At 73.0% G+C, this 55,844-nt stretch carries 50 protein-coding genes and 1 pseudogene (1 of these 51 running past the window's edge); 26 read left to right on the top strand and 25 right to left on the bottom strand.

The genetic code is table 11. The features are described 5' to 3' along the window. The 3 genes from lipA to ACWEMJ_RS15600 all read left to right on the top strand — a co-directional run. Positions 1-784: the 3' portion of a lipoyl synthase gene (gene lipA / locus ACWEMJ_RS15610; RefSeq protein ID WP_452137571.1), read on the top strand. 170 nt of this gene lie to the left of the window's left edge; only the last 784 of its 954 coding nucleotides appear in the window; the start codon falls outside the window, past its left edge; it ends in the stop codon at positions 782-784. Between the two features lie 217 nt (positions 785-1,001). After that, the gene (locus ACWEMJ_RS15605; protein WP_452137570.1) at positions 1,002-1,154 is read left to right on the top strand and encodes a hypothetical protein; all 153 of its coding nucleotides are present in this window, start codon (positions 1,002-1,004) and stop codon (positions 1,152-1,154) included. Between the two features lie 98 nt (positions 1,155-1,252). Further along, positions 1,253-1,939 (top strand): DUF4191 domain-containing protein, encoded by a 687-nt coding sequence (locus ACWEMJ_RS15600; RefSeq protein WP_452137569.1) that lies wholly within the window; start codon positions 1,253-1,255, stop codon positions 1,937-1,939. A gap of 126 nt (positions 1,940-2,065) precedes the next feature. On the opposite strand, the gene ACWEMJ_RS15595 is transcribed toward ACWEMJ_RS15600, so the two are convergent. Then, complete coding sequence (locus ACWEMJ_RS15595; protein WP_452137568.1) at positions 2,066-2,533, bottom strand: RDD family protein; 468 nt, start codon at positions 2,531-2,533, stop codon at positions 2,066-2,068. Between the two features lie 322 nt (positions 2,534-2,855). Here ACWEMJ_RS15595 and glnA point away from each other — a divergent pair, with 322 nt between their 5' ends. Beyond that, positions 2,856-4,268: a type I glutamate--ammonia ligase gene (glnA, locus tag ACWEMJ_RS15590; protein WP_452137567.1), complete on the top strand. Its 1,413-nt coding sequence runs from the start codon at positions 2,856-2,858 to the stop codon at positions 4,266-4,268. A gap of 98 nt (positions 4,269-4,366) precedes the next feature. Here the strand turns inward: glnA and ACWEMJ_RS15585 are convergent, their stop codons facing one another. The 3 genes from ACWEMJ_RS15585 to ACWEMJ_RS15575 form a co-directional block, all read right to left on the bottom strand. Further along, the gene (locus tag ACWEMJ_RS15585; RefSeq protein WP_452137566.1) at positions 4,367-4,861 is read right to left on the bottom strand and encodes a nuclear transport factor 2 family protein; all 495 of its coding nucleotides are present in this window, start codon (positions 4,859-4,861) and stop codon (positions 4,367-4,369) included. A 96-nt stretch (positions 4,862-4,957) separates the two neighbouring features. Continuing rightward, positions 4,958-5,362 carry a nuclear transport factor 2 family protein gene (locus ACWEMJ_RS15580; protein WP_452137565.1) on the bottom strand — a complete coding sequence of 135 codons (405 nt, stop codon included), beginning with the start codon at positions 5,360-5,362 and terminating at the stop codon, positions 4,958-4,960. A gap of 84 nt (positions 5,363-5,446) precedes the next feature. Beyond that, entirely contained in the window at positions 5,447-6,502 is a 1,056-nt protein-coding gene (locus ACWEMJ_RS15575) for a medium chain dehydrogenase/reductase family protein (protein WP_452137564.1), read from the bottom strand. Positions 6,503-6,619: 117 nt separating this feature from the next. On the opposite strand from ACWEMJ_RS15575, the gene ACWEMJ_RS15570 reads away from it, so the two are divergent. Beyond that, positions 6,620-7,261 carry a TetR/AcrR family transcriptional regulator gene (locus ACWEMJ_RS15570; RefSeq protein WP_452137563.1) on the top strand — a complete coding sequence of 214 codons (642 nt, stop codon included), beginning with the start codon at positions 6,620-6,622 and terminating at the stop codon, positions 7,259-7,261. 238 nt (positions 7,262-7,499) lie between these two features. Further along, positions 7,500-8,573, top strand: a complete 1,074-nt coding sequence (locus ACWEMJ_RS15565) for a hypothetical protein (protein ID WP_452137562.1) — start codon at positions 7,500-7,502, stop codon at positions 8,571-8,573. A gap of 68 nt (positions 8,574-8,641) precedes the next feature. Here the strand turns inward: ACWEMJ_RS15565 and ACWEMJ_RS15560 are convergent, their stop codons facing one another. Next, the gene (locus ACWEMJ_RS15560) at positions 8,642-9,976 is read right to left on the bottom strand and encodes an ABC transporter substrate-binding protein (RefSeq protein ID WP_452137561.1); all 1,335 of its coding nucleotides are present in this window, start codon (positions 9,974-9,976) and stop codon (positions 8,642-8,644) included. Positions 9,977-10,286: 310 nt separating this feature from the next. On the opposite strand from ACWEMJ_RS15560, the gene ACWEMJ_RS15555 reads away from it, so the two are divergent. Together ACWEMJ_RS15555 and ACWEMJ_RS15550 are read left to right on the top strand one after the other, a co-directional pair. Next, entirely contained in the window at positions 10,287-10,985 is a 699-nt protein-coding gene (locus ACWEMJ_RS15555; protein ID WP_452137560.1) for a M12 family metallopeptidase, read from the top strand. Between the two features lie 167 nt (positions 10,986-11,152). Next, positions 11,153-11,341 (top strand): annotated as a pseudogene (locus ACWEMJ_RS15550) (AbiJ-related protein); the annotation flags it as partial. Positions 11,342-12,136: 795 nt separating this feature from the next. Here ACWEMJ_RS15550 and ACWEMJ_RS15545 read toward each other — a convergent pair. The 5 genes from ACWEMJ_RS15545 to ACWEMJ_RS15525 all read right to left on the bottom strand — a co-directional run bounded on the left by ACWEMJ_RS15545 (position 12,137) and on the right by ACWEMJ_RS15525 (position 17,702). Then, entirely contained in the window at positions 12,137-13,636 is a 1,500-nt protein-coding gene (locus tag ACWEMJ_RS15545) for a sensor histidine kinase (RefSeq protein WP_452137559.1), read from the bottom strand. Further along, positions 13,633-14,385, bottom strand: a complete 753-nt coding sequence (locus ACWEMJ_RS15540; RefSeq protein WP_452137558.1) for a response regulator transcription factor — start codon at positions 14,383-14,385, stop codon at positions 13,633-13,635. Before ACWEMJ_RS15540 ends, ACWEMJ_RS15545 begins: the two co-directional genes overlap by 4 nt. A gap of 124 nt (positions 14,386-14,509) precedes the next feature. Then, positions 14,510-16,135, bottom strand: coding sequence for a CotH kinase family protein (locus ACWEMJ_RS15535; protein ID WP_452137557.1), 1,626 nt, complete (start codon positions 16,133-16,135; stop codon positions 14,510-14,512). Further along, positions 16,135-16,812 carry a DUF4956 domain-containing protein gene (locus tag ACWEMJ_RS15530; protein WP_452137556.1) on the bottom strand — a complete coding sequence of 226 codons (678 nt, stop codon included), beginning with the start codon at positions 16,810-16,812 and terminating at the stop codon, positions 16,135-16,137. Before ACWEMJ_RS15530 ends, ACWEMJ_RS15535 begins: the two co-directional genes overlap by 1 nt. Next, entirely contained in the window at positions 16,809-17,702 is an 894-nt protein-coding gene (locus ACWEMJ_RS15525; protein ID WP_452137555.1) for a VTC domain-containing protein, read from the bottom strand. The genes ACWEMJ_RS15530 and ACWEMJ_RS15525 overlap by 4 nt, the downstream gene beginning before the upstream one ends. Before the next feature lie 901 nt (positions 17,703-18,603). Between ACWEMJ_RS15525 and ACWEMJ_RS15520 the strand changes: the two genes are divergently transcribed. Beyond that, positions 18,604-18,852, top strand: a complete 249-nt coding sequence (locus tag ACWEMJ_RS15520; RefSeq protein ID WP_452137554.1) for a hypothetical protein — start codon at positions 18,604-18,606, stop codon at positions 18,850-18,852. A gap of 122 nt (positions 18,853-18,974) precedes the next feature. Here ACWEMJ_RS15520 and ACWEMJ_RS15515 read toward each other — a convergent pair whose 3' ends face one another. The 3 genes from ACWEMJ_RS15515 to ACWEMJ_RS15505 all read right to left on the bottom strand — a co-directional run bounded on the left by ACWEMJ_RS15515 (position 18,975) and on the right by ACWEMJ_RS15505 (position 23,118). After that, positions 18,975-19,967 (bottom strand): alpha/beta fold hydrolase, encoded by a 993-nt coding sequence (locus ACWEMJ_RS15515; protein ID WP_452137553.1) that lies wholly within the window; start codon positions 19,965-19,967, stop codon positions 18,975-18,977. Positions 19,968-19,987: 20 nt separating this feature from the next. Then, positions 19,988-20,548 (bottom strand): carboxymuconolactone decarboxylase family protein, encoded by a 561-nt coding sequence (locus ACWEMJ_RS15510; RefSeq protein ID WP_452137552.1) that lies wholly within the window; start codon positions 20,546-20,548, stop codon positions 19,988-19,990. Between the two features lie 83 nt (positions 20,549-20,631). After that, positions 20,632-23,118 (bottom strand): ABC transporter permease, encoded by a 2,487-nt coding sequence (locus tag ACWEMJ_RS15505; protein WP_452137551.1) that lies wholly within the window; start codon positions 23,116-23,118, stop codon positions 20,632-20,634. Positions 23,119-23,345: 227 nt separating this feature from the next. Here ACWEMJ_RS15505 and tsaD point away from each other — a divergent pair, with 227 nt between their 5' ends. After that, entirely contained in the window at positions 23,346-24,410 is a 1,065-nt protein-coding gene (gene tsaD / locus ACWEMJ_RS15500; protein ID WP_452137550.1) for a tRNA (adenosine(37)-N6)-threonylcarbamoyltransferase complex transferase subunit TsaD, read from the top strand. A gap of 1 nt (position 24,411) precedes the next feature. On the opposite strand, the gene ACWEMJ_RS15495 is transcribed toward tsaD, so the two are convergent. From ACWEMJ_RS15495 to ACWEMJ_RS15485, 3 genes are all read right to left on the bottom strand, one after another. After that, positions 24,412-26,613: a tetratricopeptide repeat protein gene (locus tag ACWEMJ_RS15495; RefSeq protein WP_452137549.1), complete on the bottom strand. Its 2,202-nt coding sequence runs from the start codon at positions 26,611-26,613 to the stop codon at positions 24,412-24,414. Next, positions 26,610-27,839, bottom strand: a complete 1,230-nt coding sequence (locus tag ACWEMJ_RS15490; protein ID WP_452137548.1) for a hypothetical protein — start codon at positions 27,837-27,839, stop codon at positions 26,610-26,612. The genes ACWEMJ_RS15495 and ACWEMJ_RS15490 overlap by 4 nt, the downstream gene beginning before the upstream one ends. A 688-nt stretch (positions 27,840-28,527) precedes the next feature. After that, positions 28,528-28,821 (bottom strand): hypothetical protein, encoded by a 294-nt coding sequence (locus tag ACWEMJ_RS15485; RefSeq protein ID WP_452137547.1) that lies wholly within the window; start codon positions 28,819-28,821, stop codon positions 28,528-28,530. A 323-nt stretch (positions 28,822-29,144) separates the two neighbouring features. Here ACWEMJ_RS15485 and ACWEMJ_RS15480 point away from each other — a divergent pair, with 323 nt between their 5' ends. Further along, a complete protein-coding gene (locus tag ACWEMJ_RS15480; RefSeq protein WP_452137546.1) occupies positions 29,145-29,642 on the top strand; it encodes an FBP domain-containing protein in 498 nt (165 codons plus the stop codon). After that, a complete protein-coding gene (locus tag ACWEMJ_RS15475) occupies positions 29,639-31,078 on the top strand; it encodes a DHA2 family efflux MFS transporter permease subunit (RefSeq protein ID WP_452137545.1) in 1,440 nt (479 codons plus the stop codon). The genes ACWEMJ_RS15480 and ACWEMJ_RS15475 overlap by 4 nt, the downstream gene beginning before the upstream one ends. 10 nt (positions 31,079-31,088) lie before the next feature. On the opposite strand, the gene ACWEMJ_RS15470 is transcribed toward ACWEMJ_RS15475, so the two are convergent. Both ACWEMJ_RS15470 and ACWEMJ_RS15465 read right to left on the bottom strand, forming a co-directional pair. After that, positions 31,089-31,556, bottom strand: coding sequence for a hypothetical protein (locus ACWEMJ_RS15470; protein ID WP_452137544.1), 468 nt, complete (start codon positions 31,554-31,556; stop codon positions 31,089-31,091). A gap of 54 nt (positions 31,557-31,610) precedes the next feature. Further along, the gene (locus ACWEMJ_RS15465) at positions 31,611-32,186 is read right to left on the bottom strand and encodes a TetR/AcrR family transcriptional regulator (protein WP_452137543.1); all 576 of its coding nucleotides are present in this window, start codon (positions 32,184-32,186) and stop codon (positions 31,611-31,613) included. 237 nt (positions 32,187-32,423) lie between these two features. On the opposite strand from ACWEMJ_RS15465, the gene dacB reads away from it, so the two are divergent. The 9 genes from dacB to ACWEMJ_RS15420 all read left to right on the top strand — a co-directional run bounded on the left by dacB (position 32,424) and on the right by ACWEMJ_RS15420 (position 42,168). Beyond that, a complete protein-coding gene (gene dacB / locus ACWEMJ_RS15460; protein WP_452137542.1) occupies positions 32,424-33,998 on the top strand; it encodes a D-alanyl-D-alanine carboxypeptidase/D-alanyl-D-alanine endopeptidase in 1,575 nt (524 codons plus the stop codon). Between the two features lie 126 nt (positions 33,999-34,124). Continuing rightward, positions 34,125-34,727: a TetR/AcrR family transcriptional regulator gene (locus ACWEMJ_RS15455; protein ID WP_452137541.1), complete on the top strand. Its 603-nt coding sequence runs from the start codon at positions 34,125-34,127 to the stop codon at positions 34,725-34,727. Further along, complete coding sequence (locus ACWEMJ_RS15450) at positions 34,721-36,073, top strand: MFS transporter (RefSeq protein WP_452137540.1); 1,353 nt, start codon at positions 34,721-34,723, stop codon at positions 36,071-36,073. The genes ACWEMJ_RS15455 and ACWEMJ_RS15450 overlap by 7 nt, the downstream gene beginning before the upstream one ends. After that, positions 36,070-37,521 (top strand): pyridoxal phosphate-dependent decarboxylase family protein, encoded by a 1,452-nt coding sequence (locus ACWEMJ_RS15445; protein ID WP_452137539.1) that lies wholly within the window; start codon positions 36,070-36,072, stop codon positions 37,519-37,521. The genes ACWEMJ_RS15450 and ACWEMJ_RS15445 overlap by 4 nt, the downstream gene beginning before the upstream one ends. Positions 37,522-37,788: 267 nt before the next feature. Beyond that, positions 37,789-38,121 carry a hypothetical protein gene (locus ACWEMJ_RS15440; RefSeq protein ID WP_452137538.1) on the top strand — a complete coding sequence of 111 codons (333 nt, stop codon included), beginning with the start codon at positions 37,789-37,791 and terminating at the stop codon, positions 38,119-38,121. Positions 38,122-38,123: 2 nt separating this feature from the next. Beyond that, entirely contained in the window at positions 38,124-39,866 is a 1,743-nt protein-coding gene (locus ACWEMJ_RS15435; protein ID WP_452137537.1) for an alpha/beta hydrolase, read from the top strand. Beyond that, the gene (locus tag ACWEMJ_RS15430; protein ID WP_452137536.1) at positions 39,863-40,372 is read left to right on the top strand and encodes a hypothetical protein; all 510 of its coding nucleotides are present in this window, start codon (positions 39,863-39,865) and stop codon (positions 40,370-40,372) included. The genes ACWEMJ_RS15435 and ACWEMJ_RS15430 overlap by 4 nt, the downstream gene beginning before the upstream one ends. A gap of 40 nt (positions 40,373-40,412) precedes the next feature. Next, positions 40,413-40,976 carry a hypothetical protein gene (locus tag ACWEMJ_RS15425; protein ID WP_452137535.1) on the top strand — a complete coding sequence of 188 codons (564 nt, stop codon included), beginning with the start codon at positions 40,413-40,415 and terminating at the stop codon, positions 40,974-40,976. A gap of 283 nt (positions 40,977-41,259) precedes the next feature. Further along, positions 41,260-42,168 carry an ABC transporter substrate-binding protein gene (locus tag ACWEMJ_RS15420; protein WP_452137534.1) on the top strand — a complete coding sequence of 303 codons (909 nt, stop codon included), beginning with the start codon at positions 41,260-41,262 and terminating at the stop codon, positions 42,166-42,168. A gap of 13 nt (positions 42,169-42,181) precedes the next feature. Here the strand turns inward: ACWEMJ_RS15420 and ACWEMJ_RS15415 are convergent, their stop codons facing one another. Together ACWEMJ_RS15415 and ACWEMJ_RS15410 are read right to left on the bottom strand one after the other, a co-directional pair. After that, positions 42,182-43,324 carry a PP2C family protein-serine/threonine phosphatase gene (locus ACWEMJ_RS15415; protein ID WP_452137533.1) on the bottom strand — a complete coding sequence of 381 codons (1,143 nt, stop codon included), beginning with the start codon at positions 43,322-43,324 and terminating at the stop codon, positions 42,182-42,184. A 241-nt stretch (positions 43,325-43,565) separates the two neighbouring features. Continuing rightward, a complete protein-coding gene (locus ACWEMJ_RS15410) occupies positions 43,566-44,783 on the bottom strand; it encodes a cytochrome P450 (RefSeq protein WP_452137532.1) in 1,218 nt (405 codons plus the stop codon). A 113-nt stretch (positions 44,784-44,896) separates the two neighbouring features. Here ACWEMJ_RS15410 and ACWEMJ_RS15405 point away from each other — a divergent pair, with 113 nt between their 5' ends. Continuing rightward, positions 44,897-45,256, top strand: coding sequence for an arsenate reductase family protein (locus tag ACWEMJ_RS15405; RefSeq protein ID WP_452137531.1), 360 nt, complete (start codon positions 44,897-44,899; stop codon positions 45,254-45,256). Positions 45,257-45,363: 107 nt separating this feature from the next. Next, positions 45,364-46,212: a siderophore-interacting protein gene (locus ACWEMJ_RS15400; protein ID WP_452137530.1), complete on the top strand. Its 849-nt coding sequence runs from the start codon at positions 45,364-45,366 to the stop codon at positions 46,210-46,212. Positions 46,213-46,236: 24 nt separating this feature from the next. Here the strand turns inward: ACWEMJ_RS15400 and ACWEMJ_RS15395 are convergent, their stop codons facing one another. The 4 genes from ACWEMJ_RS15395 to ACWEMJ_RS15380 all read right to left on the bottom strand — a co-directional run bounded on the left by ACWEMJ_RS15395 (position 46,237) and on the right by ACWEMJ_RS15380 (position 51,920). Further along, on the bottom strand, positions 46,237-47,271 hold the full coding sequence (locus ACWEMJ_RS15395; RefSeq protein WP_452137529.1) for a UDP-N-acetylmuramate dehydrogenase: 1,035 nt from the start codon (positions 47,269-47,271) through the stop codon (positions 46,237-46,239). A gap of 11 nt (positions 47,272-47,282) precedes the next feature. Next, on the bottom strand, positions 47,283-48,326 hold the full coding sequence (locus tag ACWEMJ_RS15390; protein WP_452137528.1) for a serine hydrolase domain-containing protein: 1,044 nt from the start codon (positions 48,324-48,326) through the stop codon (positions 47,283-47,285). Positions 48,327-48,328: 2 nt separating this feature from the next. Then, complete coding sequence (locus tag ACWEMJ_RS15385; RefSeq protein WP_452137527.1) at positions 48,329-50,380, bottom strand: UDP-N-acetylglucosamine 1-carboxyvinyltransferase; 2,052 nt, start codon at positions 50,378-50,380, stop codon at positions 48,329-48,331. Positions 50,381-50,657: 277 nt separating this feature from the next. Next, entirely contained in the window at positions 50,658-51,920 is a 1,263-nt protein-coding gene (locus tag ACWEMJ_RS15380) for an XRE family transcriptional regulator (RefSeq protein WP_452137526.1), read from the bottom strand. A gap of 264 nt (positions 51,921-52,184) precedes the next feature. Between ACWEMJ_RS15380 and ACWEMJ_RS15375 the strand changes: the two genes are divergently transcribed. After that, positions 52,185-53,150, top strand: coding sequence for a DUF1152 domain-containing protein (locus ACWEMJ_RS15375; protein ID WP_452137525.1), 966 nt, complete (start codon positions 52,185-52,187; stop codon positions 53,148-53,150). 172 nt (positions 53,151-53,322) lie between these two features. Then, complete coding sequence (locus ACWEMJ_RS15370) at positions 53,323-54,696, top strand: erythromycin esterase family protein (RefSeq protein WP_452137524.1); 1,374 nt, start codon at positions 53,323-53,325, stop codon at positions 54,694-54,696. Here the strand turns inward: ACWEMJ_RS15370 and ACWEMJ_RS15365 are convergent, their stop codons facing one another. Continuing rightward, positions 54,697-55,242 (bottom strand): DUF1697 domain-containing protein, encoded by a 546-nt coding sequence (locus tag ACWEMJ_RS15365; protein WP_452137523.1) that lies wholly within the window; start codon positions 55,240-55,242, stop codon positions 54,697-54,699. Positions 55,243-55,311: 69 nt separating this feature from the next. Here ACWEMJ_RS15365 and ACWEMJ_RS15360 point away from each other — a divergent pair, with 69 nt between their 5' ends. Further along, positions 55,312-55,785, top strand: coding sequence for a pyridoxamine 5'-phosphate oxidase family protein (locus tag ACWEMJ_RS15360; RefSeq protein WP_452137522.1), 474 nt, complete (start codon positions 55,312-55,314; stop codon positions 55,783-55,785). Positions 55,786-55,844 lie beyond the last annotated feature (59 nt).

Here is a 55,844-nt window from a genome sequence, read left to right as displayed (position 1 = left end):
GGAGGCGGGCTGCCCCAACATCTTCGAGTGCTGGGAGGACCGCGAGGCGACCTTCCTGATCGGCGGCGACCAGTGCACGCGCCGCTGCGACTTCTGCCAGATCGACACCGGCAAGCCCGCCGAGTTCGACCGGGACGAGCCGCGCCGGGTCGCCGAGTCCATCGTCACGATGGACCTGAACTACGCCACCATCACCGGCGTCGCCCGTGACGACCTGCCGGACGGCGGCGCGTGGCTGTACGCGGAGACGGTCCGCCAGGTGCACGCGATGACGGCGGCCCGGGAGGGCGGCCGCACCGGTGTGGAGCTGCTGATCCCGGACTTCAACGCGGTGCCCGAGCAGCTCGCCGAGGTGTTCTCGTCCCGTCCCGAGGTGCTGGCGCACAACGTCGAGACGGTGCCGCGGATCTTCAAGCGGATCCGTCCGGCGTTCCGCTACGAGCGCTCGCTCGACGTGATCACCCAGGCCCGGGCGGCCGGGCTGGTCACCAAGTCGAACCTGATCCTGGGCATGGGCGAGACCCGCGAGGAGGTCAGCGAGGCGCTGTCCGACCTGGTCGACGCCGGCTGCGAGCTGATCACCATCACCCAGTACCTGCGTCCTTCGCTGCGCCACCACCCGGTGGAGCGCTGGGTGAAGCCGCAGGAGTTCGTCGAGCTCCAGGAGGAGGCCGAGGAGCTGGGCTTCGCCGGTGTGATGTCGGGCCCGCTGGTGCGTTCCTCGTACCGGGCCGGCCGGCTGTACCGGCAGGCGCTGGAGCGCCGCGAGCAGGCGGCGGTCTGAGCCGGTAGACGGTGTCGGACGGAGGGCGGGCCCGGTGTCGGGTCCGCCCTTTCGCGCTGTGTCGCTGAGTGCGCTGTGTCGTTGTGTGCGCTGTGTCGCTGCGGAGCTGTCCGGACCAACCGCCGACGTTTCACGTGGCCGTGACTGTCGGGCCACCGTACGGTAACGGGCGTCCGGGACGCTCGAACGGTACCCGGGTCGAGGAGTTGGTGTCGTGATGCGTACCGGACTCAGGACCGCCCTGCGGCGGGCCGAACAGGTGTTGCTGATCCGCGGCGCGCGCCGCAACGCGTGGGCGGCGGTGTGCGAGAACCGCCGGCTGGCGGGCGAACGCGATCAGCCCGTACGGGTGCCCGAGCGCAGCGCCTGAACTCCCGGTGGCGTCCGGGGCGTCATCGGGGAAAGTCCAGGGTCACGGAACCGGCACCGCTTGGATGATCGCCACCCCCGCCACGTACCATGAGCGGTATGGCGAGGCAAAAATCCGATACTCCTGGGCGGCTCGCACAGATCCGCCAGGCATATGTCATGACCAAGCAGGTCGACTCCAAGATCGGCCTGATCATCGCCGGCGTCGGCCTGCTGACCTTCGGCGTGTTCCTCGCCATCGGCTTCGCCCTGGACCACCCGGTCTACCTGGGCATTCTCGGTTTCGTGGTGGCAGTGCTGGCGGTCGCGATCGTGTTCGGCCGGCGGGCCGAGCGGGCCGCGTTCGGGCAGATGGAGGGCCAGCCGGGCGCGGTCGCCGCGGTGCTGGGCAACATCCGCCGCGGCTGGAGCTCCAACCAGACCCCGGTCGCGGTCACCCGTAACCAGGACGCGGTCTACCGTGCGGTCGGCCGGGCCGGCATCGCGCTGATCGGCGAGGGCAACCCGAACCGGGTGCGTCCGCTGCTGGCGTCCGAGAAGAAGAAGATGTCCCGCGTGGTCGGCGACGTGCCGGTGCACGACATCATGGTCGGCAACGGCGAGGGCGAGATCCCGCTCAAGAAGCTGCAGATCCACCTGATGCGGCTGCCGCGGGCGATCACCGCCGCCCAGGTCACCGAGACCAACGACCGGCTGCGGGCGCTCGGCGACCTGCTGTCGAAGGCGCCGATCCCCAAGGGCCCGATGCCGAAGGGCGCCCGGATGCCCAAGGGCGGCGCGCGCTAGGGCGCACACTCCCCCGTAGGACACCACGGCCCCGCTCGCGAGATTCTCTCTCCGCGAGCGGGGCCGTTCGACGTTCCCGGGCTTCCGGTCAGACGGTCCTGTCGGACTCCGGTCGGACCTGCGGGTTCAGATGCGGACCTCGACGGTGCCGACGGCCTTGTCGTGCAGGCCGCGGGTGTCGCGGTCCCAGACGGCGGCCGGGATGACCAGGCACAGCAGGAAGGTGCGCAGCAGCACCTGCGGGATGGTGGCGCGGCGGCCGTCCAGCCGGACCACCCGCAGGCCGAACAGGCGCTTGCCGACGGTGGTGCCGGTGGTGGCCAGGAACAGCACGGTGACGGCGTAGAACAGCGGGGTCGTCCACAGGTTGGCCGAGCCCTGGTCGCCGCGGGCCAGCAGGCCGTACGCGACCAGGCTGACCAGCCAGCCGTCGACGAACAGGGCACCGATGCGGCGGCCGGGGCCGGCCATCGAGCCGGGGCCGGTGCGCGGCAGACCGAGGCGCTCGCCGCGGTAGCCGAAGTCGGTGCCCATCTTCTCGGCGGCCGCCTTCGGGCCGTCGATCCACGATCCGAGTGCTTCTCTGGTGTCCACGGATCCCACCCTAACCGGGCTTACCCGCCGGTCCGGTGGCGGGCCCGCGGGCGGGACGCGCCGGAGCGGGATCCCGTCGGGGTGAAACGGATTCCGCCGACTGCCGTGAATGGTCTCGACCTGTCGGGGTAGACGGCCGCTGTGACACCGGCGATTTGCCCGGGACCGTACCGCTTTGCGGCCCGCCCGAGTGGCCTGGTTAACATGTGGGAAACAGCCGAGTCACGATCGGGAAACGGCCGATTCCTATCGTGAGCCCCCTGCGCGGGGGCTCCCGTCGCCCCTGACGGAGGCTCGGACCGCACGTCGAGGAGGAGTACGGATGTTCACCAACGCCGACGAGGTCAAGCGGTACATCGCGGACAACGACATCAAGTTCGTCGACGTCAGGTTCTGCGACCTGCCGGGCGTGTTGCAGCACCTCGCGGTCCCGGCCGACACCTTCGACCCGACCGAGACGCTGATGTTCGACGGCTCCTCGATCCGCGGTTTCCAGGCCATCCACGAATCCGACATGGCCCTCGTCCCGGACCTCGCGACCGCCCGGCTGGACCCGTTCCGCACCGAGAAGCACCTCAACATCAACTTCTTCATCCAGGACCCGATCACCGGCGAGGCCTACAGCCGCGACCCGCGCAACGTGGCCCGCAAGGCCGAGGCCTACCTCGCCTCCTCCGGCATCGCCGACACCGCGTACTTCGGGCCCGAGGCCGAGTTCTACGTCTTCGACTCGGTGCGCTTCGAGACCAGCGCCAATGCGTCCTACTACCACATCGACTCGGTGGCCGGCGCGTGGAACACCGGCTCCGCCGAGGGCGACGCGCGCGGCTACAAGGTCAAGTACAAGGGCGGCTACTTCCCCGTCCCGCCGGTCGACCACTTCGCCGACCTGCGCGCCGAGATGTCCCTCGAACTCGGCCGCGCCGGGCTGATCGTGGAACGCCAGCACCACGAGGTCGGCACCGCCGGGCAGGCCGAGATCAACTACCGGTTCAACACGCTGCTGCACGCCGCGGACGACCTGATGCTGTTCAAATACATCATCAAGAACGTCGCCTGGCGGGCCGGCAAGACCGCCACCTTCATGCCCAAGCCGATCTTCGGCGACAACGGCTCCGGCATGCACGTCCACCAGTCGCTGTGGACCGGCGGCAACCCCCTCTTCTACGACGAGCAGGGCTACGCGGGCCTGTCCGACACCGCCCGCTACTACATCGGCGGCATCCTCAAGCACGCGCCGTCGCTGCTCGCCTTCACCAACCCGTCGGTGAACTCCTACCACCGCCTCGTCCCCGGCTTCGAGGCGCCCGTCAACCTGGTCTACTCGCAGCGCAACCGCTCCGCCGCGATCCGGATCCCGATCACCGGCTCCAACGCCAAGGCCAAGCGCATCGAGTTCCGCGCCCCCGACCCGGCGTCCAACCCCTACCTGGCCTTCTCCGCCATGCTGATGGCCGGCCTCGACGGCATCAAGAACAAGATCGAACCCGCCGAGCCCGTCGACAAGGACCTCTACGAACTCGCCCCCGACGAGCACGCCGCCGTCCCCCAGGTCCCGGCCTCCCTCGACGCCGTCCTGAACGCCCTCGAAGCCGACCACGAATACCTGCTGGCCGGCGGCGTCTTCACCACCGACCTGATCGAAACCTGGATCGACTACAAGCGCACCCAGGAACTCGCCCCGATCGCCCTCCGCCCCCACCCGCACGAGTTCGAGCTGTACTACGACCTGTAGGACACCCTCCGACCTGTGGCGCCGATGCGCTGAGTGCGTGGCTCAGGGCATCGGCGCGGTTCGGCTGGTTGCGGGTCGATCCCGGGGCGGCGCCGCGGTCAGGACCCGGCGGGGGTCCAGTCGGCGGGCAGGCCGGACTGGGCGAGGACCGCGCTCAGGCTGTAGAAGTCCTGGTCGGAGGTGATCTGTCGGCCGTTGGTGTCGAGCAGGGTTGCCACCGGCACCGCGAAGGACTTGGGCGCGCCCTTGATGTGGCCGGCGTAGACGCCCTCGACGGTGATGTGGTCGCCGCTGCGCCAGGCGTGGTGCACGGTGATCCGCACGTTCTCGATCCCGGCGTCGGTGCGGGCCTTCCAGCCGGAGATCTGCTCGCGGCCGGTCATGGTGACGCCGATGCCCTGGTCGGTGTAGCTGGCGTTCGAGGTGAACAGGGCACCCAGGGCGGCCGGGTCGGTGCCGCTCCAGGCGGCGGCCCAGGCGGCAACGATCTTGGGCTCGTGGTGCCCGCTGGGCTGGGCCGCGACGGCGGTGGTCGTGGCACCGGCAGCGGTGACGGCCGCGGCGATCAGAACGGAAGTGATGCGGATCTTCATGACGGTGTCCTCAACGGGGGGCAAAGGGAGTTGGGGGTTTCTGCGAGGGATCGATGCCGGCAGTACAGGCATCGGGCTGTGCCTGCGGCAGCGTGGTCAGCCGGCGTTGGGGGTCCAGTCGGCGGGCAGGCCGGACTGGGCGAAGACGGCGTTCAGGCTGTAGAAGTCCTGATCCCGGGCGATCTCGCCGTTCTCCAGGTCGAGCAGGGTGGCCAGCGGGACGGCGAACGGGGTGGGCGCGCCCTTGATGTGGCCGGCGTAGACGCCCTCGACGGTGATGTGGTCGCCGCTGCGCCAGGCGTGGTGCACGGTGACCTGCACGTTCTCGATCCCGGCGTCGGTGCGGGCCTTCCAGCCGGAGATCTGCTCGCGGCCGGTCATGGTGACGCCGATGCCCTGGTCGGTGTAGCTGGCGTTCGAGGTGAACAGGGCGCCCAGGGCGGTCGGGTCGGTGCCGCTCCAGGCGGCGGCCCAGGCGGCGACGATCCGGTCGAGGTTCATGGCAGTGCCTTTCAACAGGTGGTGTGGTGACAGGGGTTCGAGGGTGCGGGGGGCGCGTGATCCGGGGGGCGGCGGGCCCGGCGGTCACCGGTTCGGGTCGGGGACGATGACGACCTTGCCGGCGACCGTGCGGGATTCGGCCAGCGCCAGCGCCGCGCCTGCCTCGGTCAGCGGGAACCGGGCGGCGATCTGCGGGGTGAGAGCCCCGTCGGCCAGCAGTTGCAGTACCTGGGTGAGGTCCTCGCGCAGCCGGCTGCGGAAGGCTTCGAGGTGTCGCTTGCCCGCCCAGAAGTTGTAGAAGTGCGCGTTCTTTCCGTTGGGCAGGTAGTTCCACAGGGCCAGCTGGGCGACCGACTGCAACACGGGCAGTCGGGAGTTGCCGTCCTCGTTCTTCGTGGCCGCCGTGCCGTAGGACACCAGGGTCCCGCCCCGGCGGAGCAGCGCCCACGACTCTTTCAGGCCGGGCCCGCCGACGTGGTCGAACACCGCGTCGACGCCGTCGGGCGCGATCTCCCGGATGCGCTGGTACATGCCCGGGTCGCGGTAGTCGACCGGGGCGGCGCCCAGATCGCGCAGGTGCTGGTGGTGACGGGCCGACGCCGTCCCGATCACGTCGATGCCCGCGTGCCGGGCGAGTTGTACGAGGGTGGAACCGACGCCGCCGTTGGCGCCCAGGACCACGATCGTCGCCCCGCTGCGCACCTTGGCGGTCCGGTGCAGCATCTGCCAGGCAGTGATCCCGTTGACCACCACGGTCTCGGCGGAGACGGCGTCCACCTCGTCCGGGACCGGAACGAGGTCCGCGGCGTCGACCAGGAGATGACTGGCCCAGCCTCCGACCTTGGTGACCGCGGCGAAACGGCGGCCGACCATGGCGGCGTCGACCTGCGGGCCGGTGGCGGTGACCGTGCCGACCACGTCATATCCGGGGACGAAGGGAAAGGGGGGCTGGTCGTAGTACTTGCCGCGGCGCATCTGCTGCTCCGCGAAGGACACGCCCGTCGCGTCCATCCGCAGGACGACCTGTCCCTCGGCCGGGGCGGGAAGTTCCCGGACACGGACTTCGAGGCCGCTCGGTTCGACCTTCCCGGGCAGGGAGATCTCGGTGGCAGTGGTGGTGGTGAAGGGGCTGACAAGCACGATGGGCTCCCGGTCCGGAACTTCCCTGACATGCGTAAACTTACAAGCGTTACCTTTGGGTGCGCAAGGTGAACGGCTGTAAGTTTTTCGACGTAAGACGACGACAAGGGAGCAGACATGCCCACACCCGCCTCGCCGAGGCCCGCCCGCACTCGTAACCCCCGCGGGGAGGGCGGCCGCCTGCGCGACGACGTCATGGCCGCGGCGACGGAGCTCCTCGACGAGAGCGGCGACGAAAGCAGCGTCACCCTGCGAGCCATCGCCCGCCGAGCAGGAGTGGCCGCCCCCTCGATCTACCGCCACTTTCCCGACCAGCCGAGCATCATGCTGGCCGTGGTCCAGCAGGCTTTCGCCATGCTGGAGGCCGAGTTGCGCAACGCCCGGGACGCCGCGGGCAGTGACGCCCGAGAACGGCTGCTCGCCCTCTGCCACGCCTACCTGGACTTCGCGGACCGGCACCCCGGCCGCTACCGCACGATGTTCGGCGGGGCCTGGATGCCCAACCTGGACAGCAGCTCGGTGACCGAAGGCGACGTCTCATCGCTGGGCGGGGAGAGCCTGACACTGCTCGCCGACGCTCTCGATGGCTGCGTCCGCGCGGGCTGCGCCACCAGCAGCGACCCGGCCGCCGACGCCGTTGCCCTGTGGCTCGGCCTGCACGGGCTCGCCCACCAACGGCTGGTGACCGTCGCCTTCCCGTGGCCGACGGACATCGCCGAACGTCTCATCACCGCGCTCGCCCACCTGAACAAGGCGTAGCCGCAGGGCAGTCGGGCCGCAGCGGGTGCCATCCCGGTGCCGGGCTCGGCCTGCGGACGGAAGCGTCCGCCGGTCATGGGACCACGCCGAGGATCGGCCGGGGGAAGTGGGCGCCCAGCCGCAGGATGCCGGTGTTGCCAAGGAGGCGGGGCCATCCCGGGAGGTGGCTCGGCCGCAGAGTGGGCAGCTTCATCGGGAAACTGTTCTGACGGCGATTCGGCCGGAACCGGAGACATGCATGTGGGACCAGGCACTGCCCGTCGTGTTCACCGATGGGCACACCGCCTCCGTCGGCGCGATCGACCGGGGCCGGACGCTGCCGGAACGCATACCCCTGCCATGGTTGGCCGCCGGCGATGCGGTCACCTGGATCCACCTGGTGGCCGGCCCGGGCGGGGCGCTGACCGTACTTCGCCAGTCCTCCTCGTCCTCGGTCGCCCCAGCGGTGGCCCGGATGGCTCCGAACGGCAGTGCCGTCCGGGAGCTGCCCGGGCCACCCGGCACCAAGAACAGGCTGCACGCCCTGCCGGGTGGGCCGCTCACGGCGAGGCGGGAGACCGGGACGATCGGAGCGCCGGGCGCGCAGGTCCTGGTCTTCGACGAGCCGGACGAGAAGTGGCAGGTGCTCACCACCCTGGAGTCCGGCACCGTCAATTGGATCGACCGGGGCACCGTCCCCGGCCGGCTCCTGCTGGCCGGCACTGCCCACCGGCACGGCCCCGACCGGGTGGGACTGCTCGCCGAGGTGGAGCTGGACTCGGGTCGGTGGATCACCCTGGACGGGCCTCCGAAGGACGGCAGGCTGCGTCGCCGACTGTTCGGGCCAGCCGTGCCCGAGGAGTTCAGGTTGGCGGTGGCAGCCCGGGGGTTCGTCGTGGCGGTGGAGGAATCCGGCTACTTCTGGACGGACCGTGATCTGCACGCGTACAGCCACGGACCGAAGCTGTGGTCCACGAGCCGCTTCCGCCGAGGCGACGGGGTGTTTCAGCAGGAGCTGGTGAGGGACGGTCAGGTCCTGCTGCTCGGCGACGGCAACCGGTTCCACTCGGTGGACGACGAACGCCGGCGCTGGTCGAGCACCGACCTCACCCGGCGGCTCGCCGCCACCACCGGCGGGCCCTCCGAACGGCCAAGGATCACGGGCGTCGCCCTGCACGGCGGCGAACTCTGGCTGGGCGTGACATCCTCCGTGAAGCCGGACCGGTTCGCCGACTGCGTCGTCGCCGTGTCCCTCGACGACTGGTCGGCGGAACTCGTCCACCACTGCCCGGCCGGCGAGCGGACAGCCGCACTCGCCCAGCGCCCGTCCTGACCGGCCGCACTCGCCCAGCGGGCCGGTCCTGACCGGCAGCCCCGCAGGGCGGGTGCGGCAACGGGGTGTCAGCCCATCACGTTGAAGCCCTCTTTCCGAAGCGCGGCAACGGAGAACTGCTCGGCGACCTCCAACGCCGACTCGATCGAGGCGTTGCCGGGGCGAATCGACGCGAACGACGACTTCAGCGAGTCATGGGTGCGCATGGTGGCCGGGCCCCACTGCCAACCGGGCTGGATCGCCTCGGCCGACTTCGCGGACAGCGCGTACAGGTCCTGACCCTGGAAGAAGGGAGACTTGAAGGCCTGTTTGGCGACCGGGACCAGGTTCGGGGCGGCCGGGAGCATCGAGGAGGTGCCGGCGTCGATCCGGGCCTGGATGCCTTCGGCGGTCGTGGTGGCCCACAGGGCGAACCGCACGGCGGCGGCGGTTTTGCGGCTGCTCTTGGCCACCGCGAAGGTCGAGCCGCCGAGCATTCCGCTGGCGGGCTGGTCCCCCCAGGTCGGCATCGGTGCGGCGGCCCACTTGCCGGCGCCGTCCGGAACGGTCGAGCCCAGCACGCCACCACCCCAGGACGCGCCGAGATAGCCCAGCGTCTCGCCCTTCTTCAAGGAGGCCGTCCACTCCGGGCTGAACGAGGGCATGACCCGTACCAGGTCGTCGCGGATCAACCGCTCCCAGTAGGCGGCCACCAGGCGGCTCGGCGGATCGGCCACATTGATGCTCCAGGTATCGCCGAAGCCGGTGAACCAGTGCGCTCCGCCCTGCCAGGCGATCGCCGCGAACGTGGCCGGATCGTCCGGGAAGAAGGTGGCGATCCTGGCGTTCGGTTCCACCTGGCGGATCCGCTGCGCCGCCGTGCGGAACTCGTCCCAGGTTCTCGGCACGCTCACGCCCGCGCGGGCGAACACGTCCTTGCGGTAGAAGAAGAGCTGGGGCGCGACGTCCAGTGGGAGCGCCCAGACAGCGCGGCGGTAGGTGGTCAGTTCCATCGCCTGCGGCAGGTAGCGGTCCTGGGCACCGGCAGGCAGCGACTTGGTGATTTCCTTGACCTGACCACGGGTCACGTAGTCGAGCAGTTGCAGGTACTCGACGTTGAACAGGTCCGGGCCGGTGCCCGCCTTCAGCGCCTCGGAGATCTTGGCGTAGCCGCCCGCGACGCCGGACGGGATCTCCTGGAACTCGACCCGCAGGTCGGAGTTCGCGGCGTTGAACGCGTCGACCGCCTCCCGGGTGCCTTTTGCCCAGCCCCAGAAGGTGATGGTGCCGGTGGGCGAGCCGTCCCCGCCCGAGGACGAGTCGGTCAGTGAGCACGCGGAGGCGGAGGCGGAGGCCGCGAGGGCCCCAGCGAGGGCCAGGACACGGCGGCGCGTCGGGCCGGAGGGCCGTAGGGAGCTGAGCATCCGCACATGGTGATCGCGCAGATGATCAGAGTCAAGGGTTTCATATCAAGTGATCGAATGATCAGATAAGGTAGGGCATTTTGCGATAGATACTCCCGTTTTAAGACAAGTCGATTGGTAAACTTCACCTTATGTAATCAACTAATGAGACAGATTGAGCTGCGCCCGGTCGGCCCCGCGTCGGAGCACGCCACAACCTCCCGACACTCTCAGGAGGTGCACGACTGATCATTGGCGCGGTCTCGGGCGAGGACGCCGGACCTGCCGCGCCCGGCGCCCGCCGCCCGAGAACGAGGGGCACCGACAAGCCGTGGCCGTTCGCCGGTCCTTCGCCCACATCGCCGCCTCCGCCCTGCTGGTGCCCGCTGGCGCCGGTCCGCTGAGCCCGTCCGCCGGAGCTGACGAGCCCGACCCGGACGCACCGGAGGGCACGGCCTCCCTGACCGTCGACATCCTGAAGAGCGACGGCGGCGCGGACTTCGAGGAGCCCCTCGCCGGCCAGGTCGTCATCGCCCACTGGCAGCAGAACACCCCGATGAAGTTCGTCACCCGGACCACCGCGAACGCCAAGACCTACCCGGACTACGTGGAGTTCCAGCCCGGCGTGGACGGCGGCTGCAACTCCGAGGTCGGGCGCTTCCGCGGGCGGCAGGTCGTCAACATCCAGGACTCCGACGCTTGCGACGCCGTCGAACTGATCCACGAGATCGGGCACGCGGTGGGCCTCTACCACGAGCAGGAGCGCCTCGACCGAGACCAGTACGTCACGGTGGTGTTCGAGAACATCGACCCCGCCGACAAGCACAACTTCCAGATCCAGAAGGGCGAGAACACCTTCGGCACGGCCTACGACTACGCGTCGATCATGCACTACGGGATGAAGTCGTACTCCAAGAACGGCAAGAACACCATCACGCCGAAGAAGAAGCTCCCCGCCGGACTCGTCCTGGGCGAGACCACGGTGCTCTCCGTCGGCGACATCGCCGCGGTCAAGGCGATGTACAAGTAGCGCGACGCTCAGCGGCAGAGCCGGGCGACCAGCTCCAGCTCGTCCGCCAGCAGCGCCGGGTCGCGCGGGCGTTTGGGCGGGGTGGCCGACCCGGCCGACGACCGGTGGGATGCCGTCGACCAGGGCGAGGGTCCGAGTGACGTCCTTGACGTTGGCGGCGCGACACCAAAGAGGTCGAGCAACTCCAGACACTCATCAACGCAGCGCTGGTCCACAACAGATACGAACTCCCCGAGACCAACAGCATCAGCGGCGCACCCGTCTGCACGCCCCGCCCCATCGGCGCTGGCGTTCCAGACACCATGACGAACCTGTTCTTCGCCTCCAACGGGCCCAAGCCGGAGTTCATTCTCGGCGACGCCATCAACAACGACGTCCTCGCCGTCAAGAACGGCGAGTTCTGCCTCCAGTACGACCGTCCGTTGCCGGCATCCGGCCTCACCTGGGGTGGCCTGATCGACTGGTGGCGCACACATATGTCCTTCCCGGAGGACACAGCAGACGAGACCGTCGGCAAATCCCTGCACGGGCGGCTCCGGGCTTGGCTGCACTACGACCCTGAGCAACCTGAGGCGATCACCCCCGAAAGGCTCCTCTTCTGGACCTACTGCATGCGCCTATCCGATCAACGAGACAGGGAGCCGCATACCCCGCCTTGCTCCCCCAGGTCTACTTGCACCTCGACCCTCGAACACGCTCAGAGCGTGGGGGCAAGGACAGCGTCCTGGGCCGTGAACGCATGGACTTCCTTCTCCTGCTCCCAGGGGCTGCGCGAATCGTCCTGGAAGTCGACGGCAAGCAGCACCACGCCGAAGGCAACGTTGCCTCTCCACACCTGTACTCAAAAATGGTCACCGAGGACCGGGCCCTACGGCTCAAGGGATACAAGGTGTACCAATTCGGCGGCCACGAACTCGGGCAGGGGCAGGCTCAGCGTCGTGGTCTCCGCTCAGCGTTTCTCGCCACCTCCCATCGTCATCACCGTTGCGTGTGCACTGGTTGTGAAATGATCTTCCATGCGACCCCTATTCCTACAGGTCCGAGGCATGTTCGGTCAGAACTACGACCTGTAGGACCCCATCTGACCTGCGGAAATGCAGTTTTATCTCTCATCGTTTCCGCAGGTCGGGCAAGGCCCGTGGGGAGTGCGGTCAGTGGGGTTCCGGGGCGGGCGGCAGGAGGAGGCGGAAGGTGGAGCCGCGGGTGGGGTGGGTGTCGAGTTCGAGGCGGCCGCCGTGGGCGGTGGCGATGGCGGCGGCGATGGCGAGGCCGAGGCCGGTGCCGGGCTCCGGGGTGGGGTCGGCGCGGTAGAAGCGGTCGAAGATCCGGGGGGCGTCGGCGGGGTCGATGCCGGGGCCCTCGTCGGCGACCTCCACCACGCAGACCGGTGTGCCGGGCGGTGGCAGCGGTCCGCGGCCGGGGTGCGGGTCCGCGGTGGCGCGGGTGGCGCCGACCCTGACCCGGATCCGGCCGGTGGGGGGTGTGTGGGTGACCGCGTTGGAGAGCAAATTGCCCAGGATCTGGGCGAGTTGGTGGGGGTCGCCGGGGGTCTCGACGATGTCGAGGTCGCTGTCCGCCGCCGTCGAGGGGGTCGGCAGCGGCTCCAGGGTGATGATCCGGCGGGGGTGGCGGATCGCGGTGGTGGCGATGGCGTCGGCCGCCAGCGAGAGCAGGTCGACGGGTTCGCGGTGGACGACGGGGGCCGCGCCGAGCTTGGCGAGCAGGAACAGGTCGTCGACCAGGCGGCTCATCCGGTCGGCGTTGTGGGCGATCAGCGTATGCGCCTCTCGCCGCCGGTCGGCGGTCAACTCGGGCGCTTCGAGCAGGAGTTCGGCGAAGCCCTGGATCGCAGTGAGCGGGGTGCGCAGTTCGTGCCCGGCGTCGGCCATGAAGTGGCGCAGTCGGGCCTCGGACGCCTCGGTCCGGTGCAGGGCGGTGCGCAGCCGGTCGAGCATGGTGTTGAGGGCCAGGCCGAGCCGGCCGACCTCGGTGTCCGGGTCCGCCACCGGGACGTTCAGTTCCAGCGCGCCGGCGGTGATCCGCTGGGCGGTGTGCTCGACCCGGGTGAGGGGGCGCAGACCGAGCCGGACGGCGCCGTTGCCGAGGAGTACGACCCCGGCCGCGACGACGCCGCCCAGGCCGAGGGAGAACCAGAGCAGTTTGGTGGTCACGCCGTCCACGGCGTCCAGCGGCAGGGCGACCACGGCGCGCATCCGGTCCGGCCCCTGGTAGGAGACCGCCCGCCAGCCGGAGGCCCGGCCGCCGCCCTCGGACGGGAGGGTGGCCGGCCTCCCCTCGGCCAGCGTCAGGTCCGCCTCCCGCGGTGGGAGGCGGGGTCCGGGGCGGCCGCCGTCGGCGCTGCTCAGCGAGGAGGCCAGCAGGTTCCCGTCCCGGTCGTAGAAGAACACCCGGTAGTCCGAGGGCAGCGCGCCGTCCGGTCCCGGCGGGGGCGGCCCGTCGGCCCCGGTGGTGCCGGGGTAGACCTGCGGCGGGGGTCGGAAGTGCGCGAGTCGGGCGTCGACCTGGGCGGTGAGCCAGTCGCGCACCACGGCCAGGCCCGCCAACTGGCACAGCAGGACGACGCCGGTGGCCAGCACTCCGGCGATCAGCACCAGTCGGCCGCGCAGGGAGCGCGGGCGGGGCCCGCTCACCGGTCGGCCCCCGGGGGTGTGCCGGGGCGCGGCAGGCGCAGGCAGTAGCCGACGCCGCGCACGGTGTGGATCAGCGGGGGCTCGTCCCGGTCGATCTTGCGGCGCAGGTTCTTGATGTAGGTGTCGACGATCCGGGTGTCGCCGACGAAGTCGTAGTTCCAGACCTTCTGGAGGATGTCGGCCTTCGTCAGCACCCGTTCGGGCTGGGCCAGCAGGCATGCCAGCAGCCGGAACTCGGTGGGTGACAGCCGCACCGGCAGGCCGGCCCGGTGGACGTCGTGGGTGGCCTCGTCCAGGGTGAGGTCCGCGTAGCGCAGCGGCGGGTCGGGGTCGGTGGCCGGCCCGGGGGCGGTGCCGCGACGCAGGATGGCGCGGACCCGCAGCAGCACCTCCTGGACGTGGAACGGCTTGGTGACGTAGTCGTCCCCGCCGGAGCTCAGCCCGGCGATCCGGTCCTCGACGTCCGCTCTGGCGGTCAGGAACAGCACCGGTGTGTGGACGCCCCGGGCCCGCAGCGCGCGGGTGAGCCGGAAGCCGTCGGTGTCCGGGAGCATCACGTCCAGCAGGATCAGGTGGGGCCGGCAGCGGCCGACCTCGAACATCGCCTCCCGCCCTGCGGACGCGCACACCACCGTGTAGCCGGCCACGCCGAGCGCGGAGGCGAGCAGGGTGCGGATGCTGGCGTCGTCCTCCACCACCAGGACGGTGTGGCCCGCGGTCGTACGGGCGGGGTTGTAGGGGTCGGTCACGTTCTGGCACCTCGGGGTCGGGACGGGTGTGAGCCGCACGGCCCCGGAACGGTCGTGCGGCGCGGTCGCGGGCGGGCGCCCCGGGCAGCTCCCCTGCCGGAGGGCCGCCCGGGGCACCTGGGCCTCAGCCGGTCACCTCCGGGTCCTTGGCCAGGGCCGCGGTGCGGTCGGCGACCGTCCCCGCGAGCTTGGCCACCGCGGCGTCCAGTTCCGGGGAATCGGTGCCCGCGGCGCGGGCCTGCCGCGCGACCGCGTCCAGTTGCTGCGACGCCGCGCCCGAGCCGTAGAACTTCTCGTACAGCTCCCGGTACGCCTTCTTGTAGACGCCGTCGAAGGCGTCGGAGGCGAGGAACTTGGTCTTCAGGGCGTGCTGGGCGAACCCGCCCCTGCCGCCCGGACCGCCCTTCCCGTCGGGATCGCCCTGAGGCACGTCCTGGCCCTGGGGCACGGGCCCGCCCTGCCCCTGGGGCACGGGCCCACCCTGGCCCTGGCCGCCCGGCATCATGCCGCCGCCCATGCCGATCGAGTCGTCCGGCCCGGCGGTGGCGTCGCCACTGAAGGTCAGGTTGTAGTCCCAGCCCAGGACGGAGAACTTCTTGGTGTCCAGGTCGTACCGGAGCAGGTAGTTCTTGCCCGGTCCGGCCATGTCGTCGAAGTTCAGCAGCAGGTTCTGCGCGGCGACGTAGGAGGCGAGGGACTCGACGTCGACGTACTTGTCGAGGTCCCGGGCGAACTCCTCGTCCGAGGCGCTGTCGACCCACTTGATGAGCTTCATCACCGGTTCGAGGTCCTGGCTGCCCTTCTTGTTGAGCTGCTTGAAGGAGTCCTCGTACTCGCTGGGGTCGTCGCCGCGGTACGCGAAGCTGCCGCCCGCCCTGGCCTTGTACAGCACGCCGTTGCCGTCGCCGGTCTGCTCCGCGTAGTCGGTGTCGGGTGCCTCGACCATGAGGCGGGCGGCGGCGGGCCGGTCGTTCACCTTCAGTTGGGTGAAGCCGTAGCGCTCGGCCCGCTGCCCGCTGTGCTCGGTCAGGGACAGCGACAGGGCCTCGTTGAGGGGCAACTGGCTGTTGCTGCCGGGGCGCAGGGAGATCTCCCGTTCGCCCTGGTAGGCGCGGCCCTTGACGTACTCGTCGATCTTGACGAGCCAGGGCAGCTCCTCGGGCTTGTCCGCCGAGAGGTTGTACTGCACCATCCCGCCCGGAGCGCCGCCCGCACCACCCGGTCCGCCCGCACCGCCCGCGCCGCCGGCTCCTCCGGGCCGGGCGCCCTCGGGGAGCTGCATCCCGTCCGGGAGTTGGGGCATCCCGCCCCCGGGGAACTGGCCGCCGCCCGGCATGCCCTTGTTGCCGCGCAGCGAGGACAGGGTGGAGTTGCCCTTCAGCCGGATGCCGACGTTGTCGAGGCGGACGCCGTCGATGACCAGGTCGGCTTCGATGTACTCCTTGGTGCCGTCGTCCTTGAACTCCTTCATCATCTTGTCGAAGTCGGTCTGGTGGTAGGTGAGTTGGATCGAGTGCGACACCGAGGTGTCGTACAGCCCGACCGTGCCGGGGACGTCCTCGGTGATCGCGTCCGCCTCGACCCGGGAGGACGAGGTCACGTACGGGGAGATCCGCGCGTCACCGAGGAACCAGACCATCGCGGCGAGCCCGACGCCCAGGGTCGCGGCCGGCTTCCAGTGGTGGCGCAGCCGGACGGGCACCCGGTCCTTCAGCCGCCTCCGGCGCTGCGCGGGGGTCTCGCCGTCCATCACAGGTCCGTGGTGTCGTAGCCGGTGAGGACGGTGACCCGCTGACCGGAGGTGCGCTCCTGGAGCGCGCCGACCAGGTCGCCGGGCTCGGCGCCCTTCTTCAGGCGGACCGTGTAGAAGACCTCGCAGAGCGCGCCGCCGCGGATGGTCTCGGTGCTGACCAGCTCGAACTCGCTGGTGTACTTGATCAGCACGTCGCGGATCTGCGGGGTGTGGTCCTCGCCCGCCGGCACCTGGACCTTGACGACCTGGCGCTGCACGTTCAGCGCGAACCAGTTGAACTTGGACATCAGCAGGACGACGGCGCAGATGACCACGGCGCCGACCGCGGCGAGGGTGTAGAACCGGGCACCGCAGGCCATGCCGATGGCCATCGCCAGGAAGATGAAGCCGACGTCCCTGGTCTCCTTGACGGCGTTCCGGAACCGGACCACGGACAGGGCGCCGACCAGGGAGAACGCGCGGGCCAGGTTCGATCCGACGACCAGCATGATCAGGGCCACGACCATGCCGACGATGACCAGCGTCTGCACGTAGGACTGGCTGTAGGAGACGTTCCGGTGGGTGTACCGGTACACGTAGCCGATGAGGACGGACAGGAGGAACGAGAGCGCCATGGCCGCTACCACGTCGGCGACGCTGAACGTCCCGCTCAGTTCCTGCAGGTCGAAGTTCACTGTGCTCCTGCCTTCAGCGGCGCGCCGTCGCGCGCCGACCGCTCGGGGGTGGGAGTGGTGACGGGAGGCGGGCAGTCCGCCTCGTGGACGTGGAAGACCGAGCGCGGGGCCAGGCCGAACGCCTCGACGGACTGCACGTACTTGGAGACCCGGACCAGGCTGAGGTTGCGCCGCGCGGCCAGGTCGGTGATCCAGTGCGGGGTGCGCTCGTTGACCTTGATCTCCATCACCGACATGTGCGGCGGGAGGGTGAACCGGTTCTCCGCCCCGGGGGTGCCGAAGTGGAAGTCCCGGTCCCGGCCGCGGATGCGGCGGTCGAAGGTGACCCGCAGCCCGGTGTCGGCGTCCCGGCCGACCAGGGCCTCGCGCTGGTAGCCGGTGATCGCGGTGGGCCGCAGGTCCAGCCGCACGACCAGGTCGAGCACCTCCTGGACGAAGGGGCTCTCCTTCGGCGTGTGCTCCACCAGCTGCCGGGCGTCGCACAACTGCCGTGCCACGGCGTACGGGAGGGTGATGCGGCGCTTCTGGGTGACCCGGTTGACCCGCTGCTTGATCTCCACGCAGACCGGCGACTCGTCGGTGACCGATTCGAGGTCGCCGTAGTGCCGCACGCGCAGTTTGCGGCGGAACTTGAGGCCCTCGATCTTCTCCCAGTAGAAACGGAGCTGCGGACTGTCGTAGTACAGGCTCCACACGCCGTAGCCGCCGACCGGGCTGTGCAGGTCCCGGTCCATCCGCTCGGCCAACTCGTCCCGGATCTCGGCCGCCTGCTCCACCGGGACCAGGTACTTCAGCTCGAACCGGTTGAACGCGTGCAACCGACTGGCCACGTGCAGCGGCTCCTCCTCCGCACTGCTCCCGCGCGCCCCGGCCGCCTCCGACAGCGACATCGCGCACCTCCTGACTCGTTCGTTGCGTACCGACCGACAGCGGTCACACAACCAACGGCACATGAGGGACGAATGAAAATCCCGGGTTGATTCGAGGAGTATTCGAAGTGGCAAAAACATGCACACCGGGTGATTGATCGGTGAACAGCACGTACGGCTCCCCGCCGCGACGACGGAGCAGGGCAAGGGCGTACTGGGGACCGGCCTCGGCGGCAGGACGGCGGCCGACACCGGCGACCGGGGCGACTGCCGGCCGCTGACGACGCGTCCGGTGCCAACGGGCGTTCAGGACCTGCCCGACGTTCACCCGCGCGCATCAAATGCGCACCCGGACTGCCCCCACGGGCGGGCGGCTTCGAAGTGGTCCGTGGGACGTTCGGAGGGCGGGATTCCGACCGCGAGCCGAAACGATCAAGGGAGACGGCGTGAAGCCCCCTAAATCATCAGGGACTTCTGTCCGACTTCGCGCGAACTCCTCGAATTCCCAGATGTCTCGCATCAATACCAGACCCCGGGGCAGCATGTTCTCTTTCGAGGCGAGCCTCCGAAAATCCCGGGGATCTGGACATCAGAACTTTCTCGGAGAAAAGAGCCGGCGATGAAAATTGCTCACAGGCGCGTCCTCGTCACCCTCGGCGTCCTTGCCACGGTCAGCGCAGGCGCCATTGCCACCCAGCCTGCCTTCGCGGACAAGTCCGGAGACAGGGGCGGCGGCCACCACTGCCACCACGAATGCACGGGCCCGCAGGGGCCGGAGGGACCAGAGGGTCCGGAGGGACCGGAGGGACCGGAGGGACCGGAGGGACCGGAAGGGCCAGAAGGGCCGCAAGGACCGGAGGGGCCACAGGGTCCGCAGGGCCCCGCCGGTCCGCAGGGGCCTGCGGGGGTCACGTCCTTCGACGTGGTGCAGGCGACCGTGCACATCCCGCCGTCCACCCCGGACAACGTCCCCGTGCCGACCCCGGTCTGCCCGGCGGGGTCGGCGCCCGTGAGCATCGGGGGCGATGTCGCTGGTGACGGGCTCTACAGCCCGTTCCGGCAGACCGGCACCCGCCTCAACCCCGACGGGACCGGCTACGTGCGGTTCTCCACCGGTACGGCCGAGGGCGATGTCGTCGTCTACACCGTGTGCGCCGCGTTGTCCGCCTGACCTCCGGTGCCGGCCCTGACCCGGATGCGGCCGGTGGCGGGCGGGTGACCGGCCGCCCGGTGCCGTGCACCGACCGCCGCCGGTCGCGGACGAACGACTGGCGGCGGTCGTGGTGGGGGCGGTCAGGCGCGGGCGAGGCGGGCGACGAGGTCGAGTTCGTCGGCGAGGAGGCGGGGGTCGCGGGGGCCGGCGTGGGGGGCGGGGAGGGTGCGGGTGCGGAAGGGGTTGTGGGGGGTGAGGGCGTCGGCCTCGCGGATCATGAGGTCCTGGAGCGGGAGCGGGATGGTGTGGTCCTGGCTGTAGCGGAGGTAGGTGCGCGGGACGCGGCCCCAGTGGGCGGGGAGGCCGCGGGCGGATTCGCTGGTGCCGAGGGCGGCCGACTCGTCCGGTTCCAGGATGTTCATCAGGGCGCGGACTTCGGCGTCGGTGCGGTCGGCGGCGAGGGCGTCCTTGACGGCGGCGAAGAAGGCGGGGTCGCCGGAGCGCCAGTTGATCCGGCTGACGCCGAGCTCGGGCGGGGTCGGCACCGGGGGGATCCGGAACATGGAGCTGGCGGCGCCTTCGGGGGTCATGACGAGTTGCAGCACGGAGGCGTGCCGGGTGGGGCAGAACGCGGAGGCGTAGACGAGGTGCGCGATCAGGTCGGGCACCCGGTTGGCGACCGCGTTGAGGGTGGCGCCGCCGAGGCTCGACCCGACCAGGACGACCGGGCCGTGTCGGCGGGCCTGCCGCACCGCGTCGACGACGTGCGCGGCGCAGTCGTCCAACGTCACCGCGGCGATCGGGGACGGTTCGGTGCGCAGCCGTTCCAGGTCCTGCGGGAACTGGTAGGACTCGGGGAGGTACGCGCCGTGCCCGTGCCCGGGCAGGTCGACGGCGATCGCGCGGTGCCCGCGCAGGCCGAGTTCGCGCAGCAGGGGCTGCCAGTAGAAGGAGTTGCTGCCCGAGCCGTGCACGAGGACGAAGGTGGGCGTGCCGCGTCCGGGCCCGTCCGCGTGTGCGGCGGTGCTGCTCGCGCCCGCGGCGGTGAGTGCTCCGGCGCCGATCACGGCCGCCTTGAGGGCGCTCCGTCGCGACGTGCTGCCGGCCTCAACGGTGTGCTGCTGCTTGGTCATTGACATTCCTTTCGCGGAGTTCAGGCGGTGCGGGGCGGGACGGCGCAGCGGTCGGAGAAGCCCTGGCCGACCAGTCCGAAGGCGCTGTTCACCCGGGAGCGGAGGTTCTCGACGGCGATCATCGCGGTGAGTTCGACGAAGGCCGCCTCGCCGAGGGTGCGCAGCAGGCGGGCGGCGAGTTCGTCGGTGACGGTGGGCCGGGTCTCGGTCATCGCCTCGGCGTACTCCAGCACGTCGAGCTCCAACTCGCCGAAGAGTTCCCGGTGTTCGCGCCAGGTGGGGACGGCGCGGATCTTCTCGGCGGGCAGGCCGTGCTGGTGCGCCTCCCAGTAGCCGAAGTCGGTGCACCAGGTGCAGCCGATGAGGTGGGCACTGGCCATCACGGCGAGGAGTTTGAGCGCGGGGTCGAGCTTGTCCCATTTGGCGAGCCGCAGTTCGAAGCGGCTGGTGTCCATCAGCACCTTGGTGTGGTGGGCGAGCGCGCGGGTGGGGTCCAGGACGGTGCCGTAGGTGCGCCTGCTGTACCACTCGCCGATGCGGTAGAGCAGGGTGCGGGGCGGGTCGAGGGAGATCCGGGCCATGGTGTTCGCCTCCGTTGCGGCTGGTGTGTCGCGGCTTTCAGGAGGGAGACCGGGCAGGGCCCGGGAATGTGACAGCGGGGCGGTCAGCTCGCGTGCAGGGCGGCGACCACCGTCATCCGGCCGACCCGGCGGGCGGGGAGGACGGCGGCGGCGAGGCCGATCAGGACGGTCAGGGCGAGCGAGGCGAGGACGGGAAGGACCGGGGGGCCGCCGACGGTGCCGAGGGTGGAGGTGACGGAGCGGGCGGCGGCCCAGCCGTAGGTGAGGCCGAGGGCGGTGCCGGCCAGGGCGGCGGCGAGGGAGAGGAGCAGGGCTTCGAGGGTGAGCATGCGGCGCAGTTGGCGGCGGGACATGCCGATGGCGCGGAGCATGCCGATCTCGCGGGCGCGTTCGCTGACGCTGAGGGTGAGGGTGGCGGCGACGCCGAGGCCGGCGATGGCGACGGAGAAGGACAGCAGGGCCATCGAGACCTGGGTCATCCGGTCGAGGAGGGAGCGCAGGGTCTGGGCCTGGGCGGCGGTGTCGGTGACCTGGATCTGCGGGTGGCCGGCCAGGGCGCGGTCCATGGCGCGGCGGGCGGTGAGGCGGTCGGCGCCGTCGGCGGGGCCGACCCAGACGGTGGTGACGGGCGCGCCGGGGGCGAGCCGGTCCAGGGTGGCGGGGGTGACCAGCAGGAAGGCGCCGCTCTGCAGGGTGAAGGGCAGGCTGGTGCGGTCGGCGGCGAGGCGGAGGTCGGTGGCGGGCCGGCCGGGAACGGTGACGTGGACCTGCTGCTTTCCGTCGGCGAGGCCGCTGAGCGCGGTGCCGTCGGTCAGGGCGCGGGCCTGCTCGACGCCGTCGGCGTCGGGGTTGAGCCGGGCCGGGTCGACGGCGGCGAGCAGGGTGGGGCGTCCGTCGACGTCGGCGGAGACGGAGCGGACGGGGGTGAGGTCGAGTCCGGGCTGGTTGCCGAGGGCGGTGAGCGCCTCGGCGGGCAGGGGGCCGCCGGTGGCGGGGGCGGCCGAGAAGGCGGCGGGCTGGCGGGCGGAGACCACCGGGACGAGCGAGTGGGAGGTGATGTCGAGGGCGGTGACGGCCGCGACCATCACGGTGACGCCGAGCAGCAGGGCGGAGCCGGTGGTGCCGGTGCGGGCCGGGTTGAGCCGCAGTTGCTGGGTGGCGAGCCGTCCGGCGGTGCCGGCCAGGCGGCGGGTCGGGGCGCCGAGGGCGACGATCACGGCGGGCAGCAGGCGGTGGGCGAGGCGCAGTACGCCGAAGAAGCTGCTGATCGCGCCGAGGGTGACGGCGAGCAGCGACAGCGGCGGCGGCACCAGCACGCCCGCCGTCAGCGTGGCGGCGCCGGCCAGCAGCAGCGTCGCGGACCAGGCGGCGGCGCGCAGCCGCGCGGCGGGGGCGGCGGTGCGGTGGGCGCCGCCGAGGGCGGCCACGGGCGGCACGGCGGAGGCCTGCTTCGCCGGTCCGCGGACGGCCAGCAGGGTGAGCAGGACGCCGAACAGGCCGGCCAGGGCGCAGGTGAGCGGGGACGGCAGCAGGTCCAGGTGCACCGGTCCGAGGTCGGCGTACCGGGCCAGGCCGGTGGCGGCGGCGCCGAGTCCGACGCCGAGCAGCACGCCGGCGGTGGAGGCGCCGATGCCGAGCAGCAGGCCCTGGCGGCGGATCAGCCGGCGGACCTGGGTGCGGTCGGCTCCGACGCAGCGCAGCAGGGCGAGTTGGCGGGTGCGCTGGGCGAGCAGGACGGAGAAGGTGTTGCTGACCACCATGCGGGCCACCGCGAGCGCGATCAGTACGAAGGAGAGGGCGGCGACCAGCACCACGCCGTACATGGTGGTGCTCTGCCGGGTCGCCTCGGTCACGGACGCGGCCCGGGTGCGGACCTGGGGTCCGTCGCCGAGGGCGGTGCGCAGGGCTTCGGCGGCGGTGGTGCGGGAGGCGCCGGGCCGGAGGCGGACGTCCAGTTGGGCGGCGGTGACGGCGGTGGCGTACCGGTCGACGGCCTCGGCGGGGACGGCGACGATCGGGTGTCCGGCGAGGCTGGGCGCGCCGCGGCCGTCGAGGGTGCCGACCAGGCGGGCGGTGGCGGTGCTGCCGTCGGGGCGGGTGAGTCGCAGGTCGGCGCCGGGCGCGGCGTCGAGGCGGTGCGCGGTGTCGGTGTCGAGGAGCGCCTCGCCGGGGGCGTCCGGCCAGCGGCCGTCCTTGAGGAGTTGCCAGCGCAGGGCCGGGTCGGCGGCGACGGCGGTCACGGTGGCGGCGGTGTCGAGGGGTTGTCCGTCGGCGGTCAGCAGGGTGCCGCGGCCGGTGAGGCGCAGTGCGGTGTCGGCGACGCCGGGGGTCTGCCGGGCGCGGGCGGCGGCGGTGGCGTCGAGTCCGCCGTTCGCGGCGGGCCTGGTCACCTGGAGGTCGCCGGGGCCGACCTCGGCGGCGGCGCTCTGGCTGTAGGAGTCCACCAGGGCGCCGCTGCCGCCGACGGAGGCGATCAGGAAGACCACGCCCAGGGCGATCGCGGCGCCGCTCAGCACCAGCTGTCGCAGTTGTCCGCGCAGCTCGGCGACGGTGTATCGGTAGGTCGTCATGGTTCCTCGGTTCGCGCCCCCGACCGGTGATGAGGTGGCGTCAGGTGGCTGTTGACGAGCCTAGGGAGGGTGCCGGGGCGGGCCGTCGGCACCAGGTCGCGATCTTGGTCGGTCCGCAGGTCGAGGCGGGTGTCCGCGCCCTCCTCCTGTGGAGGTACGCCGACCCCGACCGGACTTGTTGCACACTATGTGCAATTACAAGTCTGATGCGAGAGTGGTGCGGGCCGATGCCGAAGTCGCCGGTGGTGCTGGGAATCGAGTCGTCCTGCGACGAGACGGGAGCCGGGCTGGTCCGGGACGGGGTGCTGCTCGGGCAGGCGGTGGCGTCGAGCATGGACGAGCACGCCCGGTTCGGCGGGGTGGTGCCGGAGATCGCCGCGCGGGCGCACGTGCACGCGATGGCGCCGGTGGTCCGGGAGGCGCTGGGGCGGGCCGGGCTGACGCTCGGGGACGTGGGGGCGGTGGCCGTCACCACCGGGCCGGGGCTGTCGGGGGCCCTGCAGGTCGGGGTGGCGGCGGCGAAGAGCTACGCGTTCTCGCTCGGGGTGCCGCTGTACGGGGTGCACCACCTGGCCGGGCACGTGGCCGCCGCCGGGCTGGCCGGCGGGCCGCTGCCGAACCCGTGCGTGGTGCTGATCGTCTCCGGCGGCCACACCTCGCTGCTGCTGGTGCGCGACCTGGCCCGCGACCCGGTCGTGCACCTCGGCGACACCCTGGACGACGCGGCCGGCGAGTGCTTCGACAAGACCGCGCGCATCCTCGGCCTGCCCTACCCGGGCGGGCCCGCGATCGACCGGGCGGCCCGCGGCGGCGACCCCGGCGCGGTGCGGCTGCCGCGCCCGCTCACCGGGCCCGGCGACGACCCGTACGCCTTCTCGTTCTCCGGGCTGAAGACGGCCGCCGCCCGCTGGGTGGAGGGCCACCGGGCGGCGGGCGGCGAGCCGCCGGTGGCGGACGCGGCGGCCTCGGTGCAGGAGGCGATCGCCGACACGCTGACCCGCAAGGCGGTGCGGGCCTGCGTCGACCACGGCGTCGGCACCCTGGTGGTGGTCGGCGGGGTGGCCGCCAACTCGCGGATCCGGGCGCTGACCGAGCAGCGCTGCGCCGCCGCCGGGATCGCGCTGCGGGTGCCGCCGCTGTCGCTGTGCACGGACAACGGGGCGATGGTCGCCGCGATCGGCGACCTGCTGGTCCGGTCCGGCGCCGAGCCCGCGCCGCTGGACGTGTCGATCGACCCGTCCGCGCCGCTGGAGTTCGCGGCGCTGACACCGCGGGCCCGGCGCGCGGCCTGACTCAGCCCGCCAGCAGCGCCCTCAACTCGGCTGTCTCGTCGGCGAGTTCGGGGTCGTCCTCGGCGGCGCGGAGGTCGGCCTCGGCCTCCGGCCGGCGGTCGAGGCGGTGCAGCGAGCGGGCCCGCTGGAGGTGGGCGGCGGGGTCGGCGGTCTCGGCGATCACCGCGTCGAGCAGGGCGACGGCCTCGGCGTGCTGGTCGGCGTCGTGGTGGGCGACGGCGAGGTTGAAGCGCAGGCCGGGGTCGTCGCTGAGCCGGACGGCGTGCGCCAGGTCGGCCAGCGCGGACGCCAGGTCGCCGTCGCCGTAGGCGAGTTCGCCGCGCAGGGCCCAGGCCTCGGCGAGTTCGGGGTCGGCGGCGAGGGCGGCCGAGCAGGCCGCGCGGGCCTGCTCGGTCAGGCCGTCGGCGGCGTCGAACTGGGCCTTGAGGCACAGCAGTTGGGGGTGCGCCGGGTCGACGGCCAGGCCGGCCGCGAGATCCCGCCGGGCGGCGTCCGTCTCGTCGAGCTCGGCGAGCAGGCTGGCCCGGTTCAGGTAGGCGTCGACGAACTCCGGGTCGAGTTCGACGACGTACCCGAAGTCGGCCACCGCGCCCTTCAGGTCGCCGAGTTCGGCGCGCACGTCGGCCCGGTTGTAGTACGCCTCGGGGAACGGCGGGGAGAGCCGGATCGCCTCGTCGAAGTCGGCCAGCGCGTCGTCGAGCCGGCCGGTGCGGCGCAGCACGATGCCCCGGTCGAAGTGGTACTCGGCGTAGTTGGGGTCGACGGCGAGCACCGCCGTGTAGTCGGCCACGGCCAGGTCGTGGCGGCCGAGGCCGGCGTGCACCTGGGCGCGGTTGTAGACCAGCACCGAGCGGTGCAGGGCGTGTTCGCCCGGGTCGAGGATCTCGTCCAGCCGGCCGATGCAGCTGTCGAGCAGGGCGAGCGCGGCCTCGGGGCGGCCGACCCGGACTTCGATCAGGGCCAGGCCGTTGCGGTTGAAGGCGGTGCGGAAGGCCCGTTCCTTCGGGTCGGGGGTCTGGACGGCGAACGCGATGGCCGCGTTGATCCAGGCACGGGCGAGCCGGTAGTCGCGGCGTTCGCCCTCCAGGAAGCGGGTGTAGAGCATGGCGCTGCCGTACGCGCACTGGAGGTGGATCTCGGGGTCGGCGCTGACCGAGCGGGCCTCCTCGTAGTACGGCAGGATGCCGTCGGGCCGGTCGAGGGCGGCCAGCGCGGTGGTGGGCTTGGCGATGAACGTCCACCAGTGCTTGGGGTGGGTGTCGTACGCCACCAGGGCCGCGCCGCGCGCGCCGTAGTCCAGGACGGCGTCGTAGAAGCCCATGTCGCAGCAGTACTCGCAGGCGTCGCGCAGCAGGTCGGCGCCGGCGCCGGCCGGGTCGCTGCCGCGTTCGGCGTGCCAGGCGATCGCGCCGAGGCGCAGCGACTTCTCGCCGAGCAGTTCCAGTTCGCTGCGGCGGGCGTCGTGCAGGGCGGCGCGTTCGGCGGCGGGCAGGGCGGCGTGGGCGCGGGCGGCGCGGGGGTCCTCGGTGGTGCCGTCCTCGCGGATGTAGCGGGCGGCGAGGGTGCGTTCGTCCTCCGCCGGCCGGGGCAGCGCCGGCCCGTCGACGGGGGTGCAGTGGGCGGCGAGGGCGGGGGCGAGCGGCGCGGCGGCGGTGCTCGCGCCCTCGGGGAGCGGGTCGGCGGTGCTGCCGACGACGACGGTGAGCAGGGCCGGGTCCATCCGGCGCAGCAGCACCGCGAGGAACTCGCCGTCGGTGGGGTCGGCGTGCTGCACGTCCTCGACGACCAGGGTGTGCGGGCCGCCGTCGAGGGTGCGGGCGTACTCGGTGAGGAACTCCACCAGGCCGTGGGCGATCCGCAGGGTGCGCAGCCGCGAGTAGTAGCGGGTGCGTTCCTTCGGCACGGCCAGCGAGGTCAGGGTCTCCCGGCCGGCCGGCACGACGGAGCGCAACTCCGGTGCGGTGGAAAGGATTTCGACGTCGTGCCGGTGCACGGCCTCGGGGCAGCGCAGCAGCGCGTCGGGGACGAGCTCGCGCAGCAGCGAGCCGACGGCGGTGTACGGGCCGCGCAGGCGGCGGTCCGCGCTGACGGTCGCCAGGCCGGGCGGCAGGTCGAGGGCGGCGCGGGCCTGCGCGCGGGCGGCGCGGTGCGCGGCTCGGACCCAGTGGTGGCGGTGGTCGGCCATGGCGGCGGTGCCTTTCATCCGAGAGCGGTCGGGAGGGGTGCGGCGGCTTTGCGGCGGCGGCGCTCGCGCCGGGCGAGGACGGCGACGGCGACGAGTTGCAGGACCGTCAGCGCGAAGAACACCGTCGAGTCGAGGAACTCGCCGAGCGGCGCCCGCCCGTGGAAGCGGTCCAGGGTGCCGGTGACGAAGCGGGCGCCGGCCGGGAGGACGCCGGCCGCGAAGACGCCCAGCGAGAACGCGTAGCCGACCACGATCAGCCAGGCGTACCAGCGGGCCGCGCGGCGGTCGCCCGGGTGCCAGGCCGACTCGTCCAGCAGCGGGCGGCCGGTGCGGCGGCGGACGGCGTTGCGCAGCACGCCCTGGGCGGTGCCGTGCAGGTCCTGGCAGCCGAGGACGGTGCTGAGCAGCACGTACAGGTCGGTGCGCAGGTGCAGGAACGCCTGCCAGAGCAGCCGCAGCAGGGTGGCGTAGGCGAGGGCGAGGCAGAGCCGGCCGGGGCCGCTGAGCGCTCCGCCGGGCAGGCGGGTGGCGTCGGCGGTGAGGGTGAGGGCGGCGGTCAGGACGGTGTCGGCGAGCATGCCGGCCAGGATCGGCAGGTAGCGGCGGGCGCGCGGGACGGCGACCAGCCCGTCCAGCGAGGTCTCCAGCACGACGAAGATCAGCCGGTGGCCGATCCGCAGCCGGGTGGGCAGGCCCAGCCGTCGCCCGGCGAGGGCGTGGAAGCCTTCGTGGACCAGGATCAGCGGGAACTGGCCGACGAACAGGACCAGCGCGACCACGGTGAAGTACGGGCTGAAGAAGACGTTCGTCGGCCGCGGCGCCAGGTCGGGGCTGCGGACGGCGGCGGCGATCCCGAGCCCGGTGATCAGCAGGTAGCAGATCCACGCCGGGGGGCTGAACGCGATCCGGCCGAGCCACCGCCAGCGCACCGGGGCCGCCGGGGCGGCGTCCCGCTCCCCCGGGTCGCGGACGAAGCCGAGCTCGACCAGGCCCTCGATCAGGTCCGCGATGTCGACGCTCTCGCCGTGCTGCCGTTCGTACGCCTGCGCGGCCTGACGCGGCGTCATGCCGTCGGCGAGCTGCCGGACCAGGTCGGCGCCGTCGGGCGGGAAGACCGCGTACGAGTCGGTGTCGACCCGGCCGACCGTCACTTCCTCGCCCTCGTCCAGGTAGACGAGCGGGTGCAGTGCGAGCGGGCTGTCGAGATCCGCGCCGGCCGGGGTGTCGGCGGGCGAAGGGCGCATCGGTCCTCCCGGAAATGTGGCGACGACGGGGCCGACTGCTCTTGGCAGCCGGCCCCGCCGGTCAGGCGTTCAGGCCTCAGGCGGCCGCACAGTTGCAGCCGTACATCGTCTGAGCGGCGCTGGTCAGCCGGACCGAGCCCGCCTTGCGGATGACGATCTTCTTCATGGTTCCCTCCCTTTCGAATCGTCTGGGAATACCAGAATGGGCACACAGGAATAGACCACGGAATGCATTCCGGGGCTCCCTGCCGTGGCTCCATCATGATTTGTGTTTCGAGAACATGTCAACCATGTGTATTGGGTTGACTTTTCCCGCCCCGGGGTGCCTGGAATTCTCCGTCAACGAACCGTAAGAACGCACGGATGGGCACAGTCGGCCCAGGTCATGGCCAATGCGGCGAGCCGCCGCGCAGCCCGCTCCCCCATTACGGCATTGGCCGCGCGCCATTCAATTCGGCGCGGGACCGGAGAAGATTCCCACCCCGCCGATGGAGGGTCAATACGTCGGATCGACCAGCTCGGAGCGAATTCCGCAATCAGTGTGGCGGGAGTGACTGCCGCGCCTCCCGAGAATTCCGGACGGGCCCAGCCGGGCGGGGCACAGCAAAGCGCCGGCCGAAGCGGCCGGCGCTGAGGTGGTGCGGGGAGGAGGGCTGGGACGGCCCTCCTCCCGGTCGGGCGTCAGTGCTTACCAGCTCGCACCCGAGTCGGTGGCGGAGCCGAAGACGCCTTCGTTGGTCGCGATGGTGGCGCCGCTGAAGTGCTCCACGCTGTTCGGGGTGACGGACGAGAAGTCGGCCGCGAGACCGGCGGCGTCGGCGTTGGCGAGGAAGTTGACGTCCAGGAAGTGCGCCTCGGGGCCGGAGCCGCCGATGTTGGCGGCGTCCAGGTCGCCCTCGTGGGCAGCGGCCAGGCCGGCGCAGCCCAGCAGGACGGGGGCGGCGAGACCGAGGGCGGCGACAGTGCGGGTGAGTGCACGCATGAGAGAAAGATCCTTCCGAAAACGGAATCGGGTTCAGGAAGCGGTGGGCTTCCCTGACTCCAAGGGACAGGACGCCGGACGCGGCGGCCAGTCGACCGGAGACCCATTGCTCCCCATGGCGGAGCTCCCCGGTTCGGCGGTTGTCAGGACGGCGGGCGGCGCTCCGGGCGCGCCGGCCCGCACCGTGATCGACCCTCAACTTCGCTGGTGCGAAGCGCTGTTGGCGACGGCGGGCAACCGCCCCCGGAGGAAAGTCGGTTGGCGTGACGGCATGCCTAGGATACCTTGGCCCAAAACTAGGAGCCCTAGGGAGAGGGGACGACATGCGGGCGCTGACCGATGCGAAGATCCGCTCATCATTCGTCAACTGCACGAAGGGGGAGGCGAGTCGGGCCAGGCTGCCGCGCGACCTGGCCGAGCTGGACTGGGACGAATGGGACTTTCTCGGCTGGCGGGAGCCAGGGGCACCCGACCGGGGGTACTTGGTGGCCGAGTTCGAGGACCGGGTGGTGGGCGTGGCCCTCCGGCTGGCGCAGCGACCGGGCGCGGGGCGCGGCGGGGCGATGTGCTCGATCTGCCTGACGGCCCATCCGGCCTCCGGGGTGGCGCTGATGACGGCCCGCCGGGCCGGGCGCGGGGTGGAGGAGTACGCCTCGGCGGGCGAGTACTTCTGCAGCGACCTGGCCTGCCCGCTGTACGTGCGCGGCCGGCGGCGGGTGGCCGCGGGCGGGGCGCGGATGACGGAGAGTCTGGACGCGGAGCAGCGGGTGGCGCGGATGCGGGCGAACCTGGCCGGGTTCCTGGGGCGGGTCGTCCGGTGACGGGGCGTTCGCTGCCGGGTCGTCGGACGGCGGGGCGCCGGGAAGCGGGCGGTGCGGAGCCGCTCGGCGGGCCGGTGGTGCGGGCGGCGCTGCTACTGGCGGCGGGGGCGTTCGTCGCGCTGCTGGACACCACGGTGGTGGGGGTGGCGCTGGAGTCCCTGGGGCGGCGGTTCCACGCGGACCTGGCGCAGGTGCAGTGGGTGGCGACGGCGTACCTGCTGGCGATGTCGGCGGTGATTCCGGCGACGGGGTGGGCGGCGCGGCGGTTCGGGGCGGTGGCGTGCTGGACGGGCTCGCTGTCGGTCTTCCTGCTGGGGTCTGCGCTGTGCGGGCTGGCCTGGTCGCTGGGGTCGCTGGTGGCGTTCCGGGCGGTGCAGGGGCTGGGCGCGGGGATGCTGTTCCCGTTGATGCGGATCCTGGTGGTGCAGGTGGCGGGCCCCGCGCGGGCGGGCCGGACGATGGCGCTGATCGCGGTGCCGATCCTGGTCGCGCCGCTGGCGGGCCCGGTGGTGGGCGGGGCGCTGGTCCAGGGCCACTCGTGGCGGTGGGTGTTCCTGCTGAACGTGCCGGTGTGCCTGGCGGTGGCGGTGCTGTCGCCGCTGCTGATGCGCGATCAGCGGGAGGCGGAGCCGGACCGGTTGGACCTGGCGGGCCTGCTGACGGTGAGCGGCGGCCTGACGGCGGCCGTCCTCGGCTGCGTCCGGCTGGGCGGGGGCCGGTCGCCGGGTGATCCGGGCGTGCTGGTGCCGGTGCTCGCCGCGGCGGTGCTGCTGACGGCGCACGGGCTGCTGGCGCGGCGGCGGCCGGCGGGCCGGGGCCGGGTGGTGGACTTCGGGCTGTTCCGGGACCGCGCGTTCGCCGCCTCCACCGCCGTGTCGCTGCTGAACAGCTTCGGGCTGTACGGGGCGGTGGTGCTGATCCCGCTGTTCTTCCAACAGGCCGGTGGCCGGGGGCCGTTGACGGCGGGACTGGCGATGGTCGCGCAGGGTGCGGGGGCGGGGGTCGCGGTGCTGCTGGTGGGGCGGGTGATCGACGCCCGGAGCAGTCCGCGGGCGCTCGTGCTGGCCGGACTGGCGCTGGTGGCGGCGGGCCTCGCGGTGTTCGCCCGGACCGGGAGCGCGGAGCCCGGCGTGCCGCTGCTGGCGGCGCTGTTCGCCCAGGGCGTCGGCCTGGCGCTGGCGGCCTCGCCGGTGATGGTGACGCTCTACCACTCCCTGCCGCCGACCGCGGTGCCCGCCGCCACCACCGCGAACGCCGTCGCCCAGCAGCTCGGCGCGGCCGTCGGCACCACGGTGGTGGCGCTGACCCTCCAGCACGCCTCGCACGGGGGCCCGGGGTCGGTCGCGGCGTTCCGCACCGTGTTCGCGGTGGCGCTGGGGTTCGTCCTGCTGACGGCCGTCCCGGCGCTGTTCCTGCCGGCGGGCCGGAAGGCCTGAACGCGGCGGGCTACCTGCGGGCGTCGCGGCGGGCCCTGGCGCGGTCGAGGCGGTGGTGGCGCGGGTACTCCTCGGGGCCGACCCAGGCGAGCGCGCCGGCCCTGCGTGCCGCGGCCGCGGCCGCGGCTGCGGCAACCGCCATGGCGACGGGGGTGCCGAGGAGCGCCACGGCGGCGAGGGCGGGGCTGCGGGTGAGGCCCACGGCGAGCTCGTTCACCAGGAAGAACACGGCGCCCGCCGCCAGGGCCGCCCGCACGGGCCACCGCCCGGTGCGCGCGCCCTTCCGGCTCGCGGCCAGCGCGGCCCCGGCCGCCAGGCCCGGCAGCGCGCCCGCGACCAGGCCGAACGCGAAGACCCCGAGGCCGGGCCCGTACCCGGCGAGCTTCGCGATGCCCACGCCGAGGAACAGGCCCGGCACCGCCCCCACCGCCGCGCCCAGCCCGATGGCGCGCCGAACGACCGTCGATCTCCGAAGCATGGCTCCCACCCCTTCAAGGGTGGAACGTACACGAAAGGCCGCGCGGGTGCCGGTCTATGCGGTGCGGGGCCAGGTCTCCAGCACGCGGTGGAGGCCGGAGACGATGCGCCGCCAGGAGCCGTCGATGTCGCGGGGGTGGTGGAAGCCGCCGTTGGCCTCGATGGCGATGAAGCCGTGGAAGGTGGAGCGCAGGAGGCGGACGGCGTCGGTCTGGTCCGGCTCGTCCAGGCGGTAGTGGCGCATGACCGCGTAGGTGAGTTCGACCGTCCGGGCCAGGGCGGCGGTGTCGGCGAAGTCGTCCGGGTTCAGCGGGAGTTGGGTGGCGGCGTAGCGGCCGGGGTGCTGCTGGGCGTAGCCGCGGTAGGCGTCGGCGAAGGCGGTGAGGGCGTCGGCGCCGGAGCGGCCGGCGACGGCCGTCGCGATGCGGTCGTTGATCTCCTCGGTGGCGAGCAGGGCGACCCGGGTGCGGATCTCCTGGAGGCTCTTGACGTGCGAGTAGAGGCTGGCGTCCTTGACGCCGAAGCCGCGGGCGAGGGTGGCGGCGGTGACCTTGTCGATGCCGACCCGGTCCGCGAGTTCGGCGGCGGCGCGGGTGATCCGCTCGACCGTCAGTCCGGCGTGCGCGCCCATGTCTCCCGTTCCGAAGCTTGTCCTGCCGAGGTCCGCGCCAGTGTATCGGGGCGGTTCCGGGCGGATCGGGGTGTGACGTTTCCGGGGCGCCGGGACGTCAGGAAGGTGGGCGTTCGAGGGCGTCCGGGGGACCAAGGGCGAAGATCATCTGATTTCCCATCAGATGATAATGTCCCCGGGCAAACGGGGGCGTGGGTGACGCACGTGCCCCGGCCGATCCGCACCCTGGAGCCACCTGTGTCCGCACGTCCGTTCCGCCGCAGCCTGCCGCTCGCGGCCGCGGTCCTCGCCGCCTCCCTGCTGGCCGTCTCGGCGCAGGCCGACGACCCGGCGCCGGCCGACGCCACGCTGACCGCCGACCTGAACGCGCTGCTCGCCGACCCGCGGCTGGCGAACGCGCAGGCCGGCGTCGAGGTGCTGGACGCCACCACCGGCGAGGTGCTGTACGCCCGGCAGCCGCAGGCGCTGTTCACCCCGGCGTCCACCCTGAAGACCGTGACCTCGACGGCGGCGCTCGACCTGCTGGGCGCGGACTACCGGTTCACCACCGAGGTCCGCAGCGCCGGCAGCACGTACGGCGACACCCTGTTCGGCGACCTGGTGCTCAAGGGCGGCGGCGACCCGAGCCTGCTGGTGCAGGACCTCGACGACCTGGCCGCGAAGGTCGCGGCCACCGGCGTCACCAAGGTCACCGGCCGGGTGCTGGCGGACAGCACCCGCTACGACTCGACGCCGCTCGGCCCGGGCTGGGCCTGGGACGACGAGCCGTACTCGTACAGCCCGCAGATCTCCGGGCTGACCGTCGCCAACGACGCCGAGTACATGATGGACACCGTCCAGGTGACGGTCACCCCGGGTGCGGCGGGCGAGAACGCCAAGGTGACGCTGAACCCGGCCGAGGCGCCGATGAAGTTCACCGGCGCCGTCGCCACCGGCGCGTCCGGCAGCGGCTCCAGCGTCGGCGTGGACCGGCGCCGGGGCTCCAACGACGTGCAGCTGTCCGGCAGCATCCCGGCCGGGTCCGCGCCGGTGACCTCCTGGGTGACGGTCGAGAACCCGGGCGTGTACGCGGGCCAGGTGTTCGCGGGCGCGCTGGCCAAGCACGGCGTGAAGGTGCTGCGCGGGGTGCAGCCGGCGGCCGGCTCGGAGAGCTCGCAGCCGCTGGCCTCGCACGACTCGAAGACCCTCGCCGAGCTGATCGTCCCGATGCTGAAGATCAGCAACAACGGCATCGCCGAGCACCTGACCAAGGAGATCGGCAAGGTCAAGGGCGGCCGCGGCGACTGGGCGACCGGCATCAACCAGGTCAACGGCTTCCTGAAGGCCAACGGCATCACCGGCCCGACCACCCGTCAGGTGGACGGCTCCGGCCTGTCCCGCTACGACCTGACCACGCCCGCGCGGATGGCGGACCTGCTGAAGGTCGCGCAGACCAAGCCGTGGTTCGACGCCTGGTACAACGCGCTGCCGGTGGCGGGCAACCCGCAGCGGATGGTCGGCGGCACCCTGGCCGCCCGGATGCGCGGCACCAAGGCCGAGAACAACGTGCACGCCAAGAGCGGTTCGATGGGCGGCGTCGACAACCTGCTCGGCTACGCGACCGCGCCCGACGGCCGCAAGCTGGCGTTCGTCGTGATGGTCAACAACTACGCCGGCACCAGCCCGCGCCCGGTGGTCGACGCGATAGCCGTCCGGCTCGCCGCCGGTCCCGCCGCCACCGCCCAGCTGAAGTCCAACTCGCTGGTCGCGCCCGCCGGTTCGGGCGAGAACGGCACCCGCTGGGAGGACTGCGAGACGCTCTCGCACTGCTGATCCGCCGCTGTCGCACGGGCCCTGCCGCACCCGCGGCGGGGCCCGTCCGCGTTCCCGGGAATTCGCCGAACTTCCCTCCATCAAACGCTTGATCAGGGCCGGACGGCGCGCGTACGCTCCCCCACCATGAGCCAGCACCGGACGGCCGCCGAGGCGAGCCGGGAACGGATCGTCGCCGCCGCCACCGAGCTGTTCGCCGAGCACGGCTACGACGGCGCCACCACCCGGACGATCGCCGTCATGGCCGGGCTGAACGTCGCCACCGTCGCCTACCACGTCGGCGCCAAGGCCGACCTGTACCGCGAGGTGATGCGCCGCGCCCACGAGGCCGAACGGGCCTGCGTCGAGGACGCGTTGACCCGGTTCGCCGCCACCGCCGGCACCGACCCGGCCCGGGCCGCCGCCGAATTCGCCGACCGCTACCTGGACTTCTGCCTGGAGCAGCCGCACGTGCCCGCGCTGTGGATGCGCCGCTGGATGGCCGACGCCGCCGAGTTCGCCGACCTGGAGGAGCGCTACGCCCGCCCGCTGCTGGAGAGCGTCCGCGACCGACTCCTCGCCGCCCTCCCGCAGTTGACGCCGGACCGGGCCGAACTCGCCGTCTGGACGGTGCTGTGGACCACGCACGGCTTCTGCCGCTCCACGATCCGCGCCCAGGTGCCGCGCTTCCGCGCCCACCTGCGCGCCCTGGTGCTGCGCGAACTCGGCCTGGGCGACGGCGCGTGGTGACCGGGCCGCCGATATCCCGGCTGTCCCGGCGCCGGCTCGCCGGGTACGCCGTCGGCTCGGTCGGCACCGGCATCCACTCCACCGTCCCCGGCCTGCTGCTGCTCTACTTCATGACGGACGCGCTCGGCGTCCCGGCCGGCGTGGCCGGGCTGGTGGTCGCCCTGCCGAAGGCCTGGGACGCGCTGTTCAACCCGCTGGTCGGCGCCGCCAGCGACCGGGAGGCGCTGCGCACCGGCCGCCGCACCCGGATCCTGCTGGCCGGCGCCCTCACCCTGCCGGTCGCGTTCGCCGCGATGTTCCTCTCCCCCGTCGACGGCCCGGGCGCCGCCGCCTGGGTCGCCGGGGCGTTCGTGCTCGCGTCCAGCGCGTTCGCCCTGTTCCAGGTGCCGTACGTGGCGCTGCCCGCCGAGATGTCGGAGCGGCCGGGCGAACGCACCCGGATCATGGTCTGGCGGATCGTCTGCCTCACCGTCGGCATCCTGGTCGCGGGCGGACTCGCACCCGCCCTGGTGTCGCTGGCCGGCGGCGGGCGCGGCGGCTACGCCGTGATGGCGGCGGTGGTCGCCGGCCTGCTGCTGGTGACGCTGCTCGTCCCGGCGCTCGGCGCCCGCCGGGTGCCCGCCCGGCCGGGCCCGGAGCCGCTCGGACTGCCGAAGGCGCTGCGCACCGCGCGCGGCAACCGGGCGTTCTTCGCGCTGCTCGGCGCGTTCGTCCTGCAGACCGGCGCCGTGGCGATCATGCTGGCGGCCGCGCCCTACGTCGCCGCCCACTGGCTGGGCGGGTACAGGCTGACCTCGGTGCTGTTCGTCTGCCTGGTCGCGCCGAGCGCCGTCGCCGTCCCGCTGTGGGGCCGGGCCGCCGCCCGCTGGGGGCGGCTGCGCTGCCTGACCGCCGCGACCGTCCTGTTCGCCGTCGCCGCGGCGGCGCTCTGGCCCGCCGCGCACCTCGGCACCTGGGCCGCGCTGGTGCTGTGCGCGCTGCTCGGCGCCGCCTACGCCGCCCTCCAGGTGCTGCCGCTGTCGCTGCTGCCGGACACCGTGCACGCGGACGCGGCCCGCACCGGACGCCTCCAGTCCGGGGCGTTCACCGGGCTGTGGACCGCCGGGGAGACCGCCGGGCTGGCCGCCGGCCCGGGCGTGTTCTCGCTGGCGCTGGCCGCCGCCGGATTCGTCTCCAGCACCGCCGACCACCCCGTCGCGCAGACCGGCACCGCCCGGGCCGTGGTGCTGCTCGGCTTCAGCGTGGTGCCGGCCGCGCTGATGCTGCTCTCGCTGCCCGCCCTGCGCGCGTACCGCCGGCGCCGCGCCACCTGTGCCATCGACTCGCCGATCGGAGACGAGACATGACCACCGCCCACCCCGGGCTGCCGTCCGCCGGACGCCCCGCCGACGACCTGCTGGCCGAGCTGCGCGCGCTCACCGCCGGCGACCTGCCCACCCGCGGCGGGCACACCACCGCGTACACCTACGACGCGGGACGGCCCGACGTCCGGGACGCCGCCGAACGCGCCTACCTGGCGATGCTGGACGTCAACGGCCTCGACCCGACGGCGTTCCCGAGCACCGTCGCCCTGGAGCGCCAGGTGGTCGGCGCGGTCGCCGCCCGGCTCGGCGGGGACGACAGCACGCCCGGGATCTTCACCAGCGGCGGCACCGAATCGATCATGCTCGCCGTGAAGGCCGCCAGGGACCTCCGGCCGGAGATCGCCGAACCCGAGATCGTCGTCCCCGCGACGGCGCACGCGGCGTTCTTCAAGGCCGGGCACTACCTGAAAGTCAAGGTGGTGGCGGTGCCGGTGGACCCGGAGACCTTCCGCGCGGTGCCGGCGGCGATGGCGGCGGCGTGCACCGGGCGCACGGTGCTGGTGGTCGCCTCCGCGCCCTCGTACGCGCACGGCGTGGTCGACCCCGTCACCGAGATCGCTGCCGACGCGGCGCGGCGCGGACTGCCCTGCCACGTGGACGCCTGCGTGGGCGGCTGGCTGCTGCCGTGGCTCGCCGAAGCGGGCGCGGCCGTACCGGAGTTCGACCTGTCGGTGCCCGGGGTGACGTCGCTCTCCTGCGACCTGCACAAGTTCGGGTACACGCCCAAGGGCGCCTCCGTACTGCTGTTCCGGGACCGGGCGATGCGGCTCGCCGCGTACTTCGCCTGCGCGCAGTGGCCCGGCTACCCGGTGGTCAACTCCACCGTCCAGAGCAGCAAGGGCGCGGGCCCGCTGGCCGCCGCCTGGGCCACCCTGCAGGCCCTCGGGGCCGACGGCTACCGGGAGTTGGGGCGCGCCGCGCTCGCCGCGACGCGCCGGCTGATCGCCGGCGTCGAGGCCATCGACGGGCTGCGGGTGCTCGGCACGCCGGACGCGACGCTGGTGGCGATCGGCGCGGAGTCCGCTGCGCTCGACCTGTTCGAGCTCGCCGACGAGGCGCGGGCCCGTGGCTGGTTCCTGCAGCCCCAGTTGAGCGTCGGCGGGCTGCCCGCCAGCCTGCACCTCACCCTCACCGGCGTCAGCGAGCAGGGGGTGGACGGGCTCCTCGCCACGCTCAGGGCGGCCGTCGCCGCCGTCCGCGGGCGCGGGCCGGCCGCGACGCCCACCGAACTCCTCGCGCTGCTGGACGAATTGGACCTCGGCGCTCTCGACGATGCGACCTTCGCCGCGCTCCTCCCGGCGGCCGGGTTCGCGCCCTCCCGGACGGCCGGCGTCAACCGGCTCCTGGACGCGCTGCCGGCGGAGCTGCGGGACCGGTTGGCGACGAGGTTTCTTTCGGTGTTGTACGGGCCCTACTTGGACGCGAGCTGAGAGGGGGGTGCGAGGAGGAGGGAGCGCACACGTCCGCGCGGTCGCGAACACGTGCAGGTCATTGCCCTGCGTCGCGATCTTTCGGACGTGTCGCGTTCCCTTTCGCGCAGTTCCCCGCGCCCCTGGTTGCTCTCACCCCCTACGGCAAAGGGTCGTCAAAGGCGGGGCCAAGTAGGGTGGCGGGCAGGGGAACTGGGTTTCCGGGGGCGGGTTTCGCTAGCATGACCCGCTCAAGTGGTCGGACCGACACCGGTGTTGGGGGATGGCGTGCGCGACGTGGGCCCAGGCGGGAGTGGCGGCGGGTTCCAGGTGGACCCGGAGGAGCTCGACGGCGCGGGGGTGAACGCCACGACGGCCGCCGAGCGGCTGCCGGAGGCGGCGACCCGGGTGGCGGGCCCCTCGGACAGTGCGGAGCAGGGGCTGCGCGGCTGGCTGACGGGCAGTGAGCTGGACGCGTGCACCACCGAGTGGAAGATGGTGCTGGACAAGCTCTCGGCGGAGATGGACCGGCAGGGCGAGAACCTGCACCGGACCGCCAAGAACTACCGGGACGCCGACCAGGCGGTGCAGGTCGCCATGGCCGCCGTCACGGGGATGTGAGCATGGACGTCCCCACGCTCCGCGACGCGGACCCGCAGCGGCTGTACGACGCCGCCCGGGCGTACGACGAACTCGCCCAGAAGCTCGCCGACGAGACCCGGGTGTGGCAGCAGGACGTGGCCGGCCGGGTGCAGAACTCCGGTTGGACCGGCGAGGCGTCCGACAGCGCCCAGCGCTCACTGACCGCGACCGCCACCAAACTGACCTTCGCGCAGAGCGAGTTGGCGCAGATCGCACCCGCCCTGCGGCAGGGCGCGCAGGCGTTCGCCGAGGCGCAGCAGGAGTTGCGCAGCGCGCTGGACGAGGCGCGCGCGAACCGCTTCGAGGTGTCCGACGACGGCGGGGTGTCCTGGCCGGCCCCGAGCGAGGCCGAGCGGCGCGACCCGGACGCGCCGGACCGCGCCCGGCAGGGCGCCCAGCTGCGCGACCGGATCGTCGACGCGCTGTCCAGGGCCGCCGGCGCCGACGCCGACACCCAGCGGCGGCTGCGCCAGTACACCACCGAGGCCCGCGGGGTGGTCGCCCCGGACGGTGCCGCGATGCGGCTGAACAGCGCGACGGTGGGCACCCTCGCCGGCAGCCAGGACCTCGCGGGCATGCCCGGCCAGAACGCCTCGCCGACCGAGGTGAACTCCTGGTGGAAGTCGCTCTCCCCGGACCAGCAGCAGCGGCTGATCCAGCAGCACCCGGCCGAGATCGGCAACCGGGACGGCATACCGACCCCGGCCCGCGACCAGGCCAACCGGATCCACCTCGACCAGTTGGTCAACCAGCTGTCGGCCAAGCAGAACCCGTCGGAGTGGGACAAGAAGAAGCTGGAGGGCTTCCGCTCGATCCAGAGCCGCCTGCGCGACGACCAGGGCAAGCAGCCGCCCGCCTACCTGATGCTGATCGGCGACCAGGGCCAGGGCCGGGCCGCGCTCGCGTACGGCAACCCGGACACCGCGGACGACGTGGTGGCGTACGTGCCGGGGCTGAACACCGAGGTCAAGAACATGGGCGGCGGCGACGCCAACCGGGCCCGCGACCTGTGGCAGACCGCGCACGACATCGACCCGTCCCGCAAGACCGCCTCGATCGCCTGGCTGGGCTACGACACCCCGCAGGCCAAGGGGATCAGCCCGGACGCGCTGGCGGTGGCCGGCGACGAGCGGGCCAAGCAGGGCGGCGAGTCGTACCAGGGCTTCCTGCAGGGCCTGCGCGCCTCGCACGAGGGGCAGCCCGCGCACCTGACGGCGCTCGGCCACAGCTACGGCTCGTTCACCGTCGGGCAGGCGGCGCAGCGGCCCGGCGGCATCCCGGCGGACGACATCATCCTGGTCGGCTCGCCCGGCACCGGCGCGCAGCAGGCCTCGCAGCTGGGCGTGGACGCCTCGCACGTGTGGGTGGGGGCGGCCGAGCACGACCCGGTCTCGCACCTGCCGAGCCCGGCCGAGGCGAAGGGCATCGGCATCGGCGCGGGCATCGGCGGCCTGCTCGGCGGGGTGCCCGGGGCGGCGCTCGGCGGGTACATCGGTGACAAGATCGCCGGGCACGGGGATCCGCACGAGCTGTGGTTCGGGCAGGACCCGGCGAGCTCCGAGTTCGGCGCCCGCCGCTTCGACGTGGCGGACGGCCCGCTGGGCTTCCAGTCGCACTCGGACTACTGGAATCAGGGCGACGGCCGCGACGGCCACTCGCTGCGCAACATGGGCATGATCGTCTCCGGTCACGGCGACCGGGTGATCGGACAGGACCGGCGATGAACGACTTCGCGGCACCCCACCCGTCGGCCGACCTGCGGGCCGCGAAAGCGGCGGTGGACGAACTGCTGGACTCCGCCCCGGCGGCGCTGAACCCGCCCGTCGACTGGGCGGACGGACCCTACGTGGCGGTCGAGCACGAGCACCCGTACACCCGGGAGCCCGACGGCACCGCGCACCTGGAGAAGCGGCGCTACCTGATGACCCGGCTGGCGCCCGACCGCTATCCGGAGCTGCTCGCCCAGCTGGCCCGGGCCTGGCAGGCGCGCGGCTGGCGGGTGGACGGCGAGAACGATCCGGTGGTTCCCCTGCTGCGGGCCGAATCCCCGCTCGGGGCGGTCGAGTTGAGGATCGGCTTCGCCGGCAACGCGACGCTGCTGGCCCGGGTCCAGGACGTGCCGCCGACCGGCACCTCGTACCCGTTCGGCGGCGACAGCACCGTCCCGCTGGGCCCGGACGGCGTGATGGACACCATGCCCCGCAGGCACGACCCGTTCTGGTCGGTGTAGGACGGACGGGGGCGCGGGTGCTGTCGGGAAGGGACGTCGGATGAGACTGCGAGTCGCGGGCGCCGTGGCGGCGCTGCTGCTCGGACCGGTGCTGGCGGGCTGCGCGCCCTCCGGCACCGCCTCGGGCGCCTCGGCGCCGGCCGCGGACCTGGCGCGGAGTCGGCTGCAGGAGCTGGTGGACGGCACCACCTCGGCGCTGACGCCCGCGGTCCGGTACGCCGACGACGCGTTCCGGGCGGTGCCGCACGAGAACGCCCGCCGGGACAACGACGGCACCGCGCAGCTGACGCTGCGCCGGTACGTGCTGACCAAGGTCGCGGAGGGCAACCGGCCCCGGCTGCTGGAGCAGGTCCGGGCGTACTGGACCGGCCGGGGCTGGACGGTCACCGAGGACACCGCGTTCGAGGCCGGGGCGCGCACCCCGGACGGGACGGGCGTGACGGTGAGCATCGGCGTCCCCGGCAACGTGACGGTGACCGCCACCGCGCGGGTGCGGGACCCGGGCGCCACCGAGCCGTTCGGCCCGGCGCCCAGCCCGCTGCCGACCGGCGCGGACGGCGGCCCGGACACCCTGCCCCGGTTCGATCAGCCGGGGTGGTCCTGACCGGCCGCTCCCCGCTCGTACGAACCGGCCGGACGAACCGGGCCGGACCGGTGCTGATCGGACGTCAGCGCTGGTGACATGTACGCCAATTGCCGGGGGGCACTGGGGCGGGCGTGCCGGTGCTGGCTATAGTCGCCCATGATCTAGCCGGAACGGCGGCCGGCCGAGGGGGTTCCCTCGGTATTTGGCATGCCGCTGTCCGCCGTCATGTCGTCGAATGCCGTCCGGGGCCCTCGGGGCCGTCGTGTGTTCCGCCGTTCACCCACGGGGAGAGACGACGACCATGGCACACACGACCGGGCGGGGGCGCACCGCGCTCGTCGCCGTCATCGGTGGGGCGCTGCTGCTGGGCGGCTGCGGCATCGGTGGTACCCAGGAGAAGAAGGTGGACCTGCACGCCCTGCTGCCGGAGTCGGTGCGCAAGGCGGGGGTGCTGACGGTGGGCGCCTCGTTCACCGCCGCGCCGGTGGTCTACCGCAACGACCGCAACGAGCCGGCCGGGCTGGACCCGCACCTGGCGGAGAAGCTGGGCGCGGTGCTCGGCGTCCGGCTGGAGCTCCAGGACGCCGGGCCGTTCGCCAACGTGCTGCCGGGCCTGCTGAGCCACAAGTACGACATCGCGATGTCCGGCATCACCGACACCCGCGAGCGCGAGGAGGGCCTCGACAAGGACGGCAAGCCGAACGGCCCGGGCGTGGACTTCGTCGACTACTTCATGGCGGGCATCGGCATCGCCGTCGACAAGGGCAACCCGCAGAACATCACCGACGTCGACCACCTGTGCGGCCACACGGTGGCGGTCAAGAAGGGCACCACCCACTACGACCTGGTGCAGCGCCAGGCGAAGGTCTGCGAGCACGAGGCGAAGCCGATCAGGACGGTGGAGACCGACAACGACGTCGCGGCGGTGGACAGCCTCAAGGGCAAGGCGGACGCCTGGATCACCGACTACCCGAAGGCCCAGTACGCGGCGCAGACCGTGGACAACGGCAGCGTCTTCCAGATCGGCGGCCCGCAGATCCAGCCCAGGCCGTTCGGCATCGCGGTGCGCAAGGAGGACGCGGCGCTGCGCGACGTGCTGATGCGGGCGATGAACCGGCTGATCACCGACGGCACCTACGACCAGGTGCTGACCGACTACAACCTGCAGGTCGGGGCGATCCAGAACTCGGTGATCAACGGCGCGACCTGACCGGGCGGCCCGCTCAGGCGGCGCGCAGGGCCAGCACCGCGACGTCGTCGGACAGCGCGCCGGCGTGGCGGCGGACGTCCTGGTCGAGGAACGCGACCAGGGTGTCCGGGTCGGTGATCGGCAGCGTGCCGAGCCGGGCGGTCAGCGGGTAGAAGGCGCCGTCGCCGTCCCGGGCCTCGGTGACGCCGTCGGTGTGCAGCAGCAGGCTGTGCCCGGGCGGCAGCGGCACGGGGGTGGGCTCCGGGGTTGGGCCGGCGCCGAGGTGGCCGAGGCCGAGCGGGAGGTCCTCGGCGCAGCGGACGGTGGCGACCGTGCCGGGGCCGACCACCAGCGGGGCGAGGTGGCCGCGGTTGACCAGCTCGAACCGGCCGGTGAGCCGGTCGTGCTGGAGCAGCACGGCGGTGACGAACAGCTCGCCGTCGCCGAGCCGCTCGGCGGCCCGGCGCACCTGGCGGTCGAGCTGGGCGGCGAGTTCGCCGAGGTCGGCGGTCTCGTGGGCGGCGATCCGGAACGCGCCGATCACGTCGGCGACGGTGCGCACCGCCTCCAGGCCCTTGCCGCGCACGTCGCCCAGCAGGATCCGGGTGCCGTGCCGGGTCTCGCACACGTCGTACAGGTCGCCGCCTATGCCGACGTCCGCCTCGGCGGGCCGGTACAGGCCGGCGGCGCGCAGGCCCCCGACCCGGGTGGGGACGGGGTGCAGCACGGTGTGCTGGAGGGTGTCGGCGACGGCCTGGATCCGGGCCAGCCGGCGGGCCTGGCTGCGGCGCTGGGTCGACAGGCCCGCGCCCATCAGCCCGGCCAGGGCGGTGGCCAGGTACGTCCACAGGTGGTGCTGTTCGTGCAGGTGCCCGGAGCGCAGGGCGAGCAGCGCCTGCAGGCCGACGGTGAGGCCCGTCACGCAGGCCACCGCGACGGGGCCGGCGCTGAACGCCACGACCACCGGGAAGACCGTCAGCAGGAAGCCCGCGGAGACCGACCGGGGGACGGCCTCCTCCAGGGCCAGGTCGGCGACCAGCAGCAGGACCGGCAGGACGCGCGCCCAGGCCGGGGTGCGCAGCGCCTCGGCCATCGCCGCTTCCCAGCGGGCCGTGGCCGCGCGGCCGTGCGGGTCGGCGGGGGCGACCGGGGCGGGCGTCGCGGTGGGCGCGGGCATGTGCTGACCTCCTCGGCGGGCGCCCGGACGGGTGCGTCACCCTTCCATCGTCCCGTGCCACCGGCCGGGGCTGCCCTGTGCCAAGGTCCCGACCGATTGGGCCGTTCGGCCCGATTCGATCATATTTCACCCGAATGCCGTGACCGGCGTCACCATCGGCACCTTGACGGCACGTCAGCGGGCCGGCGCGGGGGCGTCGACGGGCCGGCGGCGGGCACGTCAGCGGCCGGAGGCGGGCGGGTCAGCGGCCGGTGAGGGCGACCGGCAGGGTGCGGTGGCCGCGCAGCACCAGCCGTTCGCGGCGTTCGGCCGGCCCGGCGGGGGCCAGCGCGGGGAAGCGGCGCAGCAGGGCGGGCAGCGCGGTGGTGGCCTCCAGGCGGGCGAGCGGGGCGCCCAGGCAGTAGTGCGGGCCGCCGCCGAAGCTGAGCGGTGGGCCGTCGGCGCGGGCCGCGTCGAAGCGCCCCGGGTCCGGGTAGCGGCGCGGGTCGCGGTTGGCGGCGCCGATCAGCAGCAGGGCGCAGGTGTACTGCGGGACGGGGCGGCCGCCGATGGTGAGGCCGTCGGTGAGCGCGACCCGGGAGGTCAGCTGCACGGGGGAGTCGAAGCGCAGCACCTCGTCGACCAGCGCGGACGGGTCGAGGGCGCCGTCGCGCAGCCGTGCGGCGGTGTCGGGGTGGTCGAAGAGCAGGGCGAGGGCGTTGCCGAGCAGGTTGCCGGTGGTCTCGAAGCCGGCCACCAGCAGCAGGGCCAGGTTGGCCAGCAGTTCGGCGTCGGAGAGCCGGCTCGGGTCGGCGTCGGCGGTCGCCACCAGGGCGCTGACCAGGTCGTCCCTGGGGGCGGCGCGGCGCAGCGCGGTGAGGTCGGTGAAGTACCGGGAGAGGTCGTCGGCGGCGCGGTCGGCGGCGGCCAGCTCCGCGTCCTCGATCAGGATCTCCAGGGTGGCGGTGAGGTCGGCGGCCAGCGGGCGGAACAGGTGCCGGTCCTGCTCGGGGACGCCGAGCAGCTCGCAGATCACGCCGATCGGCAGCCGGAAGGCGAAGGCGTCGAGGAAATCGAGCGGTTCGTCGCCGTACGCGGCGAGCTCGTCGAGCAGTCCTTCGACGGCGGCGGTGACGGCGGGCGCGAGCAGGGCGACCCGGCGCGGGGTGAAGACCGAGGAGATCAGCGAGCGCATCCGGGCGTGGTCGGGCGCGTTGCGCTCCAGGACGGAGTCGCCCAGCAGGGTCTTGCCCGGGTGGCCCTGGTAGTCCTGTTCGAACCGGGCGGCGAGCTCGGGGTCGAGCACTCCGAAGCCGGGGGTGCGCAGCACCTCGTCGGCCTCCTCGTACCCGGTGACCGTCACCAGGAAGTCGTCGGTGCGCACCGCCGGGCCGAACTCCCGCAGCCGCTCGTACAGCGGGTACGGGTCGCGGCGGCCGGCCGGCCCCAGCAGCTCCTCGACGATCGCGGCAGCGTCCATGGCGTCTCCCCAACGGCGGTCTCGTCACTCTCGTCTGCCGCAACGGCCGGGCGGCGCGCCGGAGTTCCCCGCGCCGGGCGGCCCGGGGCGGGTGCTCGGTAGGCTGGCCGGTCATGGAGATCTGGATCAACCCGCGGTGCAGCAAGTGCCGTACCGCGCAGAGCGAACTCGACGCGGCGGGCGTGCAGTACACGGTGCGCCGCTACCTGGACGAGCCGCCGACGGCCGCCGAACTGACCGAGGTGCTGGGCCGCCTGGGCCTGGAGCCGTGGGACGTGGCCCGGCTGGACGAGCCGGTCGGCAAGGAGCTCGGCCTGCGCGGCTGGGGCCGGGAGGACGCCGACCGGGCCCGCTGGGTGGAGGCGATGGCCGCCAACCCTGCGCTGATCCAGCGTCCGATCATCACCGCCGACGACGGCTACACGGTGATCGGCCGCACCGAGGAGGCGCTCAAGGACGTGCTCTCGCACTGAGCACCCCCCGCCCGGTGACAGCCCGCTGACAGCGCGCTGTGAGCGGGCCCCGGCAGGCTGGGCCGCGTCCTCTCCTCCGCCTCCTCCGTCTCGACGGGAGCCCCGCCGTGCCCGACCTGCCGATCCGCCGACTGACCGTCACCGCCGTCCACCGGCCCACGCCGCGCACCGCCCGGATCGCCTTCGCGCTGCCGCCGGGCGAGTTCGCCCTCGCCGGGCCGGACCAGCAGGTCAAGCTGTACTTCCCGCGCCCCGGCCAGGACCGCCCCGAGCTGCCGCCGGCCGCCCCCGGGCAGGACCTGATGGACTGGTACCGGGCCTGCCACGCCGTCCCGGAGCACCGCCGGCCGTGGATGCGGTCCTTCACGATCCGCGCCCACGACGCCGAACTCCACACCGTGGACGTCGACTTCGTGCTGCACGGCGACGGCCCGGCGGCCGACTGGGCGGCCCGGGCCCGGCCCGGGCAGGTGCTGGCGATGTTCGGCCCCTCCCCCGAGTTCGCCCGTCCGTTCCCGCTGGACGGCGCCGGGCCGCTGCTGTTCGCCTGCGACGAGTCGGCGCTGCCCGCGCTCGGCACCCTGGTGGAGGCGCTGCCGGCCGGCGCCCGGGCGCACGCCTGGATCGAGACCGCCGGGCCCGAGGAGCACCAACCCCTGCGTGGCTTCGGCGAGTTGACCGCGCACTGGATCCACCGCGCGGATGCCCCGCCCGGCGAACGGCTGCTGGCCGCCGTCCGCGCCGCCGAGCTGCCCGCCGACATCGAACACGCCTGGCTGGCCGGCGAGGCCGGCACCGTCCGCGCCCTGCGCCGCCACCTGCTCGCCGACCGCGGCCTCGCCCGCGCGAACATCCACTTCACCGGCTACTGGCGCCACCGCCTCACCCAGGACGACGCCCCCACCCCCGAGGACCTCGCCGACGCCCGCGAACTGCTCGCCCAGTACGGCAGTTGACCGGCTGCTGCCGCCCGGCCGACCTCACGACCATGCGCCGACGAACACCGGCTCGGGCCGCAGAGCGATGCCGGTGGCACTCTCGACCTGCGCCGAGAGTGCGGTGAGGGCTTGAGCGAAGTCCGTTGCGGTCGCTCCGTCGTGGGCGGTGAGGGTGAGCGTGCGGCGTTCCGAGCAGCGGACGCCGTCTGCGATCGTGCGGCCGGGGCCGTGGCCGACATGCTCCAGCAGCCACCCGGCGCCGGCCCGCAGCCGTCCGTCGCTGTCGGTGTGGACCGGGCAGCCGACAGCCGACCAGCGGGCGGCCCGGACGGTGGTGACCGGCGGGTTGAGGAAGACCGATCCGACCTGGCGGGCGTCGGTTCCGTACGGGTCGAGAAGAAGTCCCCGGCGGTGGCGGTTGGCGAGGACGGCGGCAGTCACCTCGGCAACCGGCGGGCGGGCTCCGACCCGGACGCCGAGTTCGTCGGCGAGCGGCCGGTAGGTGATCGGGGCAGCGGGTGAGCGGGTGAGGTGGAACGTCGCGGTGAGGACGGTCCAGCGGCCGGGGTCGCGCTTGAAGCGGCTGTCGCGGTGGCGCAGGCGGCATGCCTGGGCGGGCAGGGTCCGCGGGCGGCCCAGGTCCCAGTCCCAGGCGGTGAGGTGGTCGAGGGTGTCGGAGACCTGCTGGCCGTAGGCTCCGGCGTTCTGGACGGGGGCGGCCCCGACAGTGCCGGGTATGCCGGCCAGGCACTCGAGTCCGGCGAGGTGTTCGGCCGCGGCCCACTGGACGAGGTCGGCGAGCGGGTGTCCGGCCTGGACGGTCGCGGCGACCGTGTCGTCGTCCACCCGCTTCACGGTGATGCCCCGGGTGTTCATCACGGCGACGGTGCCCTGGTGGCCGGTGTCGGAGGCGATGACGTTGCTGCCGTGGCCGAGGATGAGGGGCGCGTCCTCCTGCCGGTCGCCGATCGTGCGGACCAGTTCGAACCAGTCGTCGGGGTCGGCGACCCGCACGACGGCGCCGGCCGGGCCACCGAGCCGCAGGGTGGTGAGGGACGCGAGCGTGGTGCTGGGCACGGGTGGCCCTCCTAGGGTTCGTCGATGATCGCCTTCAGAGCGAGGGCCCGCAGCGGGGCGAGGCGGGTGCGGTTGTCCTGGTGGTGGTAGACGGCGTTGGTGCAGATGGCCAGGTAGCGGCCGGTGGTCGGGGCCAGGTAGAGGCTGGTGCCGGTGAAGCCGTGGTGGTAGGCGACCCGGCCCTCGTCCGCGAGGATCCAGGCCAGGCCGCGGTCGAGGCCCGGCTCGATCGCGGCCTGCGGCTGCATGCTGCGGGCGAGCCAGCGGCCCAGGGGCCCGCCGGTGGCGTGCGAGGTCAGCAGGTGGGTGGCGAAGGTGGCGAGATCGGCCGGGGTCGAGAACACCCCGGCGTGGCCGGCGACTCCGCCGAGCAGGGCGGCGTTGTCGTCGTGCGGCATCCCCCACAGCCGGGGCCCGCCGGCCAGCCGCTGCTCGGTCGGGGCGACCCGGGCGGAGCGGGGCACCGGTCCGTAGGTCGTACTTGTCATGCCGAGGTGCTGCCAGATTTCGGCGGCCAGCTCGTCCAGGCGCGGGCCGCGGTAATGGGCCAGGGCCAGGCCGAGGAGGATGAAGCCGCGGTTGATGTAGCGGTGTCCGGCTCCGGGGTCGGCGATCAGCGGCTCCCCGCAGATCAGTTGGGCCAGCGGTTCGGTGCGGCCCCGGTACTGGTCGAGGCGGGTGTCGGCGCGGAGTCCGGAGGTGTGGGCGAGGATCTGCCGGGGTGTGACCCGGCCGCCGGGGGCGTCGGCCGGGATGTCGGGCAGCAGTTCGCGGATCGGGGTTTCCAGGGTGAAGCCGCCCAGGAGGGTGGTGGCGACCACCGGCCAGGTGGCCAGGACCTTGGTCAGCGAGGCCACGTCGTACACCGTGTCCGGCCCCGGCCGGGCGTTGCCGCACTCGGGGGCGACGACACCGGAGGCCAGGTAGCCGGGCTCGGTGTCGATGGTGCCGTGGGCGATGACTCCGCCGGGCACGATGCCGTCAGCGGTCATCAGGTCCAAGCACTCGCGCAGGTCGGCGAGCGCGTTCGGCTTCCACGACACGGTGGTGGTCACGGCTACTCCTGGTCGATCGTCAGGTCGGCACCGAGCGCCGCCAACTTCGGCAGCAGGCTGCCGTATCCGCGCCGCAGGTGGTACATCCCTCGGATCGTAGAGGTGCCCTCGGCGGCCAGGGCGGCGATCACGAGCGCGGTCACCGCCCGGATGTCCGCCCCGGCCACGCCGGCGCCGGTGAGGGCGGACCGGCCCCGGACGGTGATGACCGAGCCGGTCGCGTTGACGGCCGCACCGAACGCGGCCAGGGCCGACAGGTGGGTGTCGCGCCGGGGGTAGATCCGCTCGTCGATGCGGGAGCTGCCCTCGGCCTGGGTGAGGAAGGCGGTCAGCTGTGGCTGCACGTCGGTCGGGAACGCCGGGTGCGGGCCGGTGGCCGTCCGCACCGGCCGAGGCCCGGCCGGGAGGCTGACGGCCGTTCCACCGTCCAGCGGGTCGAGTTGGATGCCGGCGTCGGCGAACACCGACACCAGCCCGTCCGGGAACGCGGTCGGCGGGAAGCCGTCCAGGTGGACGGTGCCGCCGGTGATGGCGGCGGCCAGCGCGAGGGTGGCGGCCTCCAGCCGGTCCGGCGGCACGGTGAACACCCCGCCCCGGACGCGGTCGGTGCCGGTGACGTTCAGGGCCGCCCTGCCCCGCCACTCGATGCCGACGCCGGCCTGCGAGAGCAGGGCGGCGGTGTGGGTGACCTCGGGCTCCACACTGGGGTTGAGGATCGCGGAGGTGCCCGGGGTGCGGGCGGCCAGCAGCATCGCCGTGACCGTCGCACCCAGGCTCGGCCCCCACGAGCGGGTCTCGGCGTCGGTGACGAACGGCAGCCGCTTGCCGGTGAAGCGGGCCCGCACCCGGCCCCGGTTCACCTCGACCTCGGCCCCGGCGGCTTCCATCGCGGCCAGGTGCCGGTCGATGTGGCGGACGCAGAAGGCGTCCCCGCCGGGGGTGGGGAAGGTGACCTTGCCGGCGCGGGCCAGCAGGGCGCCGCCCATCACGGCGGTGGTGCGGATGCGCCGTCCCAGGTCATCGGGGATGACGGGGAAGCAGGAGTCGGCCGGTCGGGTGGCGAACTCGGCTCCGGTCACGGTGGCGCGGGTGCCGGTGCCGTGCAGGATGTCGGCGACGACCAGGGTGTCCAGGATCTCGGGGGCACCGGCCAGGGTGAGCGGGTCGTCGGCGAGGATCGCGGCGGCGTACAGGTGCAGGGCGATGTTCTTGCTGCCCTGGACGGCGGCGGTGCCGCCCAGGCGACGGCCGCCGGTGATCCGCACGGCCCGCTGGTCGGCCGTCGTCGTGGTGTCGCTGGTGGGCATGGTCACCGTCCCTGGCTTCCGGCCGGGAAGAAGCCTCCGACCTGGGTCTTCGGGTAGAGCAGGGTGTGTGTGCGCGCCGATCAGGGTGGCGGGCTGGAGCACGGTGCCGGCCGGAACGACCACGCCATCGCCGATCACCGCGCCGAACTTGGTCTGGCCGGTGGCGATGCGTCGGCCGTCGAGGTGGGCGCAGACCTCTTCGACGGCCGGTTCGGCAACCGGACCGGAAGTGACCCGCAGGCCGGTGGTGGACACGAACGCGCCGATGTTGACGCCGAGGCCGAGCACGGAGTCCCCGACGAAGCTGGTGTGCTTCATCAGCACGCCGCCGATCAGCAGAGAGCGGGTGACCTCGGCCCCGAAGCCGATCCGGCAGCCCGGGCCGACCACGGTGTTGTCGCGCACCCTGGCCCCCGCCCCGATCACCGCGCCCTGGCAGACCAGCACCGGGCCGGTGACGAAGGCCCCACCGGCGATGACCGCCCCGGGTGCCACGATCACGCGGCCGTCCACGGTGGCAGCGGGCTCGATGATCCCGTCCGCTTCCGGCAGCGGGATGTCCGAATGGCCGGCCAGCAGGTCGGTGACGGCCTTCTTGAGGTCGAACACGGTCGGGCAGCGGTTCAGCAGCTCCCGCACGACCGGGTCGGTGACGTGCTCGCTGTCGAAGTAGTACGCGGGGGTGGTGCGGTGGTCGATGCGGTCGAGTTCGGTGTGCAGCGCGGACGGGTCGGTCAGCCGGTGCATGGCTGGGTCTCCTCTCGGGCGAGCGAGTGGAAGAAGGGGCGGGGCCGTCACGGCGGCCCCGAGGCCACAGCAGGCGGGTGGGGACGGTCGCCGTGAACCTCGGGCCGACGTTGTCCACCGGAGCGGCGTGCCGCTGTCCGGCTGGTGGCAGTCAAGTGCCGGGCAACGGCCTGGAAGGGACGTTGGCACTGTGGGGAAGAAGCGGACGTTCCCCAGTGAACTGCCTGGCGAAAGGCAGGACCCGTAGCCCGGCTACGGGTCGTGGTCCGACTACGGGTCAGATGATCTGCACGCCCGCTCGGGCGGCGAAGTCGCGGACGCCGGGCAGCTTGCGGTCGTGCCGCAACAGGGTGGTGGCGAGGTCCCGGACAGCGCCCCGACGGAGTTCCTGCGGGGCTGTCTCCTCGGCAGCCAGCAGGGCCCGGTAACACTGCTCGGGCTTGTTCCACTGGTCGAATGCGCGAGCCACATCAATGAAGAAGCGGGCCTGCCGCTCGACGGTCGGCAGTGCGGTGGGAACGATCGTGGACGCCAGCTCGATCGCCCGGCCGGCATCGCCGAGCTCGTAGTGCACCGACACCTCGTGCAGGGCGACACCCTGGACGCCGTCCATCAGGCCGGAGGTCCGACCGGCGGCTGCCGCGCTGTCGGCGGCCTCGCGGATCAGCGAGTGCGCGTAGGCGCGGTCCCCGGCCTTCGCGGCGGTGTAGGCCGCGGTGGCGTACAGGTCGGCGCGGGTGGACAGCCGGGCGGACTCGGGCACCACCGTGTCGGCGTGGAGGTCCTCGGCGGCGACCACCACGATGTCGGTGGCTCGGGCCAGACTGCCCTGGCGACGCCATGCGCTGGAGACCATCCGCTGGGCCTCGGCGACCACCAGTGGGTCGCCCCCGTTCCGGGCGGCAGTGAGCGCGCGGTCTGCGGTGACGGCCACCAGGTTGTTGTCGCCGATCTTGATGCACAGCCGGGCCGCGAGGCTGTAGAGCTGGGCAACGTTGCGAGCCCGCTCCTCGGCGCTGCCGACCGCCTGGGCGGCAGCGATCCGGCCCGGCAGAGCCCGGGCGAGCGCATCGTACGCAGCCCCCTTGAACTCCTGGCGCGACGTCAATAACGAGGCCTTGACGGACTCGCGGGTCGGCTCCCTGTGAAGCGACGGAATCCGCCCCGCCCCGTAGAGCAGCAGATCCTCCAGGTCGGCCAGCGGCGAGGCTGTCCCGGGATGCGCTGCCTGCCGACCGGCGACCGGGGCGAACAGGGCGGCAGCCGCCAGGGTCAGGAACGGGCGGCGGCGCACATCGTCCTCCTCGGCAGCGGAAGTGCTCGTCAGCGTAGCGGAGGCGGACTTGCGGGGGCGCGACCTCGGCCGGTCGGCGGCCGGCTGCGGCAAGGCCAGCAGATCACCGAGTTCGCGGCCCAGCACCACCGCGAGGCGCCGGAGCAGCGTCAGGTCCTTCACCTGTTGCAGGTCCCGCTCGACCAGCGACATCCAGACCTCGCTCCGGCCGAGCTCGGTGGCGAGCCGGAGCTGGGTCCACTCCATCTCGGCCCGCCGGAGCGCGATGAACCTGCCGAACGTGACACCGGTTCCCCTCACCCTTGCCCCCGGGATCGTGTCGAAGCCACTACGGACCGCTACCGTACCGGTGCCCGGAGGCCACGGTGCGGTGCTTTCGAGGCAGAGCCGGAACGTGCGGCGACGGCAGGTCACACGAAGGCCGCAAGCGCCACCCGCCACTGGAATCACACCTCGCCCAGGAATACCGGTCCGCGGTCAGGGAGTTGACCGGCTGGTAGCGTCCGCCCGGTGACCACCAGTCTGTTCCAGCCGCCGCTGCTCGCCCGCCTGCTCGCCGCCGAGCGGATCCTGATCGCCGGTGCGGGCGGGGGCCATGACATCTACGCCGGGCTGCCGCTGGCCCTCGCGCTGCGGGCCGCCGGGCGTGAAGTGCACCTGGCGAACCTGGCGTTCACCCAGCACTACGGGCTGGATGCCGCCGCCTGGGAGGCGCCGCAGCTGGCCCGGATCACGCCCGACACCCGCTCCGCGGAGCCGAAGTTCCCCGAACGGTCGCTGGCGCGGTGGCTGCGCGAGCACCAACAGCCGGACACCGTCTGGGCGTTCGCCTCCACCGGGGTGAAGCCGCTGCGCGCCGCGTACCGCAACCTGGTGCGCCGGCTCGACGTGGACGCGATCCTGCTGGTCGACGGCGGCACCGACATCCTGCTGCGCGGCGACGAGGCCGGGCTCGGCACCCCGGAGGAGGACATGGCCTCGCTGGCCGCCGTCGCCGGACTGCGGTCCGTCCCGACCCGGCTGGTCGCCTGCCTCGGCTTCGGCATCGACGCCCACCACGGCGTCAACCACGCGCTGGTGCTGGAGAACCTGGCCGCCCTGCAACGCGACGGCGGCTACCTCGGCGCCTTCTCGCTGCCCGCCGACAGCCCCGAGGCCGCGCTGTACCTGGACGCCGTCGAACACGCCCGGGCCGCCGCGCCGGAGCGGCCGAGCATCGTGCAGGGGTCGGTCGCGGCCGCGCTGCGCGGCGAGTTCGGCGACGTCGGGCTCGCCGAACGGGTGCCCGGCAGCGACCCGTTCGTCAACCCGCTGATGGCGCTGTACTTCGGCGTCACCGTCGAGGCGCTGGCCGCCCGCAACCTCTACCTCGACCGGCTGGAAGGCACCGTGCAGACCCGGCAGATCGCCTCCGCCATCGCCGACTTCCGCGAGGACCTGCCCCGCCTGCGCCCCGCCCGGGCCTACCCGCACTGAGGGCGGTCGCCGGCCTCGCTGGACGCGGGGCGGGGAGGCGTGCTTGACTCCCGGTCAGGTCGGGGAGCGTGGTCCCGGCGCCCCGCCGGTCGGCGGGTGAGGACAACCCCCGGAACGATGGGGGGGTCTGCCGGATGGCCCGCGGTGCCGGCCCGCGGCGAGGCTTGAACCCATGATCACCACGCGCAAGTTCCTGCTGGCCGCGCTGCTCGTCCCCCTCGGGGCCACGCTGGCCGTCGCTCCCGCCGCTTCCGCCGCCCCGTCCGCTCCGACCTCCTCGTCGGTCTCCGCGGACGCCGCCGCGTTCCGCTCGCCCGAGGCAGCCCTCGGCCGGGTGGCTCATCCGCTGCGCACCACCGAGCCCCGGGGCGGCCTGGCCGATCTGCGCCCGTTCGGCGCGATGGTCGGCGATGCCGAGGTGGTGGGCGTGGGCGAGGCCACCCACAGCTCGCACGAGTTCGTCGCCCTCAAGCACCGGGCCTTCCGCTACCTGGTCGAGGAGAAGGGCTTCCGCACCTTCGCCCTCGAAGCCGCCTGGAGCAGCGGCCTGCGGATCGACGCCTACCTCACCCGGGGCGAGGGCGACCTGAAGCAGATCATGGACGAGGAGTTCCAGGGCACCTACCAGTGGTGGAACAACGCCGAGTACCGCGACCTGCTCCAGTGGATGCGCGCCTACAACGTCCGGCACCCCGACGACCCGGTGCGCTTCGTCGGCGACGACAACGGCTTCGCCGGGCCCGGCCTGTACGACCGGGTGAACGCGTTCGCGGCCGCGGCCGACCCCGAACTCGCCGCGCAGCTCACCCAGCTGTACCGCGGACTGCGGCCCACCACCAGCGCCGAAAGCTACGTCAACGACTACCTCGCGAAGCCGCTCGCCGAACGCAAGGAGCTCGCCGAACGGACCGGGCGGGCGGTGGAACTGATCAGGCAGCACCCCGGCGCCGACGCCGACGCCCACGCCTGGGCCCTCCAGCACGCCACCGCGATCCACCAGATGACCACCCTGTACGCCTTCGACTGGGACGACCCCCGGGACGTCCCCGCCGCCATGGCCCAACGCGACCGCGCGATGGCCGACAACGTCGCCTGGTGGCAGCAGCGCACCGGCAGCAAAATCATGCTCTCCGCCCACAACGCGCACGTCGCCCTCAAGACCTACGCCCCCGCCAGCCACCCCCGGGTCCAGGGCGAGTTCCTGCGCGAGCAGCTGGGCGCCCGCTACCTGAGCGTCGGCCTCGCCTTCAACCAGGGCGCGTTCAACGCCTTCAACCACGACGGCGTCCCGGAGCGCTTCACCGTCGCTCCCGCCGCCCCGGGCACCGCCGAGTACACCCTCGACAAGGTCCGCTACCGCGACTACGTCGTCGACCTGCGCAACACGCCCGCCCCGGCCACCACTTGGCTCGCCGAACCCCACCCGATCAAGAACATCGGCGCCACCTACCCGGGCATCGCGGACGCTCCCCAAGTCCGCCTCTCCGAGACCCACGACGTCCTCATCCACCTCGAACAGGTCCAGGCGGCCCACATGCTCAACTAGCTAAGCCTTGCGGGCGGCCGCGGCAATCTTCGCGGTGGTGTGGAAGAACCGCGAAGTGGCCTGCCCGCGGTAGGACTTGGGGAACGCGGTGGCCGGGTTGCCGGTCAGTCGGCCGCCCCGCAGGTGCATCACCACGAACGCCGCGTCCCCCGTCGCGCCGATCATCTCCCAGTCGCCCTTCGGCGAGGCCGCCGGCAGGACCACCTCCGGCGGCAGCGGCTCGGAGAGGAACAGCACGCACAGCCGGACGTCCTCGGTGACCTCGACGCCCGCGAACGGGTCCAGCGCGACCAGCGCCTCGACCTCCTCGACCGTCCGCAGCATCACCGGCACCTCATAGCCCAGGCCCTCCGCGAGGGCGACCTCGATCCGCGCCGTCAGCGCGGCCCGGTCGGTCTCGGCGGTGCGGAAGAAGACGTTGCCGCTCTGGATGTACGTCCGCACGCCCTCCAGGCCGAGGCCCGCGAACAGCTCCCGGAGCCGCTCCATCTTCACCGTGCGGCCGCCGACGTTGACCGCGCGCAGGAAGGCGATCCAGTTCTCCATGCGCGCGAGTGTAGGGCGGGCCGCCGACAATCGACGCCCGCGTCGGTGCCGCGTCCTACACTCGCGCGCATGACGACCTGGCAGGACTTCGAACAGCAGGCACCCGACCTCGCGCCGCGCATCCGGGCCCGGTTCGAGGCGTACAAGCACCACGTGCTCGCCACCCTGGCCAAGGACGGCTCGCCCCGGGTGAGCGGCACCGAGGTGGACTTCCACGGCGCCGACCTGTACCTCGGCTCGATGGCCGGCGCGGTCAAGGCGCTCGACCTGCGCCGCGACCCGCGCTGCGCGCTGCACTCCAACCCCGGGCCGGACGCGAGCATGACCGGCGGGGACGCCAAACTCGCCCTGACCGCCCACGAGTTGACCGACCCGGCGGACATCGCGGGGTACCAGGCGGAGCTCCCCGAACCGCCGCCCGGCCCGTACCACGCGTTCCGGCTGGAGCTGCGCCGGGCCACCCTGACCGAGGTGGCGGGCGACCGGCTGGTGATCAGCACCTGGCAGCCCGGCGAGGAGGTCAGGGTGGTCGAACGCCGGTGACGGCCTCCCCCGGACCGCCAACATCAGCATCGGGGCGTTCCGGCGTCCATCACGCTCTC

The sequence above is a fragment of the Kitasatospora sp. NPDC004531 genome, from assembly GCF_053602195.1.
Note: the sequence above shows the minus strand (reverse complement) of the source record. Positions and strands in the feature narration are given on the sequence as shown.

What these genes read in the sequence shown, in the direction of transcription:
- ACWEMJ_RS15605 (WP_452137570.1), top strand. Translation starts at nt 1,002, where the DNA reads ATGCGTACCGGACTCAGGACCGCCCTGCGGCGGGCCGAACAGGTGTTG.
- ACWEMJ_RS15600 (WP_452137569.1), top strand. Translation starts at nt 1,253, where the DNA reads ATGGCGAGGCAAAAATCCGATACTCCTGGGCGGCTCGCACAGATCCGC.
- glnA (WP_452137567.1), top strand. Translation starts at nt 2,856, where the DNA reads ATGTTCACCAACGCCGACGAGGTCAAGCGGTACATCGCGGACAACGAC.
- ACWEMJ_RS15585 (WP_452137566.1), bottom strand. Translation starts at nt 4,861, where the DNA reads ATGAAGATCCGCATCACTTCCGTTCTGATCGCCGCGGCCGTCACCGCT.
- ACWEMJ_RS15580 (WP_452137565.1), bottom strand. Translation starts at nt 5,362, where the DNA reads ATGAACCTCGACCGGATCGTCGCCGCCTGGGCCGCCGCCTGGAGCGGC.
- ACWEMJ_RS15570 (WP_452137563.1), top strand. Translation starts at nt 6,620, where the DNA reads ATGCCCACACCCGCCTCGCCGAGGCCCGCCCGCACTCGTAACCCCCGC.
- ACWEMJ_RS15565 (WP_452137562.1), top strand. Translation starts at nt 7,500, where the DNA reads ATGTGGGACCAGGCACTGCCCGTCGTGTTCACCGATGGGCACACCGCC.
- ACWEMJ_RS15560 (WP_452137561.1), bottom strand. Translation starts at nt 9,976, where the DNA reads ATGCTCAGCTCCCTACGGCCCTCCGGCCCGACGCGCCGCCGTGTCCTG.
- ACWEMJ_RS15535 (WP_452137557.1), bottom strand. Translation starts at nt 16,135, where the DNA reads ATGGACGGCGAGACCCCCGCGCAGCGCCGGAGGCGGCTGAAGGACCGG.
- ACWEMJ_RS15525 (WP_452137555.1), bottom strand. Translation starts at nt 17,702, where the DNA reads ATGTCGCTGTCGGAGGCGGCCGGGGCGCGCGGGAGCAGTGCGGAGGAG.
- ACWEMJ_RS15515 (WP_452137553.1), bottom strand. Translation starts at nt 19,967, where the DNA reads ATGACCAAGCAGCAGCACACCGTTGAGGCCGGCAGCACGTCGCGACGG.
- ACWEMJ_RS15510 (WP_452137552.1), bottom strand. Translation starts at nt 20,548, where the DNA reads ATGGCCCGGATCTCCCTCGACCCGCCCCGCACCCTGCTCTACCGCATC.
- ACWEMJ_RS15505 (WP_452137551.1), bottom strand. Translation starts at nt 23,118, where the DNA reads ATGACGACCTACCGATACACCGTCGCCGAGCTGCGCGGACAACTGCGA.
- tsaD (WP_452137550.1), top strand. Translation starts at nt 23,346, where the DNA reads ATGCCGAAGTCGCCGGTGGTGCTGGGAATCGAGTCGTCCTGCGACGAG.
- ACWEMJ_RS15495 (WP_452137549.1), bottom strand. Translation starts at nt 26,613, where the DNA reads ATGAAAGGCACCGCCGCCATGGCCGACCACCGCCACCACTGGGTCCGA.
- ACWEMJ_RS15490 (WP_452137548.1), bottom strand. Translation starts at nt 27,839, where the DNA reads ATGCGCCCTTCGCCCGCCGACACCCCGGCCGGCGCGGATCTCGACAGC.
- ACWEMJ_RS15485 (WP_452137547.1), bottom strand. Translation starts at nt 28,821, where the DNA reads ATGCGTGCACTCACCCGCACTGTCGCCGCCCTCGGTCTCGCCGCCCCC.
- ACWEMJ_RS15480 (WP_452137546.1), top strand. Translation starts at nt 29,145, where the DNA reads ATGCGGGCGCTGACCGATGCGAAGATCCGCTCATCATTCGTCAACTGC.
- ACWEMJ_RS15470 (WP_452137544.1), bottom strand. Translation starts at nt 31,556, where the DNA reads ATGCTTCGGAGATCGACGGTCGTTCGGCGCGCCATCGGGCTGGGCGCG.
- ACWEMJ_RS15465 (WP_452137543.1), bottom strand. Translation starts at nt 32,186, where the DNA reads ATGGGCGCGCACGCCGGACTGACGGTCGAGCGGATCACCCGCGCCGCC.
- ACWEMJ_RS15455 (WP_452137541.1), top strand. Translation starts at nt 34,125, where the DNA reads ATGAGCCAGCACCGGACGGCCGCCGAGGCGAGCCGGGAACGGATCGTC.
- ACWEMJ_RS15445 (WP_452137539.1), top strand. Translation starts at nt 36,070, where the DNA reads ATGACCACCGCCCACCCCGGGCTGCCGTCCGCCGGACGCCCCGCCGAC.
- ACWEMJ_RS15435 (WP_452137537.1), top strand. Translation starts at nt 38,124, where the DNA reads ATGGACGTCCCCACGCTCCGCGACGCGGACCCGCAGCGGCTGTACGAC.
- ACWEMJ_RS15430 (WP_452137536.1), top strand. Translation starts at nt 39,863, where the DNA reads ATGAACGACTTCGCGGCACCCCACCCGTCGGCCGACCTGCGGGCCGCG.
- ACWEMJ_RS15425 (WP_452137535.1), top strand. Translation starts at nt 40,413, where the DNA reads ATGAGACTGCGAGTCGCGGGCGCCGTGGCGGCGCTGCTGCTCGGACCG.
- ACWEMJ_RS15420 (WP_452137534.1), top strand. Translation starts at nt 41,260, where the DNA reads ATGGCACACACGACCGGGCGGGGGCGCACCGCGCTCGTCGCCGTCATC.
- ACWEMJ_RS15415 (WP_452137533.1), bottom strand. Translation starts at nt 43,324, where the DNA reads ATGCCCGCGCCCACCGCGACGCCCGCCCCGGTCGCCCCCGCCGACCCG.
- ACWEMJ_RS15410 (WP_452137532.1), bottom strand. Translation starts at nt 44,783, where the DNA reads ATGGACGCTGCCGCGATCGTCGAGGAGCTGCTGGGGCCGGCCGGCCGC.
- ACWEMJ_RS15405 (WP_452137531.1), top strand. Translation starts at nt 44,897, where the DNA reads ATGGAGATCTGGATCAACCCGCGGTGCAGCAAGTGCCGTACCGCGCAG.
- ACWEMJ_RS15385 (WP_452137527.1), bottom strand. Translation starts at nt 50,380, where the DNA reads ATGCACCGGCTGACCGACCCGTCCGCGCTGCACACCGAACTCGACCGC.
- ACWEMJ_RS15380 (WP_452137526.1), bottom strand. Translation starts at nt 51,920, where the DNA reads ATGGAGTGGACCCAGCTCCGGCTCGCCACCGAGCTCGGCCGGAGCGAG.
- ACWEMJ_RS15370 (WP_452137524.1), top strand. Translation starts at nt 53,323, where the DNA reads ATGATCACCACGCGCAAGTTCCTGCTGGCCGCGCTGCTCGTCCCCCTC.
- ACWEMJ_RS15365 (WP_452137523.1), bottom strand. Translation starts at nt 55,242, where the DNA reads ATGGAGAACTGGATCGCCTTCCTGCGCGCGGTCAACGTCGGCGGCCGC.
- ACWEMJ_RS15360 (WP_452137522.1), top strand. Translation starts at nt 55,312, where the DNA reads ATGACGACCTGGCAGGACTTCGAACAGCAGGCACCCGACCTCGCGCCG.